Here is a 55,970-nt window from a genome sequence, read left to right as displayed (position 1 = left end):
TTTGCAGTTGATACTGTTTTACAGGGGCAAACATATAGTAGTGCAAAATCATTTTTTGTACAAACCTTTCGTCCTTTAGCGCAAGGGATCATTTATTTATGTGAAGAATTGATTCGTCAGAATGATGCTTTTCCAAGTCAATTTCAATCACAGGTAGCTCAGGCAGATGTAATTGAACACGAGATATTAGAACAAATTCGAGAAATTGACCGAATGAAAACAAGTATGGAAGCTGTTAATCAAGCCATGCCAATGCCGGGTATGGATGCCATGGTAAATCTTTTTATTGTTATGAGGCAAAAACTGCAAGAAAAGCTGGATCATTTGTATCAATTCAATCAGACCTCTAGTAATAATTATAGTACAGCACTTCAATTAGCAACTAGTATTGCTACAGGTCTTGCGGAAGTTCAAAGTGGGAAAGGGTTTAATGCCGTTAGTGGTATATTTGATACGCAAGTGTTGAACATGGGATGGGCAATATCTATTCAAAAAATTACAGAAAAGAAAACTCGTGAAGCTAATAAAATAGCACAGGCAGGAACTAAAAAAGATGATAAGGATAACATTAAATATTTTACAGGTAAAGCAGAATGGAAAGATGGAGATCGTGTTGGAGGAGTTTTAGAAGGTTCTGTGATTGATGGTAAGGAGCCTCTTGGTAATAACAGCGAGTGGAACATGAAAGCTTTATCTGGAAAAATAGATGTAAATGTGCCTTTTTCTTTTGATGCTGCTAAAGATGATTTAATGGCTGGAAATATTATTGGAGCAAAAATAGAGGGATCTGCTTTAGAAAACTCCTTTAAAATAACAAAAATAAAGGTTCCAATTACTACTTTTATTGGGCCCATTGGACCTATTAGGTTTACTCCGCAAGAGTTAACCATTACTCAAAAGTTTGGCGAAGCAAACTTTACAACAGGTGTGGATCAATATACATTAAAAATTGCATCGGAACTTACTGCTAACAAATATGAAGCAGAGTTAAATCTTTTTCATATCCCAGATTTCGTTCCATTTATAGGAGACCGTGATGTAATAGCAAAAGGTGAATTAGGATTAGGTACATTCGGTTATAAAGTAAAGCTTGGAGCTGAAACCGGGGGATACTTTGGGGAAGAGTTTGGCCTTGGAGGATTTATTAAATTTGAAAAACCAAAGAAAGAGGAAAGCTGATATGCAAGCATTTAAAGTTGGAAAGTTAGTCACATTCGTTGCAATTATAATACTTCTTGTAGTTGCTATTTTATCTCCTTACAGTTTATTTAAAAAGATTTATTTTATTATCGGGGTTCTTATTATTGGTGCAATTTCACTTGGTGCAAATAAATTTTTTGAACTGTTACATAGTAAATTTAACAAGAAATGATATTACCTATGTGATAGGGGAATTCAAAATATGAATAAATTGTTAAGGATTATTACCAGTGTTGGGGTACTTATTCCCCTTGTAGTAATATGGAATTTACCTGAAGCTTCTTCAAAAGAAAAAATCCTTTTTACAGTCATTCAATTATCTATTGGATTTGCTTTTATAATTATTTTAGAATTTATATTCAGATATAAAAAGAAAAAGGAGAGCAAATAAATGAAACTATTACCTATTGGCTCAGTTGTTAAACTAGAAGGTGTAGAACCAATCATTATGATTATCGGAAGAATGGTTATTTCAGCAGATAAACGTGATTTTGACTATGTAGGTGTTCCTTATCCAGTTGGTTATTTAGGTGATGAAAAAGTATTATGCTTTAATTGCGATAAGATTGTAGAAGAATTACACAGAGGTTACATGACTGAAAATGAATTGATATTACGTGAGAAATTGTTGGAAATATAGTTTTTTATTACAATTGAATTAAATACAAAATGTATTTAGTACATTATCTTTCTCTTCTTTATTGATTCCGATATAAGTCAATGTGATTTGCGGTGTACTGTGATTAAGTATTTCTTGCAACATAGCAACATCTTTTGTTTGTTTATAGAACCAATAGCCGAAGGTTTTGCGCATGGTGTGGGTCCCAATAGATTCTACACTGGCAAAATCTCCGGCTTTTTGCAATTTTCGATAAGCCTGGATCTTATTCATGGGTTGATCTTTTTTTCGAGAAGAGAATAATATTTCACAGAAGGTGTAAAATGGGATGTTGATTTAGATGGTGATGGTGAAGATGATAGTATTAAGGATATGGTGAAAACGGGTGCGAAAAAAACTTGGTCAACAGTAGCAGGGTGGTTTAATTAACATGAAAAAAAATACAGATTTTAATAAAAAAGTTTTTGAATATTATATGGCTCTTTATGCTGTAAATGATATAAGATCGACTATAATTACTCTTGTGATTGGGATAGCAGATATATTTGTGCTTTTACCTGCTTTTGCGAGTCCTGTTCAACCGATATATATGTACATAATAGTTCCACCAGTTGCTTTTTTAAATTTATGGGCAATATGGATTGTTATAAATCCTAGGAAGCGGCAATTACAATACACTCTATTTCGTGGGGTATTTGGTATCGTATGTTCAGTAGGATTATTAGTTATAACCCAAAAGTTTGCATATGGAATGTTAGGATTACAAACTCCCATCTATTTTATTTTTTCGGTTGGTTTGTATATTTTTGCTTTGAATTATTATTATAAAAATCATATTAAAAAACTTCAGGAACCAATCAAAAAATCAAAATCATCGAAAAAAAACTCGGGTTTCGGAGTAGTGGCTTTTATAGGATTGGGTCAACTCGTTGCTAATATCAGTCTTGGTTTTGCAACACAAAAGATGGTAGCAATTGTATTAATGTGTGTATACTCCATGCTTTCGTTTATTTTGTTTCATTTCATTATGGAACTCCATAGGTACTATTATTTAAGGAAGCATATAGAAGATGGGGGTAGAACACATGAAACCTTTTAAAGAGTCTGTATTGAATATTAAGTATATAATCGCGGTTCTCCTATAGCCAGTAAAGACTGCGGAAAAGAAAAGGGAGAAGCAAAATCATAAATATAGAATTATATTTAGATAAAGGAAGGATGGGGAATTATGCAATTTTCTAAAGAAAAGTTTTTACCAAATGGTTCTATTGTTCTATTAAAAGGTGGGACGAAGAAAATTGTGATTTATGGAAGAAAACAAAAACTTATGGTTAAAGAACCTGTGATGTATGACTATATTGGCTGTTTTTATCCAGAAGGATACATTAATCCTGAGTATACATTTGTATTTAATCATGAGGATATTGAAGAAATTATATTTGTAGGTTTTATAGATGAGGAAGAAGAGGCATTTGTAGGATTGCTTAATTGAATGTGATTTAGAAACAGGTGACCTTCAAATTCTGATAAAACTAGCAATCTCCACGCCGAACTTGGACAAATTATAAGCGGGGAAAAGCTGGACACGAAAATGATGAAGAGATTACTATTTTCAAATCATTTGGTTTGGCAGTAGTAGATATTATCGTCGCGAAGTATTTGTATGAGAAAGCGGTGGAGTGCGGGATGGGGAATAGGATTGAGTTTTGAGACTGCCTTTTGGTGGTCTTTTTTGCATAAAATCTTGTAAAGCAAGTAAAAGTAGAATATTCAATAGAAAGATAAAGTGTTTAAAAGTTCGGAATAATATATTATAATGCGTTTGGTGAAATTAACCAATATATATTTTGCTCATTATGTATGAAAGGTGAAATTATAATAGGCGGGTATGTTTATAGATTCCGCGCAGGTGAAGAATCAGGGTTTCCGCAACTTCACCTAACGGTTATGGCGGGGGAGTTTCATTTAAATTTGAGAAGGAATCGAGATAATAGAATGCGAAAATTTTCAAAAATAGTTATATGTGTTGGTGCGTTAATAATGATTATACTGGGCATGATTGTACATGATACATGGAAGGATAGGATTTATTTTTCTTTAGCTGTACTTTTTGTTACCGTACTTTCTTTACTATGGAATATAGTTGCTCATAATATTATGGATAAATTTAAGAAAAAGTAGAATAAATAGCTATGAAACTTTTACCGATTGGAACAGTAGCGGGGTGGTTTAATTAATATGAAAAAAAGTATAGATTTTAATAAGAAAGCTTTTGCACATTATATGGCTCTTTATCCTGTAAATGAAATAAGAGTTCACGTAATTGGTCTTGTCCTTTTGGGGGCAGATGTGTTTGTTCTTTTGCCTGCGTTTGCGAATCCTTTTCAATTACTCTATGTATATATAGTAACTCCTCCAGTTATTTTTTTAAATTTGTGGGCGATATGGATTGCTATTAATCCTCGGAAACGACAGTTACAATACACTCTATTTCGAGGAGTATATGGCGCCATATGTTCAGTCGGATTATTGGTTATAACTCAAAAATATGCTTATGAAGTGTTACAATTACAAACTCCCATCTATTTTATTCTTTCATTTGGTTTGTATGGTTTTGCTTTGTATTATTTTTATAAAAATCATATTGAAAAACTTCAGGAACCAAGAAAAAAATCAAAGTCGTCGAAAGGATCTGGTGGTGTAAAAGTAGCAGCTATTGCAGCGGGATTGGGGCAGTTAATTGCTAATATAATTCTTAGCATTGCAACACAACAGATGGGGGCAATTGTATTTATGTCTGCATGCACAGTGATTTCGTTTGTTTTGTTTTATATGATTATAGAACTCCATAAGTATTATTATTTACGGAAGCATATAGAAGATGGAGGGAAAATACGTATAGGCTTTTAAATGGAAAAAAAGAGCAGCTTCTCTAATGGTGATGAGCTTTCAACAAAGGCTATAGCTGGGAAATTGGATGTGAATATACCCTATGATTGGAAGAGTTTAAAAGAAGATGTATTTGTTAGTAAAGTTATTGGCGTAAAAGGGGCAGCAGGTATTTGAGATAACTCATATAAATTTAAATCCACAATTCCTTTAATGACACCTTTAGGTATTATACAATTAAAAGATAGAGAGGTTACAGTTACTCAAAAAAATTTTTCAGGAGAAGTTATAGCGGGTATTGACGATTACTCCTTAAAAGCAGGATCGGAAGCTTCTACACTTAAGTATGAAGTAGAAGTAAGTATGCTACATTTTTCAGATCAGTTTCCAATTTTTGGAGGTATAGACCTGGAAATTAAAGGTGATTTGGGATTAGGCGCAATAGGTTTGAAAGGTAGCGTTGGAAAAGAAACTGGTATAACGGTTCCTGCTTTAGAGGGTTTTACTGTGGGAAGTAGTTTAAAATTTGAAAAACCTGAGGAGAAAAAATGATATGAAAACTCCATCGTATAAACCATTATATATTTTAGTTTATGTCGTAATATCTGTATCTATTATAGGATTAATGATTACTCCATCCAACAATTTGTGGGAAAAATTGTTAGGAACTATCGTTCTCATTCTTTTGGGTGTAGGTTTAATATGTTTTTTAAAATTCGGACGGTGGGCGCAAGAGAAATTTTATGATAAATTTACAAAAAAACGGGATTAATATAAGACTGGAGTAATTTAAAACGTGGGAGCAACCTTTGATGATATATGGTAGAAAACAGGAAGATTCAAAAACTAAGGAAACTTGGGATTATGTGGCTTGTTATTATCCTATTGGAAATGTTTCAACTGAATATAATATGTTTTTTAACCATGAATACATATCAGAAGTTATTTTTACTGGTTACATAAATGAGGATGAAATTAAGTTGCGTGAAGATTTGAAATAATAATTTGAAATTTATAACTATAATAAAATATATATATCTTAATGGATATAATTTTTTATTATAGTTATTTTTATAAGTTTAATGGTGAAAATTTTATTGGGAATAGAAGGGGTAATGATGGTAAAAATTTTTAAAAATACAATTTTATTTGTTTTGTGTTTAGTAATTCTTAGTGGTTGTTTTACAAGAGAGGGAACTATTGTTGGTGGTAAAGTTCATGGTTCTTCAGATAGTGTATCAGGTAGTATATCTGGAGATTATAGAAAATTTACTGGATCTGCAACTCAAGATAGGAAAGTTAAAAAAGGTGAGAATTGGATTTTTTCTTTTGATGATAAAACTAAACAAGGAACTATAATTGCTTATGTTGTGGATTCAAATGATAATACAATACTAGAGTTTAATAGTGGCGAAGGCGAAAAAAATATTAAAGTGCCTAAGGATGATACATATAAGGTTAAAATTAAAACGGAAGAACATGGTGGGGAATTTCAAATATCATGGAAAAAAGAAAAATAGTTTTTTGATTGAAAAAAGCATCTAAAGAATACAATGTATTTTTTAATCATAATTAAATCGATAGTTTATTTTTTTAAGGTTTTGAAACAGTTGAAGAGTTAGAGTTAAGAAATAAACTAGCAAAATTTTAATGAAAAGGTAGATTAATTATATGTTTTCAGGATTTCAATGGTTTCCTAAAAAATGGGGAAAAAGAAAAGTTTCAGAACAGTTTCATCAATCAAAGTTTGCTGATGAAGGTAAAGGTATTTTGATTACTATTTATGCTATAGATTTGTATTTTATATCTATTCCTTTAAAGGTAAAAAAATATAATTAGTTTTAATCATAAATATATTCTTTATTTGAAGGTTGGGGTAGAACACAGGAAACCTTTTAAAGAGTCTGTATTGAATATTAAGTATATAATCGCGGTTCTCCTATAGTCAGTAAAGACTATGGAAAAGAAAAGAGAGAAGCAACATCATGAATATAGAATTACGTTTAAATAGAGGAAGGATGGGGAATAGGATTAAGTTTTGAGACTGCCTTTTGGCGGTCTTTTTTGCATAAAATCTTGTGAAGCAAGAAAAAGTAGAATATTAATATTTTAATATTCAATAGAAAGATAAAACGTTTAAAAGTTCAGAATAATACTTTATAATATATTTAGTAAAATTAACCAATCTATATTTTGCTCATTATGTATTAAAGGGGAAATGAAAATGGCTGGACAAATTCGTATGTCACCAGAGGAGCTTAAATCGAAAGCAGCTCGATATGGACAAGGTGCAAATCAAATTGAGGACATTTTAAGTCAACTACAAAACTTACAAAATGAATTAAGAGGAGAATGGGAAGGTCGTGCTTTCGAAGGTTTTGATCAACAGTTCAATCAATTAAAGCCAAAAGTACAAAACTTCGCACAGCTATTACAAGAAATTAATATGCAGCTTAATAAAACTGCAGAGGCTGTTGCTTCTCATGATGAAGAATTATCACGTAATTTCGGTTTGAAATAAAAATTGTCATACTCTATATAACAAGTATTTCAAATGAGCCATACAGCTTATATTGTATGGCTCATTTGATTGTGTTGGACACACGTTTAAAAAGAGCGATATTGATAGAGAAATTTCAGATGTTTATTGGGATTTCTTTGACATGTTCTGAAAATTAGAGAAAGGATTTGAGTGATGGGACAATTTCAAAGTAATTTTCAAACGGCACAACAAATTGCTACGCAGATGAGAACAGCTTCGGATATAATCCAGAGTGCAACAAATCGTTCTATAACAAAGGCGACGCGTACAACACTATCTGTTAACTCTAAAGCACAAGAAGCGAATCAACAAATGTTAGATTTTACGAAACAATTTTCCACTGCCTTTCAACAAGCGGTCGATAATATTCATTCAGTAGCCCAAGAGTTTGAGAAAATGGATAACGAACTTCACAATACTTTTCGCTAATGTGACAACCTACGTAAAGGTAAAATGGTAGGAGGAATATGATGAGTCAAGATATTGAAAAACAAATTAATCAAGTAAATCAAAAGTTACGAAGTGTATTTGAAGAACAAGACCGAAATCAATCCGCGATTCACATTCAGGAGCAAGCGGAAGCAGATTTTTATGAATGGAGAGGTCGAAGCCATCGTTTGTTTGATCGAATTTTAGGAACTTGGCATGGTGATAGAGAAATGTCTCAGTTTTTTATGAATACATATCAAGATGCACAACATATTGAAAGAAAAGTCACATTTGAATTGGAAAACAAAAAAGAAACGTTGCTTAAAGAAAGACGAGACCTTAGTAATTTAGAAAACGACCTTTCCTATCAACAACAACAATTAGCAAGGGAGGTCAATGCATGAGTTTAAATATGTATTTAGGAGAAGTACAAAGCCAAACTCAAAGCATGAATGCTGTATGTACTGCTACCATTCAAGGTATGGAACAAGCCATTCAGTCGATTGACACTTTTGCAGTTGATACTGTTTTACAAGGGCAAACATATAGTAGTGCAAAATCATTTTTTGTACAAACCTTTCGTCCTTTAGCGCAAGGAATCATTTGCTTATGTGAAGAGCTAATCCGACAAAACAATGCTTTTCCAAGTCAATTTCAGTCACAGGTAGCTTCAACTGATGTAATTGAACAAGAGATATTAGAACAAATTCGGGAAATTGACCGAATGATAGCAAGTACAGAAGCACTCAATCAAACTATGCCAATCCCAGGTATGGACGCTATGGTAAATCTTTTTACTGTCATGAGGCAAAAACTGCAAGAAAAATTAGAACATCTATATGAATTTAATTATACTTCTAGTAGTAATTATGATACGGTACTCCAACTAGCCGCTAGTATTGCGACGGGTTTGGCGGAAGTTCAAAGTGGAAAAGGCTTTAGTCCTGCAAGTGGTACATTTAGTACACAAGGGTTGAATATGGAATGGACAACTTCAATTCAAGCGATTACAGAAGAGAGGGCACGACAAGCTGCCGATTCAATTGAAGAAGGTGAAATGTGTGGTAAGCTACCTGGAAAATCTACTGGTGAAAAAATTTGGGACGGTATTGTAGATGGTACGGGACAAGCAGTTAGCGATACAATAGACGGAATAAAAGCTTTAGGAGATTGGGAAACATGGGAAAACATGGGGAACGCTGCTTTGCACCCTATTGATACCCTTAGTACCATGTATAATGCATTGTCGGATTCATTTATTAATGATGTAATAAATGGAGATGCAGAAAGTCGGGCAAAGTGGGGAAGTTATGCTTTAACACAAGTTGGATTAGGACTTATTGGTGATAAAGGATTAAGTAAAGCAAGTAAATTAGGGCAAGCGGGTAAAGTGACCAAACTAGCAAAAAATAAGATTCCGCAAGCTATTTCACATATTACAAGTAATTTACAATTGGGAGATCGTTTTGCTCTTGCTGGTGGAAATAGTTTGCGATTTAGATTTGATACGCCTGATTTTAAAAAAGCTGAAGAAAAGCTGTCGACCTATCAGTTTGCTAGAGGTGAAAGTAATTCTGGTGGGAGTAATTTTGTTAATGAAAATCATAGATCTTCACTTTCTAATAGGGAAATTATATCTAATTTACAACATACAGAAAAATTTAGACCAAATACACTCAAACATATCCTAGAGGGTGAAATAAATTGGCGTGGTGACGCAATGGGTTATCATACTGAAGTATTGGAGAATACACCTGGAAAAATAATTAGCGGAACAGAAGAGATATTAAATGATCAAGGCATTTATAAAGCTAGGGTAGAAGTGAATAGAATCCCTAAAACTGGAAATAGAGGATTCTCTACATTTTTCCCTAAAGATTGGAGCCCACAAAAGATTGTAGATAATATAAATGAAGCATATAATAATAGAACGTATGAATTTGGTAACACATATTCTGGAATAGGTTTAGAGGGTATAAGGATTAGCATGTATATAGATGGGAATGGGAAAATTATCTCTGCTTTCCCAGCGGAATAAATTTTATCTTTAGTATAAAGGAGTACAATAGTAATGAAATATCCATATAGCTTTGAAGTACTTACCAATGGAAAACTAGTTATGAGGCTTCCTCAAGAAATTAAACTTATGGAGACTTTTTTAGGCGTTGAAGTTTCTGCGTTTGGAGATTGGATTTTAGAAGAAATACATAGTGTTTTAAATGGGAAAGAAAATTACGTAGTAGTAAATGGAAACATTTGTGGTTTAGAAATTCGGAAAGATACAACTACTGTCCTAGACAATTTGGCTGAAGATGGTAAGGGAGATTTTTGTGAGATAGAAACGATTGAATTAGTAGATTTAATTCATATTTGGCAAGATAAACAAAAAGAATTTAAAAAAGGAAAAAATTGAAATAATAGATAGAGCTGACTTCTATAAGAAGTCAGCTCTATCTATTATTTCATATTTCTCCATTATCTCAGGTTTTAAAGTCTTTTTTCCTAAATAATTATCAGCAATAGTCATTGCAAAAGAATCTAAAGGTATTTAGATATAATGATGGGTGGAGAGATAGTTCACATGAATTTTGGTGTGATCCATTTAGTAGATTAAGAATTCGTTTATAGGAAGAGATTGCTATTGTATCTGATTTTATAGAAAATTTATATGAAGTGGATGAATATATAAAGATTTTAGATGGTGTTGTAGAAGGAAAATATCTCAATTTTGAATTAGAATATAATGATGCAGTAGTAAATTCTAATAGTCCGTGGAAATGGAGAAAAATTAACAGCTCCCCCAAAAGCTATTATTAAGTAGGTTGCTATTGAGAAAGGTTTAATACCTGATGTTCCTATGAAATTAGGTACACAATATCCTAATTTTAAGAAAGGTGATTTAATTATTAAATCGGATGAGTTACCAGAGGAAATGTGGTTGGCAAGTGACAAACAATAATTTAAATGGTTAGATGCCAGGTAAAATGGAATTAGTACCATTTGGAATACATAATAGCATATTTCATAAAGGTGAGCGGAGTGAAGGACATTGGTCTTATAGATCTAAAGGTAGGTAAAGAAATGGAGGAATTAAAATGAAGATTAAAAATGGTAGTGAACTTCAATCACCAAATGATGAATTAATTGAATCATTTGAGGAATATTGTGAGATAAAATTACCAAATGATTTTATAGATTTTTTGAAAAAATATAATGGCTCTATTCCAATTACTAATGTTTTTTTACATGAAAAAAACGAACTTTTAATTGAACGTTTCTTATGTTTGTTGGAGGACCCAGAAGATGATGATGAAAATGGTTGGTATGATATAGAGGTTGTATTATCTGATATCGATACTCGTTTAACGGATGATGAAGATTTAACAGGGATAAATGTTATTCCGTTTGCTGTTTTATTCGCAGGTGATTTTCTTTGTTTAGATTTTAGAGAAAAAGAAATACCATCTGTTGTGGTATGGTATCATGAAGAATCAGAAGAGTTGAATCCGGTAACTAGTGAAGTTGCAGATAATTTTAGTGAGTTTTTAAGTATGTTAAAAGAATAATGTAAGAAAAATAATTAAATTTTATTTATGGGTTTGAATTTGTATTAAAGTTTTTTTGCTTTTAATATTTTAATTGAAAAAGAAGACTAATATTTGCTTTTTAGTCTTCTTTTATTTGCTTTTTAATAGGTTGATATATATTTTTAAAAAGAAATTAAAGGAGAAATGTATCAAGGATATTATCCTTTTCTTCTTTATTGATACCAATGTATTTAAGTGTAATTTGTGGTGTATTATGATTAAGGATTTCTTGCAACATCGCCATATCTTTGTTTATAGAACCAATATCCGAAGGTTTTTAAATTATATATTAATGAATTATGCTTTCTTAGATAAAGTAAATCGAGTTCAGATAAACGAAGAACATAGAATACATAATTTTAACTAGACTTATTATTAGCTAGTGTATCCCCGCCACCAAGCTCCGCCTCAATCTGCGAAGTCTTCGATGACTCATCCATACGCCAATACGTAATAAAGCTGATTGCGATACATCCAGCTACGTAGAAATAGAATAGTGATTCCATTCCGATACTCTTTAGCCATAATGCGATGAACTCAGCTGTTCCGCCGAATATCGCAACTGTTAGTGCATATGGTAAACCTACGCCGAGTGCGCGAATTTCAGTTGGGAAGAGTTCTGCTTTTACAATTGCGTTAATTGATGTGTAACCAGTAACGATAATAAGACCGACCATCATGAGTAAAAATGCTACGATTGGTTCTGTCGTTTTTTCCATGAAGAAGAAGATCGGCGCTGTTAGTAACGTTCCAAGAATACCGAAAGCCATTAATAGTGGGCGGCGTCCAATTTTATCGGATAGTAGCCCCGCAATTGGTTGAAGTACGACGAATATAAGTAGTGCGACAAAGTTAATCCAGCTTACAACTTCTTTCGGAAGACCGACTGTATTTACCATGAACTTTTGTAAATATGTTGTGTACGTATAAAATGCAACAGTGCCTCCTAGTGTTAGACCGACTACTGTTAATACTGCTTTCGGATGTTTCATAAGAGCGCTAATGGTTCCTGCGCTTTCGCGTTTTTGTGATTTTATGCTTGAGAATTGCTCCGATTCATCCATTGTGCGGCGAAGCCATAATACAGCTACTGCACCCATCGCTCCAATAATGAACGGAATGCGCCATCCCCAAGCTTTCATATCTGGTTCGCTTAGTAATTGCTGAAGAACAATTTGAACGCCTAACGCAACCATCTGTCCAGCAACGAGCGTTACATATTGAAAACTTGAATAAAAACCACGGCGACCACTACTAGCCATTTCAGATAAATACGTTGCGGAAGTTCCGTACTCTCCGCCAAGTGATAATCCTTGCAGTAAACGAGCAAGAACTAAAATAATTGGTGCCATAATACCGATACTTTCGTAACTCGGTGTACAGGCAATAATTAAAGAACCACCGGCCATAACCGTAATCGAAAGCGTTAATGCTGCCCGGCGTCCGTGACGATCCGCATAACGTCCCATTAGCAAACTGCCGATAGGGCGCATTAAAAATCCAACTGCGAAAATAGCTGCTGTGTTCAGTAACTGACTCGTTGGATCTCCTTTAGGAAAGAACTCTGCTGAAAAATAAACAGCGAAAGCAGAGTAAACGTACCAGTCGTACCATTCAATTAAATTGCCGACAGAACCTTTGAAAATATTACCGGCGACTCGGTTAGATTTTGCTTGAGCCATACTAATTCCTCCTCTTGCTTATAAATAAAATGATATTTATGAAAGCGCGTTCAATATAGTTGAATTGTACTGTTCATGAATTAAAATCTCAATATTATGGCAATTTTATTCTTTTTGTACTTTATGAACATGGATATTTTTAATAGTTGCTTCATTTTCAGTTTTGTCATAATAATAGAAAAAGGAGATTGATAGTTTTGAATATTTTATCAAAGGATATGAAATATGAAGAAATCACGCAAAGTATCATTACAAACGAAAATAGTAAGCTTAATTATTACGTTAATTTTATTTGTCGTTCTCCTATTAGCGGGAATATTTGTTTACATTCAGTCCGTTGATACGAAGCGCCAAGTGGAGCAGCTAGCACTGCAAACGGCGAAGTCGCTTTCTTTTATGCCAGCTATAAAAGAGGCCTTTCAATATAACGACCATAAAAGTACCATTCAATCTATTGCGGAACAAGTTCGTGAGCAAGCTGGTGCAGATTATGTAATTGTGGAAGATCGCTATGGGTTTATGTATTCCCATTCTAATTCGGAATTGATTGGGACAAAGAGTAACAATCCATATAACTATGAAGCACTCACTTTTGGAGGGTACTATACGCTTGAAGGAAATGGTGTAAGTGGTCCTGCTTTAATGGCAAAGGCACCTATTATTGTTCATAACGGAGACTACGATCAAGTTGTAGGCGTTGTGACAGTAGAGTTTTTAATACAAGGTATTGAATCTAACATATTGAGCAGAACGAAAGAAATTATCCTCTTTTCCTTAGCGGTATTATTAGCCGGAATTGTTGGTGGCATTCTTTTAGCACGTAGCATTCGTAAAGATACACTCGGTTTAGAGCCCAATGAAATCGCAGCGTTATACCGGGAACGAAGTGCGATACTACTATCTATAAAAGAAGGAATCATCGCCATTGATCAAAACGGTTTTATTACGATGATGAACACCTCGGCAGAAGAAATGCTTCATGTAAATGATGATTATATGCAGCAACACATTTCAAAAGTTTTACCGGATTTTAATATGGAAAGAGTGCTAGAAACCGATCAAGAAATCGCATTTCAAGATAAAGTGTTTATTTTAAACATGACACCGATACTTGAAAACAACAGTACGGTAGGAGTTGTATGTAGTTTTAGAGATAAAACAGAACTGCAAAACCTTGTGAACACAATATCTGAGGTGAGAAAGTATTCAGAGGACTTACGTGCTCAAACGCATGAATTTACAAATAAGCTCTTCGTCTTATCCGGCTTATTGCAGTTAGGGCATTACAAAGAAGCAATTGAATTCATTCAGCAAGAATCTACTATTCATCAAAGCCAAAATCATATTTTATTTCATCAAATTCATGATGCGAAAGTACAAGCTATTTTATTAGGAAAACTCGCAACAGCGTCTGAGAAGAAAATTGATTTTCATATTGAAGGAGATAGTGCGCTTCGTCCATTACCAGAACATATAAAAGTGTCGCATCTTATTACGATTCTTGGAAACATAATCGATAATGCATTTGATGCGGTGAGCGAACGAGAGGAAAAGAATGTTTCCTTCTTTGTTACGGATATTGGGCACGATATTGTGTTTGAAGTGATAGATAGCGGGATAGGGATACCGGCAGAAAAAATAACGACCATTTTTCAAAAAGGATTTTCAACGAAAGGAACTGATCGTGGTTACGGACTAGCAAACGTGAAAGAAATGGTAGATCTACTAGAAGGAACAATTGAAATTCAAAACGAGAAAAATGGGGGAGCTATTTTTACAATTTACCTTCCGAAAACATTGAGAGAAAGTACATAACAAACAGGGGGATGGGCATATGTTGAAGGTTGCAATTGCAGAAGATGATTTCCGCGTCGCGCAAATTCAAGAGGAGTTTTTATTAAAAATAAAGGACGTAAAAGTGATTGGAAAAGCATTGGACGCGAAAGAAACGATAGAACTACTACAAAAGGAAGAAATCGATTTGCTTCTATTAGATAATTACTTACCAGATGGAATTGGAACCGACTTATTACCACAAATTCATGCTGACTTTCCAAACGTTGACGTCATTATGGTAACGGCGGCGAATGAAAACTATATGCTAGAAAAAGCAATTCGAAATGGCGTAAGTAACTACCTTATAAAACCGGTCACATTAGAAAAATTCGTTCGCACAATTGAAGACTATAAAAGAAAGAAGCAACTATTACATAGTAATAATGAAGTAAATCAAGCACTCATCGATAACTTCTTCGGCACTTCGCAAATACAAGATATGAAAAACTTACCGACTGGTGTTGATCCGTTAACGCTACAAAAAGTGAAAGGAATTATAAAAGGATTCGAAGAGGGAATTACAATAGAAGAAATGGGAGAACAAATGGGAGCTTCCAGAACAACCGCAAGAAGATATTTAGAATACTTAGTAGCGACCGGCGAATGCACAGTAGAATACACATACGGCATTATCGGACGACCAGAACGAAAGTATCGAATAGGACGAGGACTATGAAAAAACGATTATTACTATATATATGGCTTATGGCAGGAGTAATAGCTGGTTGTTCCTCGGAAAAATCTCAAACGAATACAGTGAACATCGACAAAGTAGAAATCGTTGCGCCAAACGTTCAAGGAGCAGGTTGGGACTTAACTGCACGAGCGATGCAAAAAACGCTGACAGAAGAAAAAATCTTCACAAAACCAATCACAGTCACAAACAAAGTAGGTGGCAGCGGTGATGTCGGATGGAAATATACGAAACAAAAAGGCGGTCACGTACTGGCGATTAACTCAAGCTTACTCATAACGAACAACCTACTAGGCCACAGTAAACTAACATATAAAGACTTCACCCCGCTCGCAACACTCGCATCGGACTGGGAAGTCGTTGTCGTATCAAAAGAATCAAACATAGAAAATGCAAACGAACTCATGGAACAACTAAAACAAGACAAGAAAAACTTCAAAATCGGCGTTGCCCCGGGCCTAGGAAACGACGATCACCTATCCTTCGTACAAGTAAGCAAAGCCTTCGGCATAAACCCTGCCGAACTAGAATTCTTCGTCTATGAGAACAAAGAAAAAATTATAAACGCCCTAACGAACAAACAAATCAACGCCGCAACCATGACCCTATCCGAAGCCGAAAAACAATACAAAGCCGGCAAAATAAAAATCCTAGCCGTATCCGCTCCAAAACGACTAGACCGACTACCAGAAATCCCAACTTGGAAAGAACAAGGCATCGACGTCATCTTCCAGCACTGGAAAGGGATCATGGGCCCGAAAGATATGACGGAGGAAGAGGTTGCTTATTGGGATGGTGTTATTAAGAGGATGGTGGAGAGTGATAGTTGGAAGGGGATTTTGAGGGAGCGGGGTTGGAATTCTTATTATAAGGATAGTGGAGAGACGAGGGGGTTTTTGGAGGAGAGTAGTGGTTGGTATGGGGGAATGGTTGGTGGAGCTAGAGTTGATAAGTAATTTTAGCCACCTGTACTCATGAAATATTGACATCATTCTTAGTATATTTATTTAGAATTTTAAATAGAGATTAGTTGATTCAATAAGTTTTTATATAGATTTTTCCTTTTATAATGATAATTCATTATTATGGTTTCATATTTAAGATAGAAAGGGAAATCTAAAGGGGAGTATAATTGGACTGAATGATAGAACATTAAAGGTATAGGACGGGGGAATTATGATGATACATACTTTAGTAAGGGGACAAAAGATAGACGTCACTAATAATCATCCGGAGATTAGAGGTTTACTGGTAGATTTAACTTGGAATGCCCCGATGAATATGGATGTAGATGCATCAGCTTTTTTAGTAGGGTTTAATGGGAAAATTACTAAAGAAGAAGATTTCGTTTTCTATGGACAACCTTATTCTAGTTGTCGATCTGTTCAATTGAATCAAAATGAAACAAATGGAAGTAAACAAAGATTTTCGATAAATTTTACTCATATAAAAGATGAGGTACAAAAGATTGTATTTTCGATTACAATTCATAATGCGGAAGAGAAGAAACAGGCGTTACGAGATGTTTCCCATATTCAATTGAAAATAAGTAACGCACAATCAGGTTTAGAAATTATTCATTTTCCTATTACATATCCATTTACAGATGAAAGTGCCATTATTGTTGGAGAGCTATATCGACATGGAGGAGGATGGAAGTTCAATCCTATTGGAGCTGGCTATTTTGGTGGGTTAGCTGCATTATGTACAAGTTTTGGAATAGAAATCGCAGATGACGAAAAACAAACAGCTCCTCCTATAGAGAAGAAAATAGTTCCTACTCCGCCTCCAGTACAAAAAGCTATTAATGCAGTGAAGGTTGAATTGAAGAAAAAACAATCTATAAATATACAAAAATCTAAAATGGTAACAGCTACTTTAGAGTGGGAAACAAATAAAGATTTAGACTTATATTGTTTTTACGTAACAACGAATGGAGAGATAGGAAAGGTTTATTATAAAAATCTAGGTTCGTCTAAAGTATCGCCGTATATTGTATTGGACGGTGATTCGCAAGAACCAGGAAAAGAAACAATTCGTATTTATCGACCAGAAGCTTTAAAATATGTTTTATTTGCTGCATATAGTGCTGTCGGAAATGGAATAGGTAGTTTCTATTCTATGAAGGCTAAAGCTGTTGTCGATAATCATATGGGAAGCGTTGTAACAGCACCGTTATTAGAAATAAATGACCATGCTTATTGGGTGTGCATTGCTCATATTGATTTCACCAATTCAAATGAGATGAAAATTTCACACGTAGAAAGTTACTCAAAAGACCATTCAGAGGCTTCACCACTATTGTATGAGAATGGAAAATTCCGAATGGATGTTGGGCAGATTGAATTTAAAAATGAAGAGGATTATCAGAAGTATTTTAAGGGAAAATGAAGAAATAACTGATTTTGCATAGATGGAAGTATTATTAAATATTGTATATAATATGAGTTAATTTTAATGATATATATTAAATGGATTATAGCTAGGTAAGTTTTTATATACTATCTAGATATAATCCATTTTTGTTAATAAGAAAGATAATTATTTATTCGTTTTGTTAATGATTTGGGCGATATAAGAATTATTCAACCAATAACACTGCTTTGTAATATGTTGGCCATCAGGTAAAGTTATTTTATCGGCACCGTTACGGGCTTTTGGTCTAATATGCGCGACACCGTTGAAATTTATTTTTGGTAGGTTATTTGCTTCGACGATTTTGTCACCACGCTTTTTATATTCAATTTGAATACCCTCATGTATTACTTTATTAACTTCTTCCCATAGTTCACGTATTTCTTTTTCTATTGTAGGAGCAGGCATGTTCCAAAGTTTAATACCTTTAAAGTAGAGTTTACGGTTTGGGTTTTCTTTTTTTGTTTGGCTAAATTCAAAAATTACGAATAAAAATTTGGTTTGATAGAAGCGTTCTCGCATTTCGCTTTCTTCCCATGATTCGTTTGTCCATTGATGAAAATCAATCGTTTCAAATGACATGCTTTGTTCAGGTTTTCCGTTTGGTTCTAAACGAATTGTTTTGAATTCTATATTAGCTTTCGCAAACTCTTCAATTTTATCGAGTCGAGTTCCTTTAATACCAAGTAAAGAGCTTACTAATAATGGAACAAAGCTTTTGGTTGTAGGTTTGTAATCAATAGATAATTTTTGAGCGATTTCTTGATCAGTTAAGCCTATGTAATTTTCAAATTTTGAATAAAGGATTTCTTCTAAAGATTTTCCTTTTAGTTCATTTGTTGTTGTAAAACTTATTAGTTCTTCGTTTAGGTGATACCTGCGAACTAGTGCTGTCATATAAGAAGGCTTTAACGAAAAAGCTCTTTGCATTGCTGGAATTTCAGAATACGGTTGTGAGCGAAGTGAATTTTTATTGGAACCCTTAGTGCAAGCTCCTAAATAGTTTGTATCACCTTCAGATAATTCATGTGCTTTGCCGGCACGAATTTTATTTACGATGGTTTTCCAGTCTTGTCTAATTATTTCTAAATCAGCTTCGGGATAGGTGAATAAAAGGCTTTTTGTAATGTGAAAATCTTTACGGTCTACACCAGGTACCCATTCATAGAACATTAATAGTAGCTTTTCGTTTTTCTTCCAAAAGCTTGAGGTTTCAAAGTGTGTATGAACTTCTTCCATATAGTTGATAATATTTAAGACTAGCCGCTCTTTGGCAGATAATGAACCGTTTTTATTTTGTTTAAATGCAGTTACTTTAAGTTCAATACCAAGGTGTTTAAAGTCAGCTTCTGCGTTTGAATTGACTTCATATCCAAAAAAGCTTTCTTCGATTACTTGCCCTAGTCCACCTTTCGATTTAGCATTTGCAAGTCGGTTAGTGGAATCAATTTCACCAAATGTTTTTCCTTCAGCTTCATGTGCTTTTTTCATTAGTTCTTCTATTGTAGTATAGTCCATAATAAACTCCTTTCTGTATCCAGTGCTGCGTTGTATGATTTTAAACAATACATATTAAATTTATGCTATAATAAAAAGCTGTTTCAATTTTATACAAGTAAAATTTATAAGAAGGAAAAGTCAGTTTGTTCTATTAAATAACAGTTATATTGGATTTATTCAAGGCGATTTGTTTCGTTTATACTATTGATATAGTAACGAATTATTTTCTTAACGGTTACAAGTCAAAAAGGAACTGTAAAAATATGATTCCTAAAATGTTATAGTTGATCTTTTCCTCACTTTTTATTATAATGAAGCATAGATAAATAAAATACCGAAAGGATGTTCGTGTATTTATGGTGAAAGTAGTAGAACTTTTCGCGGGAGTAGGAGGTTTTAGATTAGGACTAGAAGCAAACGAAAACTTTGAAGTTCTTTGGGGAAACCAGTGGGAGCCCTCAACTAAAGCACAACATGCATTTAATTGTTATGCAACTCGCTTTGAAAATAAAGGAATACATGTAAATAGAGACATAGCAGAAGCTTGGCCGGAAATACCTGAGCATGATTTATTAGTAGGTGGATTCCCTTGTCAAGACTATTCTGTAGCACGTACTTTATCAAATGAAAAAGGAATACAAGGAAAAAAAGGTGTTCTTTTTTGGGAGATAATGAACATAGTTAATTCTCGCAAGCCAAGATTTGTTTTGTTAGAGAATGTAGATAGATTATTAAAATCACCAGCAAAACAAAGAGGTCGTGATTTTTCTATTATGCTGGCGAGCTTTAGAGACGCAGGATATGTAGTGGAATGGAGAGTTATTAACGCTGCTGATTATGGAAATTCTCAAAGAAGACGAAGAGTATTTATTTTTGCGTATTTAAAAGAATCTCATTTCACATCTGTTCAAAGTAAAATGAAGCCTTTAGAGATATTGTGTGAAAATGGATTCTTCGCTCCGATTTTTAAAGTGCATGAAGCGCCTGAGGAAAACAAAAAAAGAGGGCAATTTGAGTTGCCGGTCGATATTATTGAGGTTTCTGATACATTTAAAGCTGAATACTATAATTCGGGCGTAATGATGGATGGACAAGTATATACGGAAGAATTAGTTCCAGTAACTGAAAGTCCAGAGACTTTAGGTGAAGTTGTTCAAAAAGTATATGATAAATTTGGTCCTGCAGATGAATCATATTATTTGAAAATGGATAAGGTTAACAAAAAGGGAAGAACGGAATTTGAGGAACTTAAGTACCTTAAGGGTCCTAAAAAAGAAGAAAGAGTATCAAAGGCGACGGGGCATAAATATTTCTATTCTGAGGGAGGAATGGCTTTCCCGGATGATTTAAATAAGCCTGGACGTACAATGTTAACAAGTGAAGGAACATGTAATAGGAGTTCACATGTAATCGAAGATCCTTATACAAAAAGACTAAGATATTTAACACCAGTTGAATGTGAATTGTTAAATGGCTTCCCGATGGACTGGACAAATACAGGTATGCCACAAAGAAATAGATACTTTTGTATGGGGAATGCTTTAGTGGTTGACTTGGTGGAACGAATGGGTGAGAGAATTTTAGAAATTAACCAGGAAGAAGAAAAAATGAAAGACTTTGTGCAGTTGAGTTGGTTTTAAAAAATAGAGAAGGGACAGAGTGTATAAATGTACTCTGTTCCTTCTCTATTTATTGTTAAGAGTATAAATTAATTTTTAGGTATTTTATGAACCGATATATTTTGTGTAAGAATCACAATGTTTGGTTTTATGGGAGATAAAATGTAGACAAAAATAATTGTGGAATCAAAATGGGTTTCTAAACTATGAATAAATATCTCGCTAGTTACCAATAATCCTAATGGTATTTTGTGGAAAATTGGAAAAGGAGCAGAATTACATGGAATAGTATAAATAAGCCTTATGTAGATTCACTCCTCTTTATGAAAATGGTACTATATAATTATATTTTCATAGGAGGTTTCAAATGAATTTTATAGTATACTCACATCGACATGGTCAAAATATACTTGAAACGAACCCAGAATTTACAAACACCTGGCTAGAAATTCAGAAAGCTCTTTCTAATATTACAGATGAAATGCTCTTACAAGTTCATAGACAAAAATATATTGATTCAAACAAAAGTTTATCAAAGGCAATTAATCAATTAATTAAGGAACAATTAGCTACTTTTGGATGGAAAAGTGAAAGTTATATTTTTAAGGATAAGAGATATAAAAATAAAGCATGGCGTTTAGACTTTGCTAAAGATATTATTTCTGTAGAAGTTGCTTTCAATCATAGTGGGACGATTGCATGGAATTTAATGAAACCAGTTATTGCAAGCGAATTAAATCATGTTGAAAAAGCTGTACAAACTAAAATAGGGATTATCATTTCTGCAACCAATGAATTAAGAGATTCGGGAGGATTTGACTCTGCAATTGGAACGTATGAAAAGTACATTGAGCACTTAATGCCTTTAAATACTCAATTGACGGTACCTTTGGTGATTGTAGGCTTGAAGAAGCCTGAAACATTTTTTATTGAAACATATAAAATCAGTAAAGATAAAACAAGAGGACGAATTAAATATTATGCTGATGCGGAATTACTAATTTAATTATGGTGAATTTGGGGTTAATTATATTTTATACTATGATATCAAGTGTGTAATGGCTAGATTTTTGGCATTTTGGGACATAAGTTCTTTGAAGTAATCTATTTCTTTTTCATCATATGTATGATTGTCATTATCCGAATTCCCAACCCTCTTCACAACTGAAGAAGAAAACTATATAAAAGTAGCAATGCAGCAGTTTAACACCTAGTTAAACTGCTTTTCCATTATAATAGAAGAAAAACCAATGGAGGGAAATCCCCATGCCAACCTACAACAAACTAACCCAAAACAAAATACCACAAATAATAAAAGCTAACGAAAAAACACCCACAACAAGAATCCTAAACGAAGATGAATACATAGAGGAACTCTGCAAAAAAACACAAGAAGAACTAACAGAATACATCGAAGCAAAAACAAAACCTGATAAACTAGAAGAACTATCCAACCTCCTAAAACTAATAAACCCCCTAGCCGAACACGAAGGCACAACACTAAAAGAAATCAACAACATCCGCAAAAAGAAAGTAGAAGAAAGAGGTGGCTTCTCAGATCGAGCCTTCCTAATCGAAGTAACCGATAACTAGCCCCTTCCATACCCCTCCCAAGCCCCTACCAAGTAATAAATCACTAAGAAAAAACACAACAAAACAAAAACACCAACACCAACAAACACCGTAGTAGTAGTAGTATTCAAAAAAAATTTTGAAATAACACGCCAAAAACCCAGACCTCCTTCCTATATATAGTACAAAGAGGGATTTTTCATTTTTGAATGGAGACGGGAGGAATTAGGATGGCGGTGTATCGTAATGTGCAGGTGAATTTTTGGCAGGATGATTTTGTTTTGGATTTGACGCCGGAGGAGCGGTATTTTTATATTTATTTGTTAACTTGTTCGAAGACGACGCAGTGTGGGATTTTTCCTTTTCCGAAGCGGTTAGCTGAGATGGAGACGGGTTATAACCGGGAGACTGTTGATAAGCTCTTGCAGCGCTTCATTGATTATGGAAAGATCCTTTATGATGCGGAGACGCGGGAGTTATTCATTTTAAATTGGCTTCGTTATAATCCTGTGACGAATACAAATGTGGAGAAATGTGTGCTCCGTGAGCTGAAGGGTGTGAAGAATAAGGAGTTTGTACATATGTTTTTGCAGAAGTGCGTAGAGGAGGAGCTGAATGTTCCGATGCTTTTAGCACATTTCGGTATGCCTAGTGATATGACTATGGATGATGTTGATCCAGTTTGCGAGGAAACAGTGGAAGAAGAGGTTATAGAGGAGGAAACGGGAAGTAAGGTGTTCACGTTTTATGAGCAACATTTTGGTAGTTTGTCTCCGTATACGGTAGAGGAATTGAATGCGTGGATGAATGATTTGTCAGAGGAGCTTGTGCTGAAGGCTCTTCAAATTTCGTATGAGAATAAAAACCGGAAGATGGCTTATGTGAAGGGGATTTTGCGGGGGTGGCACGGGAAAGGATTTACGAAAGTGTCTGAGGTTGAGGCGGATACGGAAAGGTTTCGAAAGAAGGAGTCGTCTGTTAGTAGCGGAGAGACGGAGAATTTTTTGGCGAAGTGTGAGGAGTGGGAGAAGAATACGCCGTCAGAGGAAGAGTTGCAGCGCTTTTTAGCGGAACGCGGGTGGCGGCCATGAGTATTCAAAATGTAGAGGCGGAAAAGACGGTGCTAGGTTCTCTATTACTTGATGGAGAGCTTATTAAGGAGTGCCGTTTGACGGAGCACTATTTTTCTATGCCCGTGCACAAGTCTATATTTCAGTTAATGCGAAAAATGGAAGAGGAGGGGCAACCGATTGATCTTGTGACGTTCATTTCTAGAGTAGATCCGAATTTTTTGAAGGGGATCGGGGGAATGGAGTATTTTATAGGATTAATGGATGGTGTGCCTGCGACTAGTAACTTCTCTTATTATGAGGGGCTTGTTCGAGGTGCCTGGAAAATGTATCAGGCAGGTGTTCTCGGGCACAAGATGGGAGAGCGTCTTATTGCGGAGAAGAATGAGAAAGTTATTGGTGAGACGATTACGGCACTTTGTGAGTTAGAGGAAAAGGACTGCGTATGTGAGTTTGATTTGAAGGATGCGTTAGTTGGTTTGTATGAAGAGCTTCATCAAGATACGAAAGAGAATACTGGTATTGAGACTGGTTATATATCGCTAAATAAAATGACGTGCGGATTGCAGGAAGGTGATTTCATTGTCCTTGGTGCGCGCCCTTCTATGGGAAAGACTGCGTTTGCGTTAAATGTTGGACTGCATGCGGCGAAGTCTGGAGCGGCGGTTGGATTGTTTTCGTTAGAGATGAGTAGTAAGCAATTGTTAAAAAGAATGGCTTCTTGCGTAGGTGAAGTGTCAGGTGGTAGGCTGAAAAATCCGAAGCACCGTTTTGCGATGGAAGACTGGGAAAAGGTGAGTAAGGCGTTTGCGGAGATTGGTGAGTTACCACTTGAGATTTATGATCATGCAGGTGTTACGGTGCAAGATATTTGGATGCAAACTCGTAAGTTAAAGCGGAAGCATGGTGATAAGAAGCTTTTAGTCATTGTAGATTATTTGCAGCTTATTACGGGAGATCCAAAGCATAAGGGCAATCGATTTCAGGAGATCAGTGAAATTTCACGTAAGCTCAAGTTGTTAGCGCGTGATTTAAATGTTTGTGTAGTGGCGTTGTCGCAATTATCTCGTTCTGTAGAGTCGCGTCAAGATAAGCGTCCCCTTTTATCCGATTTAAGAGAGACGGGACAAATTGAGCAAGATGCGGATGTCATTATGCTTATGTATCGAGAGGATTATTACGATAAGGAAACGATGCAGAAAGAGATGACGGAAATTCATGTGGCGAAGCATCGGAATGGACCTGTGGGGAGTTTTAAGCTGAGATTTTTGAAGGAGTTTGGGCGGTTTGTGGAGAGGGTGAATTAGTGGGAGGGAGAAGCTTGTGTTTTGAAGAACGGAGTAGAAGCGGCTTCAATTATGAAAGGAAAAGAGAAAGGGAAGATTGTTCGTTTAATAATTGGAGGAAATACAGATCTTAAGACGGGAAATGTGTAGATTATTTTCATTTTCTTTAGCGGTTCTGGTGCAAAGATAAAATAAAGCACTTCATGCATATTTGTATAAGCTAGAACATTGTTAACGCGTATCCCTATCCTGTTTAAAGCAGGGAGAACCATCGCTAAAAATAGATTAGGTTATTACAAGGTAAAGGGAGTCCATTCTACTGGATTCCCTTTATTATTTCTTCTTTAATATCAACATGAATGTTTAACAAATCGTATTACTTAAAAATCTTTCGCAAAATATTAATTTTGTTCCTATACGGTGGAAATAAAAACCCTAAATCTATCCTTGAGCTTTTCTTTAAAATGCTTTTACGATGTGTAAAAGCATCAAAACTATGTTTCCCATGATAGGAGCCAAATCCTGCAGTTCCTACTCCGCCAAAAGGTAGGTGGAGATTAGCCATATGTGACATTGTATCGTTGACGCATCCCCCTCCAAAAGAAATTCGTCCTAATACCTGCTTTTCAACATTTTTGTTTTCAGTAAACACATACAAAGCTAACGGTTTGGGATGGGTGTTAATCGTATGAATGACTTCATCTAAATCATTGTAATCCATAATTGGTAAAATTGGCCCGAAAATTTCTTCTTTCATAGCTGCATCATCCCATGATTTTACTTCAAGAAGTGTTGGTTCAATATATAAATGGCTTCTAGATGAATTTCCACCAAATACTATATAATTTTTGTCTTGCTCTAATATAGAAAGAAGTCTATCGAATTGTCTCTCATTAACAATTCGACCATAATCATTGCTTTTTAATACATCTAATCCATAAAAGTTTGTAATGATTTCTTTCATTTTCGAAATCAGTTTTACTTTGATAGATTTGTGTGCAATAACATAATCAGGTGCAATACAGGATTGGCCAGCATTTATGAACTTTCCCCAGGTAATGCGCTTGGCTGCTATATCGAGGTTAGCGGTTTCATCGACAATAGCGGGGCCTTTTCCACCAAGTTCTAATGTTACTGGTACAAGATTTTTCGCCGCAGCTTCCATGACAATTTTTCCAACTTGAACGCTACCAGTAAAAAAGATGTGGTCAAAAGGTGCATGAATCAATAAAGAAGTTATTTCCCTGTCTCCTTCAATTACACGAATGTATTGCTTATCAAACGTTTCACTTATTATTTTGTTCATTACAGCTGAAACATTTGGTGCATTTTCTGAAGGCTTGAGAACTACACAATTTCCTGCTGCAATTGCCCCAATGAGAGGTTCAATTAATGATTGAAATGGATAATTAAAAGGCCCAATAATTAGCACGGTACCATATGGCTCTTTTATTATGTAGCTTTTGGATGGTGCAAAATGAATAGGGGTTTTTACTTTTTGAGGTTTCATCCACTGTTTTAGATATTTCATTATAAAATTGATACTGTTAAATGCGAAACCAACTTCTGCAGCGTATGCTTCAAACTCGCTTTTGTGTAAATCTTGATATAATGCGCTCAGTACTTGACTTTCATATTTTTGAATAGAATTTTTTAGCTTTTCTAACTGTTTAAGCCGAAATTGAAGACTTCTTGTATGATCATGATGGAAAAATTGTCTATGTTCTTGAATAAGTTGTTGTATATCATCAACCATTAGGAAATCCCTCCAATAGTAAGAAAATATTCACATACCATGTTCATCAATTGTATAAAGCATTTCATCCACATATCCTATTTACTAATGCATCCGTTTGTTGATAAAAGTTACTGTTAAACTAAGGGTGATAATCTTTGAAAATTTCTCCTGTAGATCTGACGTTTTTTTGTTTACGTAAGTGGGATTTATTGGACTATAAATTATTATTAATTATCAGCTTTTGATGAATTAGAATTGTTTTCTAAAAAATGGGGGGGGGCATTATTATTAATCAAAATTTATTCTAAACTAATATCAGCAACAGGAAATAAAATTCCTGTCGCTGAATAAAAGGCATAGCACAGTATGCTTCAGTCACCTGAATATTCTTCTGAGGGACAGATATTCACTTAGAAGTACACTTAGATTAAGAGAATAATACAAACGGATCCTCTTAATGTGGATGTGTAGTTATTTATTTTGGTAAAATATCTATTCCATATTTTTCTTGTAATTTACCTTTAGCAAACCTTTAAAATCCAACTCAGCAATCAACACACTTACTAATATAAGCGTAGCCCCTAAATACCCTTTTCCTGTCAGTGTTTCACCTGTGAAAACGAAAGCAAAACCGGCGGAGAAGACAGGTTCTAATGAAAAAATTAGTCCTGTATGTGTAGGTGTAGTGTATTGCTGGGCGATTACTTGCACAATGAAAGCGACTGCGGTGCAAAATATGCTTAAGGCTAATATAATGAGCCATGAATCGATCGTGCTAGGAAGTTTTGGTGTTTCTATAATGAATGAAAAAATAAGACTAAATAGGCCTACAAAACCGAGTTGTATGACTCCAAGTGCAATTGAATTCACATGTTTCGTTACGCTTCCAGTAATGATAACGTGAACCGCATAAAATAAGGCAGACAGTATGCAAAATATATCACCGTTCCCGATCTTGAATTCACTAGTTAATGTTAATAAGCCGATTCCTATTATCGTTAACAAAATTCCTAATATAACTTTCTTTTCGGGAATGTGTTTTAAAAATATAGCTGATAATATTGGAATGAAAATGACTGTGAGACATAGTAAGAAACCAGCATTAGAAACGCTTGTATACTTTGTACCGAAAGTCGCGAAAATGTAAACGATAAATAAAACAGAAGCTAATATGAAAGCATATTTTACAGTTTTAAAATCGATCTTAAATAAATGTTTGTAAAATATTAAACCTGATAAAAGAAAAGCGATAATAAATCGTAATGTGATTAAATTATATTCTTCTATGCCATCAAGTCCAAGCTTTGTAAGTAGGATGGATGCACCCCAAAAAAATGTAACTAGTAGTAGCATTAAATCTGCTTTTAATTGAGTTCTCATTTCTATTCCCTCGTTATGTATAATTTGTGATATTCGCAACTCTATTGTTTATTTTAGTATTAATTCTGAATATTTTAAATAAAAATTTATCGACGGTTTTTTCTCTATAGGAAAGAGGCTATTGTATAACCCGGTCCAATCGGTTTATACAATAGCCTCTTTCACATGGGCGTTTTTTGATGCTGAAGTTATTCCTTTTCAAACTGAAAAATATCCCGATTAATGAGTTGGTGGAAGTGCCTATCCATGTCTGCTGCAGAAACTTTTCTTTCATTTTGAAACCACCACGAACTTAATGCGGTGATTACTCCTGAATAAAATTCCGTTATTAAATCGTGTGGCATCGTATGATTTTTGCAAAGGCGATTTAGCGCTTCTGTTTCTTGTTTTCTTGTTTCGTGGCTTAAATAATGCATGCGGCTAGTGAATTGTTCATCAGACATTTGTATCTCTAATATTTTACCGATTTCTTCATGGTGAAGGAATTGTTCCATCACTTGAAATGGTTTACTTAATCGATCTAAAAGAGGTATTTCAGCAATCATCTTGCCATATCGTTTAAATCCAAATGCTAATAAAGCATCTTTATCTTCAAAATGTTTGTAAAAGGTTGTTCGATGTACCATCGCACGATCACATATTTGGTTAATGGTGATGGAACTATATTTTTGCTTTGATTGCGTCATTAATTCAAATAAGGAATCCCACAGTAATTTATGTGTACGTCTAATACGTAAATCAAGTTGTTTTTCATTATCGTTCATCTACAATTCTCCTTTTTTGTAGATTAAGTATACAATGGCTGAAAATTGATTCTCCCTTTTTAATCTACATATGCATATTATATTACATGTGTTCTGGTGTATTTAAAGTTTTTTTAGTAAGAAACAGGAGGAGAATCTGCAAATGAATATGACAACTAAGAGCCCTGCAAGTGGCAAAGTTGATACTTCTAATATGAAACATACCCCCATTTTAATTGCATTACTTCTAGGGGCAATGGTTGCATTATTAAACGAAACGTTACTTGGTAATGCATTAACGGTATTAATGAAAGAATTTGACGTAACAGCTTCAACGATTCAATGGCTTTCTACAGCTTACATGTTGGTGGTTGGGGTTTTAGTCCCAATTACAGCATTACTTCAGCAATGGCTCACAACGAGACAGATGTTTTTGATCGCTATGGTAACATTTTTAGTCGGTACATTAATTGCGGGATTCGCACCGACATTTTCCGTTTTATTAGTCGGCCGTATCGTCCAAGCTGTAGCGACGGGGTTAATTTCACCGTTATTAATGAATACGATTTTAATCATTTGTCCGCCTGAAAAACGTGGTGCCACAATGGGATTAATCGCACTTGTGATGATGTCTGCTCCGGCAATTGGTCCTACATTATCTGGAGTAATCGTTGACTCACTGAATTGGCGCTGGTTATTCTATATTGTTATTCCTATCGTAATCATCTCAATTATGATTGGGATGAAGTACATTCAAAATGTTTCAGAGTTAACAAGGCCAAAAGTAGATTATCCATCTATCCTTTTATCGACATTAGGATTTGGTGGGCTTGTGTATAGCTTTAGTGCATCGGGTGATTTAGGATGGTCCGATGCGAAAGTGTATGGCACTTTAATTGTTGGGCTTATCTCATTATGTATTTTTGTCGTTCGACAATTGAAAATTGAGAATCCAATTTTAGAATTACGAGCATTTAAAGTCCCGATGTTTACATTATCAGTTGGATTAATCGTCATTGTGATGATGTCGTTATTTTCAACGATGACTTTATTACCGATGTTCCTGCAAACAGTTTTACTCGTTACAGCCTTTAAATCAGGAATCATCATGCTTCCAGGAAGTATTATTAGCGCCATAATGGGACCAATCGCGGGTAAACTATTTGATAAATTTAGTCCGAAAGTTATTATCGTTCCTGGCATTGTGTTAGTAGGGATTGCAATGTTCTTATTTAAAGACATTACGCCTGACACATCAATGTTACAAATTATTGTCATGCATAGCGTATTAATGGTTGGACTTATGTTTGTCATGACAGCACAAACATACGGCTTAAATCAATTAACACCAGATCTATATCCGCACGGAACAGCGTTGTTTAATACGTTACAGCAAGTAGCTGGCGCAATTGGTACAGCTATATTTATATCGAAAATGTCTTCAGGAACAACTAAGTATATGGAAAGCTCTGCAAACCCAATGGACCCAGTGGAGAAGTTAAACGGTTTAACGTCAGGGTTCCAAGGTGCATTTGCACTTGGATTAATCTTTATTGTTGTCGCTTTTATCGTATCGCTATTCTTAGAAGAAGAGAAAAAGGGAGTAGAAGTAAAGGGGGTTTTACAGAACGAAAATTAAGTTTTATATAAAAAGACATCTTTACGATTAAAGATGTCTTTTTATATTTCTTTCGTAATAATAGTTCAAACAGCCGAGGGAAATGTGGTGTATGTATTATCTGTTTTTTAGTAAGAAGAACTATTGAGAACAACGATGTAAAGCTTTACTAATAACTAAAAGTCCAATAATGAGGGAAAGTGTTCTTATAATAAGTTCTGCAACTAATAAGTCACCCATCGTTTTAGTGACATCATACATAGTCCCTGTAATGAGAATAGGTGCGATCATAATGGTAATTCCAATTACTATTTGAAGAAGTAAATTCACGTTTTTACTCAAGATAATCACCTCTAAAAATATTATAAAACAAAATATGGAATTTTCTGTATTATACATTTATTATACTGTATCGAATTAAGATTATGGTAATGTTTCTAAAGTAAAAAAGAGGTGTCACATAGTTATAAGGTGACACCTCTTTGGAGCTAGTAGAAATTAAAGATGCTTCAATAATATAGCGATCTGGGGCATCACCGATGTAGTTAAAGGGGTAACAAGTTGTTAATGTTGGTTTCTCTTTTTTTACAATGACAGTTCGATCTTCTGCATCTGTTATCCAATGGGTGTTAACCTTACATTTCCTCCGTAACGTCATACCGCAACAACTGCCCCTGATCATAAAACTTCTCAAAAATAAGTCCCATTACATAAAAGAATACTAGACCGAAGCAAATGTGAATAAGTGTGAAAGTAGCTCCAAATGAAGAAAATTCATATACGATAATTGGTAATTTTGCAGTTGTCCAAACGCCTAAGAAAAATACGATGTATTTAATGCTCGCCCCTTTTTTCAAAAGTAATGCGGCAATTGGAAAGGCGACGTAGAGGGGGCCAGCTGCAATTCCGCCTAATAATAGAGAGAATAAGATACCATATATGCCCGATTTTTCGCCCATATATTTCATTAACGTTTCTTTCTTCACCCATTGATCAAGTAATCCTACAAATAGTAGGACAGGAGGAAGGAGAAACAGCATATCTAAAATGCTATTCCCTGTTAGTTGTAATGCCGCCTTGCCTAAAGATTGATTTATAAAAGTTAATACAAAGAGCCCCAGTAGTAAAATGAAAAAGAAGCGATATCTTTTTAATTCGTTCATACCATCACCACCCAAATAATATAGGAGAATAGGAGAGACATGAGCAGAGCAGATGCATTACGTGCGTAAGCGAAGCTTCGCCCAAATATCTTTTGTTCCATCGGCATAGTTGTAAGCCCTACTGACATGAGTGTAGACATAAGTGCCGCAACTTGAGGAAGACCTGCACCATGTTGAACTAATGTATTTCCAAGAGGGAATACGACAAAGCTTGGGATGAGTGCCACAGAACCGAGGATTGCAGAATAAATAATACCTAACAATCCAGACTGCTCTCCAATGATGGAAGAGATGAAGGACGGCGTTAATATGGAAAGTGATAAGCCAACGAAAAGCATGATGGAAAGCATGGCAGGTAGAAGATTTCGAAACATTTTCCATGACTTAAATAGAGCATCTTTCGTTTTATTACGATCTTTCATAAAAGAAATTCCCGTAAGGACAATGGCTAAAGTGTAAAGGATCATACCGTTAATCATGATCGGATTCCTTTAAGTCTTTATATTTGTCTAGGAAAAAGGATAAGTTCTTCATTTTTTCTTCAATATCCATTTGAAAATCTGCTAATTGCTCCTTTCCAGCAAGGGTAATTTTGTACATCTTTCTCGGTTTATCTTGATGAGCTGTACTTACATAAGATGCAATCGCACCTTCGTTTTCTAATTTCTTTAGTGTGCGGTATAGGATGGCACTATCGATTGGATTGACCGGAAGTTCTTCTTCACACTTTTGCAATAGTTGCCCGCCATAGTGATCCCCCTCGGCTAGAAATAATAAAAGGAATGCCCCTGTATGTCTTCCTGTATGTTTCATAAATAGACCCCCTAAAATAGATTATGTTACTGTTAATAACAGTATACTGTTGTTAACAGTATATGGTGAATGAAATGCTATGTCAATTTTAAAATGTGCAATTTTTGAGAGGGAAAATAACAATAAATATGAAACAAACAATACAATGGGGGTGCACTTCATTGTGAAAGTAGCCTTTAGTGCTGGGAAATTACTATATGAAGTAATATGTATGTAGAACATAAAAAAAAAGACACTCTCAAGAGTGCCTCTCCTTAGCAGCCGAATCCGCCGCCCCAACAGCTAGCTCCAACGATGATTAATAAAATAAAGAGTACAACAAGTAGGGCGAATCCGCCACCGAAACCACAGCCTCCACCACAACTACCGCCATAACCCATATTAACTCCTCCTTCCGTAATGGATTTAATTCACTTTATGTTTTTACGGATAAACTTGAGCAGGTCCTTTTGAAAAATAAAAGTACTTGGGATTTTATAAGAGTTGACGAACTTATTTTTGTCACCGGTATTTCGTCGTTTACATATTGTATTTTATTCTGTGTATTGGGAGAAGGAGGATCTTTATGGCTAATTCTGAGATGATTTTACGCTTACTTACAGATTTAAAGATTGAACAGCAAGCTTTAAGAGAACAGCTGGAGAAAATGCAAACAGCTTTGACTATTCTTGAAGAAAAACCAAATACTCCTGAAGAGAAATCAACTATTATTGAAGAAAAACCAGCTGTTACAAAGCAAAGAGCTTATTCTGGACGCCCAACATCTTTTCGTGATTGGAGAGCATCAACTCAAAAGAATTCATAAAAATATAAGAAAAGAAGACACCCATTAAGGTGTCTTCTTTTCCTTGTACAATCCAAATGCGATTAGAAGGTATATCCATATTGCTTTAAAACTAAGAAGAAAATAACAATTATCGACTCCAGTTTTAGTATAGCATGTAATAATAAATAATTTTATGTAATATTGCATATATATAGATTAAATGATGTTTATTTGTATATGTTTTAGTTGTCTGTTATTTCTTTTAATTCATTTACTTATATTATTTTTTGAGCGCTCCAGTAATGGGGCCTTTTTTAGTTATTATTCATGCAGTTCGATTGCTTTACATTGAAATTTTTATGGTAGTTTTATTAAGAAATAGATTCATATCTTTTAGGGCAGGAATGAGAACTACTCAAATGCGGAATGATATACTTGAGTGGTTTTGTGTATGTAATATTATTTATAAAAGTTTACAACAATATAAATATATGACCTTTTACTTTTCTCCTATATCATATATGATATAGTCTGGGACGCCACTGCACTTATGTATATTTAGGAGAACTAGAATGAATAGGAATGATTACACTCAAAGGTTACTATTTAACGAACCTATTGTTTGAATATAAATCTAGTGTATTGAATATTTGGAAGATAGAATGTATAAAACAAGAGAGAAGTTAATTTTACTAATGCATTGTAGTAAGTTTCCGAAAAATCTGTTCTTTAATTTTGGTGGTATCAGATGCATGAAATGAATGTTCTATTTCATAAATCTGGAAGTGAAAAAATCATGTATAGGGGAGGAAGGTATTACTACTAATCTAGTAAAATATACCGTAATAACTATGACAAGAAATCTAGGAAAATACGTAATTACTTTAACAACAGGACTAACTTTATTATCAACTGTGCCATTAACAACTTTAGCAGAAGAGAGTGTTAATCAACCGAATCAATTGTCAATTGCAGACGGAGAAAAAGACGCACATGTTCATGGTGATATAGAGACCGTTAAAGAAGCTAAGACAGGAAAAGTCACGGAAGCGGAAGCTTTAAAAAATATTGAAAATGCGTTTAAAGATGTAGATGGTAAAGGAGATGGAAGCTCTCGCTCTATGCAACCCAAAATGCGTAGTTCTAACCGTATAGGGTATTCAGCAGCAGACCCATCAGCAACGAAGAAAAGTGGAACAATTAGTGGAATTCCGTTTGTAGAGTGGATTATACCAGCTGGTAACACAGATATTCGACCTGCAAACCCAATGAAAGCAAAGTATATTACGATTCATGAAACAGCAAATACGGCACCGGGTGCGAATGCTGAGAGTCATGCAAAGTATTTATACAATCAAGCAACAAGCGGTACTGTTAGAACTGCTTCTTGGCATTTTACTGTAGATGATAAAGAAATTTATCAGCATCTACCAACAAATGAAAATGGCTGGCATGCAGGTGATGGTGGTACAGGTACAGGAAACAGAGAATCAATTGGTATTGAGATAGCGGTTAATCAAGATGGCGACTATAATAAAGCGGTAGAAAACGCGAAAAAATTAGTAGCGCATTTAATGAAACAAGAAGGAATCAGCGCGAGTAATTTAAGACGCCATGAACAATGGAGTGGAAAAAAGTGCCCTGATATTATTATCACAAGGGGGACTTGGAATTCATTTGTAGAAGGCGCTAATGGATATCTGAATGGGGGTACTGGAACGAATCCTCCGTTAGTAGACGAAAAAGAAGATGTAGATGGTAACGAAACAAACCCAGCTGAGCCAAATATTGAGTTAGAAATCACTGGTACAAGCGTGAATGTTCGTAGTGGTGCAGGAGTGAATTATGGAGTTGTCCGCATTGCTAAGAAGGGTGAAAAATACAAAGTGTTATCTATTAAAGATGGCTGGTATGAAATCAAGAAAGGTGAGTGGGTGAAATACGATCCAAGCTGGAGTAAGCTCACTAACAATGCTCAAGATAAAGACCCTAATACAACAAAAGAAGGTTGGGTATTTAAAAATAACAATTGGTATTATACAAACAGTGATGGCAAAGTGGCTACCGGTTGGAAAAATGTTGGTGGTGCATGGTATTACTTAAATAGTAGTGGTGCAATGGTAACAGGTTGGCAATCAATCGGTGGTGCATGGTATTACTTAAATAGTAGTGGTGCAATGTTAACGGGTTGGCAATCAATCGGTGGTGCATGGTATTACTTACATAGTGAAGGTGCAATGGTAACGGGTTGGCAATCAATCGGTGGTAAATGGTATTACTTAAATAGTAGTGGTGCAATGGTAACGGGTTGGCAATCAATAGGTGGTAAATGGTACTACTTAAATGGTGAAGGTGCAATGTTAACGGGCTGGCAATCAATAGGTGGTAAATGGTATTACTTAAATGGTGAAGGTGCAATGTTAACAGGTTGGCAATCAATCGGTGGTAAATGGTACTACTTAAACGGTGAAGGTGCAATGTTAACAGGCTGGCAATCAATAGGTGGTAAATGGTACTACTTAAATGGTGAAGGTGCAATGTTAACGGGTTGGCAATCAATTGGTGGTAACAAATACTATTTTGACCAATCGGGTAGTTGGATTGAAGGAAAACTCTAAATAAGTATAGTTTGATATATTTTGTGTATAAAAGAGATAACTTCTATGAAAAAATAATGAATAGAATGTAAATAAAAAAGACACTGTAAAGTGTCTTTTTTATTTAAGTTATGCGCATTGCTTAATAAGACGCTAGTTCCTCAGTCTGACTATGAGTAACTATGTAGGGTGATTTAATTATAACATTTTAACCAGTAATGGGTCTATATGGAATTTTATCGATAGTTTTATTTAATTATTCAGAATGATACATGTGGTAAAATATATATTACCTATAGTAATTGTAAAATATAATGATGTATATAACTAGCCTTGTAATGAATTTCTATTATATTTAAGATTGAAATATAATAGAAAAGTACAAAGAAGGGGCTGTGGAATATGGGTGCTTGGGGAACTGGGTTATTTGATGATGATACAACTTGTGATGTAAAAGAGCAGTTTATTGAGTACTTAGAAGAAGGTAATAGTGTAGAAGGAGCAACTAAGCTCATTTTAGAAGAGTATTTAGATGAGTTTGATATAGATGAAGATTTAGAAGTTATGTCTTTAGTATATATTGGTCTTGCGGCAATACAATTGGAGAAAGGGTGCCTTCAGGATGAGGTTCGCAACAATGCGATTGCATTAATTGAGCGAGGGGCTGATCTTGAACTTTGGGAAGAAGCTGATGCAGAAGATTATGAAGAGAGAAAGAAAGTTTTAAATACATTAAAACAACAGCTGATAAACTGTTAGTATATCGAAAAAGGAAAAATACTTTTTGAAATGATTAGTCTTTGTTTTCTCTTGTAAAAAAATGTTCAATAATTTATCATTGCAAACGCTTACTTGTTGTGTATAATAAAAGTAAGTTAATAAGTAAAAGGATTGTTACTGTTCGGCAGGCAAAACCTAAATTGATCTAGAGGCTACGGGTGTAGTGTAGCTTTTGGAATCAGTTTAGGTTTTTTTATTACCTTTTGTGACTTTAAGAAGAAGAAGGCGGAACAATATGAGAATCCATAAAATCTTAAATAACAATGTTGTTTGTACGATGAAGGATAATGAGACAGAAGTTGTACTTATGGGCAGAGGTTTGGGGTTTCAGAAAAAAGTAGGCGATGCGATTGATGAATCTAAGATAGAAAAGACCTTTGTACTAGAAACAAGAGAATTATCAGAGAAACTCGCTAGGTTACTAACTGAAATTCCTGTAGAAAATTTAGAGATTACAGAGAGAATTATTCAGTTTGCTAAGACAGTTTTGCCGGGGACTTTAAGTGATTATATTTATCTTACATTAACGGATCACTTAAGTTTCGCTTTAATTCGGCATAAAGAAGGAATGGATCTGAAAAATACTTTGCTTTGGGAGATTAAGAGATTTTATCAGAAAGAGTTTGAAATTGGTCTACAAGCTTTGAACATAATTGAAGAGGAGACTGGCTTTAGACTTTCTGAAGATGAAGCAGGGTCAATTGCCTTGCATTTCGTGAATGCGCAGCAAGGAGAACCGGCAATGCAGCAAACGGTGGCGATGACGAAAATCGTCCAAGATATTTTAAATGTTGTAAAGTACCACTATAAGATGAACTTAGATGAAAATTCATTTAATTATAGCCGGTTCGTAACGCATTTACGATACTTTGCTCAGCGTTTAATGCAGAAGGAATTGCATTCGGCAGAGGATGATTTTTTATACGAGCAAGTGAAAAGTAAGTATGAAGAGGCATATTGTTGTACAGAAAAAATTGAAGCATACTTACAAAAAGCACATAATAGTCATCTTTCAAAAGATGAAAAAGTGTATGTAACGTTGCACATTCATCGTGTAACGAAACGCAATGAATTATGTAATTGAATAAACAGGATTGTTACTGTTTGGCAGGCAAAACCTAAATTGACTTGTAATGGAGTGATTCGTATGTATCGCGCCGTTATGGTTAGTTTAGGTTTTTTCTTTTGTCCCACCTCAAAATTCGGCTGAGGCCAAGAAGTTATGTGGGAGTCGGGCTGCCCGTAAATGCCCGATTGGTGAAGGCTAGTAATCAGTGGGGGATGAATACCCCCACTGATTACAGTTTCACTTTATAAAAATGATAAATGGGATGATTGTAGGGAGGAGAAATAACTATGAAGTATGAAAAATTAGCAAAGGACATACTGAAACATATTGGCGGGAAAGAAAATATAAATAGCGTTGTACATTGTATAACTCGCTTACGATTTCAGTTAAAAGATGAGGAGAAAGCAAATACAGAAGTACTGAAAAGCATGGAAGATGTTGTGACTGTTATGAAAAGCGGCGGACAATATCAAGTTGTAATTGGTAACCATGTATCTGATGTGTATAAAGCGCTTATTGCTGCTGGAGGGTTTCAAGAAACAGAGGAAGAAAGTGCGAGTGGGAAGAAAAAGAGTAGTCTTATAGATATTCTTTCTAGCATTTTCACTCCCATTTTAGGAGTACTAGCTGCAACTGGGATGATTAAAGGATTTAATGCACTATTTGTAGCGTTAGGCTGGTTAAGTACGCAGTCAGGAACGTATCAAATATTAAATGCAGTTGGCGATTCATTATTTTATTTCTTCCCAATCTTCTTAGGATATACAGCAAGTAAGAAATTTGGAGGATCACCATTCATTGGTATGGCAATTGGGGGAGCGTTAGTGTATCCGGCTCTATCCGGTTTAAAAGCAAGTGAGCCATTATATACGCTATTTGCAGGAACGATGTTTGAATCACCAATTCATATTACGTTTTTAGGAATTCCAGTTATTTTAATGAACTATGCATCATCTGTTATTCCAATTATTCTTGCTACTTATTTTGGAGCGAAAGTAGAAAAGTCTTTAAAGAAAGTCATTCCAGATGTTGTAAAAACATTTGTACTACCATTCTTAACGTTACTAATCGTTGTACCAGTTACATTTCTTGTTATTGGTCCGATTGCGACGTGGGCAGGTCAATTTTTAGGACAGGCTACACTTTGGGTTTATCATTTAAGTCCATTAGTAGCAGGGGTAGTACTTGGTACTTTCTGGCAAGTGCTCGTTATTTTCGGACTTCATTGGGGAATTGTCCCGATTGGCTATAACAATTTAGCAGTGCACGGTATTGATCCTATATTAGCGCTTATATTCGCTACTTCATTTGCTCAAATTGGGGCTGTTCTTGGAGTTTGGATGAAAACGAAAGATCGGAAATTAAAAACACTTAGTATTCCAGCTTTTATTTCGGGTATTTTCGGTGTTACAGAGCCGGCGATTTATGGTGTTACACTTCCTCTTAAAAAGCCGTTTATTATGAGTTGTATTGCGGGAGGAATTGGCGGCGGAATACTTGGCGTATTCGGTACGCAAGCTTATATGACAGGTGGACTTGGTATATTTGCGCTTCCAACATTCATTAGTCCGAAAGAAGGGATTACAGCTGGATTTTGGGGCGCGATTATTGCGATGGTTGTCTCTTTAATATTAGGTTTTGTTCTTACTTATTTATTTGGTTTTACTAAAAAGAAAGATTCTACAGAATCAGCTGAAACAATTGATAAAATTGCTGCATCAAACGATGATGAAGTAATTCTGAGTCCTTTTCATGGCGCCGTTATGCCACTTCAAAATATTGACGATGCTGCATTTGCATCAGGTGCGTTAGGTGAAGGGGTTGCGATTGAGCCTTCAGAAGGAAAGTTATTTTCACCAGTTTCAGGTACGATTTCTGCACTTTTCCCGACGAATCATGCAGTAGGAATTACGGCGGATTCAGGTGCTGAAATTTTAATCCATATTGGAATGGATACTGTGAAATTAAATGGCGAATTTTTCTCCTCTCATATTGAACAAGGAGTGAGAGTAGAAAAAGGACAATTACTTATTGAGTTTAATATAGCTGAAATTCAAAAGGCGGGTTATGTTGTGACAACACCAGTTGTTGTTACAAATTATAATAAATATAGTATTAAAAAAACTGAAGTAGAAAAGATTCAAGCTGGAGATTCCTTACTAGAGTTAGGAGTTAAATAGTAGTTACATTTCATACAGGTTCACACGAAGAAAGGTATTCTTTAAAACTTACAATGCCTTTCCTCGTTAATTCTTATATAAAGGAGTTTTTCTATATGTCTAAAGTTATTTTTCCTAAAGGATTTTTATGGGGTGGAGCAATCGCAGCCAATCAAGTTGAAGGAGCATATTTAGAAGATGGAAAAGGATTGACGGTAGTTGATCTATTGCCAACTGGTGAAAAACGTTGGGATATTATGAAGGGGAATATTCATTCCTTTACACCGGCAGAAGGGGAGTTTTATCCATCACACGAAGCGATTGATTTTTATCATCGTTATAAAGAAGATATCGCGCTGTTTGCAGAAATGGGATTTAAAGCGCTACGTGTATCTATCGCTTGGACACGTATTTTCCCAAATGGTGAAGATGAAAAGCCGAATGAAGCAGGATTACAGTTTTATGATAATTTATTTGATGAACTGTTAAAGCAGGGCATTGAACCAGTCGTTACGATGGCTCATTTTGATGTTCCTATTCATTTAGTAGAAAAGTATGGAAGCTGGAGAAGTAGAAAACTTGTCACTTTCTTTGAGACGTATGCAAAAACGATTTTTAATAGATATAAAGATAAAGTGAAATATTGGATGACATTTAACGAAATTAATATGCTTTTACATTTACCTTTCATGGGTGCAGGGCTAGCATTTAAAGAAGGTGAGAACAAAAAACAAATTCAGTATCAAGCAGCGCATCACCAACTTGTCGCAAGTGCGTTAGCTGTAAAAGCGTGTCATGAAATGATTCCAGACGCAAAAATCGGTTGTATGCTTGCTGCTGGTGCAACGTATCCATACACATGTAATCCAGACGATGTTTTTCGTGCGATGGAACAAGACCGTGAATCATTCTTCTTCATTGATGTACAAGCAAGAGGACAATATCCTGGATACGCAAAACGCTTCTTTAAAGATAACGATGTAACAATTGAAATGGAAAAAGAAGACGAGGAAATTTTAAAAGAGCATACAGTTGATTATATTGGATTTAGCTACTATTCAAGCCGAGCAACAAGTACAGATCCAGAAGTGTTAAAAAGCATAACGAGCGGGAATGTATTCGGTTCTGTTGAAAATCCATATTTGGAAAAATCAGAGTGGGGATGGACGATTGATCCGAAAGGCTTCCGTATTACAGCGAACCAACTTTACGATCGTTACCAAAAACCTTTATTTGTTGTTGAAAATGGTCTCGGTGCAATCGATCAATTAAATGGTGAAGACGAAGTGAATGATGAATACCGTATTGATTACTTGCAAAAACATATGATCGAAATGTCAGAAGCAATTCAAGATGGAGTAGATATTATCGGGTATACAAGCTGGGGCCCAATTGACATTGTAAGTGCTTCTACTGGAGAAATGAAAAAACGTTATGGATATATATACGTTGATAAAGATAATGAAGGAAAAGGTTCATTAAAAAGATCGAAGAAAAACAGTTTCAATTGGTATAAAGAAGTAATTGAGACGAATGGTGAGAGTTTGGAGTCTTAAGTATAGAAAGGAGACATCTTAAATGATGTCTTCTTTTTTCATTGTAAATAAAGGATAGAGCTATATTTCCCTTTACACGAACATAACGGTATTATATAGTTAAGTTAAGTGAACTTAACTATATAACGAAACGAAATAACAGCATGGAGGAATAATGCTATGACTAGATCGTATAAAGAAGTAATTAATGAAATGAACCGGGCTTATAATGAATTTTACATTTTACTATTTCAGGAGCTAAAAGATGAGTACGGTCTTACAGGACAGCAAGAGAGCATGCTATTTCATATTAATTTAAATGAAAATACGACAGCGAATCACATTGCGACTACTTTTAATATATCGAAAAGTGCTGTGAGCCAAGTTTTATCGAAATTGGAAAAACAGAAGATGATTTCGAAACAAGTAAACCCTAATAATAAGCGGGAGTATTTCCTTACACTTGGTCCAAACGGTAGTAAGTATATAGAGCGGTTGTCTGATTTAGATGATGTATTAATTGAGAAGTACTTTTCTAAAATCGATATACATGCTTTAGAGCAAATGACCGATACGTTAACGAAAATAAATAAAGTTATATTAGAAGAAAAACAGAAGGATCTTGATTCTAATGAGTAAGAACGTAGATGAAGCAATTAGTAGAAAGGAGGAGAAGCATGTTATGAGTTACATACCAAATATGATTACGATAGCAAATTTTGTATGTGGGCTTTTGGCTATTTACGCTGTTTTCGTTCACGATATTTATTTAGGAGCAGTTTTTATTATTACAGGTATGTTATTTGATTTTTTTGATGGTATGGTCGCTCGGAAACTTGATGCTGTTTCGGAAATTGGCGGAGAGTTGGACTCGTTTGCGGATTTAGTTACCTTTGGTGTGGCACCGTCTATTCTTGCATATAGTGTCGCATTGAAAGAATTACAGTCTATCGGGATGATATGTGCGCTTGCTTACAGTATTTGTGGCATGCTTCGGCTTGCGAGATTTAACACGCAGCAAAGCAAACTCCCGACATTTATCGGAATGCCAATACCATTCGCGGCAATGTGTCTCCTCATTTTATGCTTTTTGAATAATCCAGTTTCCGTGGCGTTTGGCACATGCGTACTCGCTTATTTAATGGTGAGCAAAATCAAATTCCCTCATTTTAAAAAAGATATAGCTGAAAGCTTGAAGTCTGAAAGATTGGATTAATGATACGGAATTACAATGAGAAAGATAAAGGAGCATAACATGATTCGTATGGCATTAAGATCATTTAACATACAAATGTATTGTTTGCTAGGCCTGATGTTATTGGGATGGTTGATGACACCTTTTTCCGCCCAGTTTGTAGGAATAAGCATTGGCCTTTCAGTGAGTATGTATTGCGCCTGGGTTTTAGGAAGGCGTATTGAAAAGTTCGGAGACAGCATTGTGAAAAAAGAAAAAGCGCCGATGCTTGGAATGATAAATCGGTTTGCAGCCGCAATACTCGGCGCGATCATTATGTATGAAATTGAACATCATGATTTCATGTGGACATTTGCTGCTGGAATTATGGGTGGGTATTTCTTAATTATTATTAATTTAGGATATTACAGCATGAAAGATGTGAAGGAATAAAGAGTTGTGTGAATCACTAATTTGGATGACTTACATGTATAAACGTAAAAGCTTTCCTGTATGGAGAGCTTTTTTATTATAAAGAAAAGACACCCTGAGGTGCCTTTCTCCGACTTGAACCATTTTCATTTCATACGAATCTATTCGTATTACCCCTTTGTTATAAATGTAAACACACCCTATAAAACAGAATCGTTTATATACACCAGATTGTTAGTTCATAAAATAAAAGAGATTTGAGATCAGTATCGGAGTAACGCCACATCCCCTATAATGATTGATATGTTACGCCTGTCAAAAGAATCTGCTTTATAGAACATGTCCACAATTTATATTTTACTATATTTAATATTCATTAAGTGTATTTTTTCACTAATATGTATAATTACATAAAGTTTACGGGGAAAAGAGAGTATACTTTAATATTGTGTAATAAAGATAAAGGCCACCTACGGAAATAGGGGGCCTTTTAACGTAAAAAGAAAAGACACCCATATATGAGTGTCTTTTCCGATAGTTTTTTAGCAGAAGCAAGAAGCTCCAACGATGATTAATAAAATAAATAATACAACTAATAAAGCAAAGCCTCCAGAAAATCCACAGCCGCCACAACTACCACCAAATCCCATAATAGTTCCTCCTTTTAATAAGAGGGGAAAACAAAAGGTCACTCATGTATTTTAACGGATTCAATTTACTTTATGTTTTTTACGCAATAATTGAGCAGGTCCTTTTGAAAATAAAAAAAGACACTCTAAGGTAACTTTGTCCAACTTGAACTACTTTCATTTTAATAATATCGTTGTAAGTTTAAAAACTATAGAGATTTTTCCTGTGGGCTTTGTAAGTAGTTTTTACGAAATTATGAGTGTTTTTTATTTTGTATTTCAATCAATTCATCTTTAATCATTTGTATATAATGTTCTTTTTCTGTTAGTTCAAATATAAATAATGCTTTTTTCATGTTATTAACAACATCTTCTTCATCATGTTGTTTAATCTTTAATAAATACTGACCTTTTAAATAGAATAGTTCACCTAATAGGTATAAAGTGTTTAGATTAATAGCTAATTTGATGCCCTTATCAAGGTGTTTTATTGCTTCTTCATGTTGATAGGTGAAGTCTAAACATTTTGCTAAATTTAAAATAATTTTTAATTTAATTTCTTTATCTCTAGGAAAATCTAACTTATTAAAATTAGTTAAACATTTTTTTAACATATTAATACTTTTTTCGTATTCTTTGTTTTCCGCATACAATATAGCAGTTGATTGCATAATATCTATTTCTCTTTCTGATAAACAATCAACATTGGTTAAAGTTAGTTTTAATGCATTATTAAGAAGAGTTAAAGCCGCTTTTGTTGAGTTATTCACACGATATATAGCAATTGCTTCATACCATATTAGAAATTGTTTATCTTCTATTGATTGGAAATTGTTTTCGTTTTTCTCTTTTTTTACTATTTCATAAAGTTCTTTATATTGTTTTTGCTTTACACAATCTCTCATTACATATTTTACATTTTTTACGTATTTTAATTTTTTGTTTTGAGTTAGTGCAAATATATTATTTGGATCAACACCAAGTCTTTCTGATAATTGATATAACAATATGCTAGATGGATAAATCATACCTTTTTCTATCTTGCTAATTTGACTTTGTGAACATATGCCATGACATAATTCGGATTGTGATATATTTTTTTTAATTCGAAGTTCTTTAATGGTAATACCCAAATCACAAAATTCCATTTTTCCCCCTACTATTTAGCGCTTTATTAGTATAATAATATTCTCCATCCTTAATGTAATGTAAAATTAATATAGTTGCAATTATTGTTTTTTAAGGCCTTTTTATAAAATTTCATTATAAAAGGCTCCTTCTTCCGAATCGAACCATCATGCATAAGTATAAAATTACATAAAACCCACCTACGGAAATAGATGGGCCTTACTATTAGGTGTTACTACTTCATTGTACAAAAGGGAATTTGCTAGCATATCCTTAAAGTTCTTACGTTGAGAAATAAAGAAAAGACACCCTAAGGTGCCTTTCTTCGACTTGAACCATCTTAATTTTAATAATATTGGGATTCTCATCCCAATATTATTTTACCATGTTAAGTTATTTTATTCATTGAGAAATATGTTTCAAATCTATATTTTATTGGAATTTTTTTGTATAAGAGGCTATATTTAAATTGTATGTAAGTTTTTAATAATAATATCTTATGAAATTCCGTTTCTCACCTTTAAATGTAACAATTTATGAGTATAAGAATATTTTTCAACTTTTAATATAATGTAAAATGAGTACGGAACTTATTTTTATGAAAAAACGTTAACCGAAAGAGAGTTTGAATTGGCTATTTGAAGAAATTAATAATATCATGTGTGTTGGCTACATTCTGTCTAAATATGGTAGGATGTTCTAATAGTATGGGTACACTAAGGGATAAGTCTAAAAATTCAACAACTGTGAAGTGTGAACGTATCAACAAAGCGTGGTACAAACATATGTAATAGTTTAAAGAAATTTGAAACGGTTGATGTTAAAGGGCATAAGGAAAAATTAATTAGGCCGATAGTAGATGCTGATAATTGGAATAATGATAGTACTTAGAAATCCAATGAAAGTTTTTCTATTCATATTGTTTATTCCTCTCTTTTGTTGATCTACATAATAAAAGCACTCATCTGAGTGCTATCACTTACTTCACTACTTTGTTCATAACCCTCTTATAAAGATAATATAAACTTTAAAAATGTTTATTGTTTGCATCTGTTCTTCATAAACAAACTTAGCTGTCATAAAATCGTTAGGAAAATCTTTTAATGCGTTTTTCATCATGTTCAATTCTTCTTGTGATTTTATTTCAATGCCATATAAGAAATTGTACGCTTTCGTTTGCTCACTAGCAACAAAGTTTTGAGTCATGTAATCATCTTTGAAGTCTTGCTTCGCTTTTTCCTTCACTGGATTTGCAAATGAACCTGTAGATTGTTGTTGTTTAGCTTCTTCTTTCTTTTCCGGTTAAGCAGCAGGTTGTTGCGTCTCTCGCTTTAATTCTTCTTTTTTAGGTTGTTCTTTCTTTGCTAATTCTTCTTTTAATCTTTCCACTTCAGCATCTAGCGTTTTATTTTGCGTTTCCAATAGTGATATATATCCTTTTAATTTATCCCACTATTTGCCGGGCAGTAAGACCCCCACCTCAAAATTCAGCGGAAGCAAAGAAGTTAGGTGAGGGTCGGGCTGCCCGTAAACGCCCGATTGGTGAAGGCTAATAATCAGTGGGGGATGAACAAAACCCCCACTGATTAAAGTTTCACTTTATCAATCTCTTTAGATTTATCATCCGTTTCTTTATAAACGGTATTTAATTTTGGGAGTGAAGTAGTCTGTTGATCTTTCACATGAAAATTTAGAGCTAATACCCTTCCTATTATGATTAGTAAAATGAAAGATACAGCTGATACTCCAAATACAGCCAACGGTCGTAGAAATGGTCTTTTAACATATTAAAAACCCCCCTCAAGTATGGAACGATATACTTGAAGGAGGGGAGCGGTGATTACAATCATGCTATTAATAAGAACCCCATAAATGATAAACCATTCCACTAACAAAAAACACTAATCCTAAAACCAAAACAATTATAGCAAGTATTCCATTTTGATTATTCTCCATAAAGTAGCTCCTTTGAGATTTATTTTTAACCCGCATTAACTGCCTGTAAAAGCCTGATTAAAGTTTCACTTTATATACAAAAAAGCCTTTAGTCGTAATTATGGCTAAAGGCTTTGAGCATTATACTTTTTAGTTTGGAAAATCTTATAAGAAGAATAACCTGTATGTTATATAGAGAAGAATTTATAATATTTTTATCAAATTTGGAACTGTAATGTACTAGCTTGATAATGAAGCTGGACTATTAGAATTGAAAAATTTTAGTTTTATTATAACTAATAGAAAGGAAAGTAGTGTGAATAGAAATCCACTCCAAATAAGCTGGTGAATACCTAAGTTTGAAATGAACCAGCCTCCAATAGTTGTTCCTAAAGTAATTCCGAGATTTGAGAATGAAACGAATAGGCTATTACCAAATTCAGGTGCTTCTTTTGCTTCACTTATTAACCATGTTTGACCAACAATTAATCCGCCAGCATGCACGATTCCCCAAATGAATACTATAAAAATCATTGGAATAAGGTAGGAACCTAAATAATAAACTAATATGTAAACAACAGAATATAGAATAGGGAACGATATTACGGTATTTGCTACGCTTTTTTGCAGGAGACTACCAAATAAATGATTACCTAAAATCATAACTATACCAAATATGAATAGCATAATACTGATGAGAGATCCATTCATGGAAGTTACTGTTGCAAGGTATTCAGCGAAGTAGCTGTATACGGAAAACATTGCTGCAAAAAGGAATGTGACGGTTAAAATATTTAACCATAATCCTGGTTTGCCGAGTATACGAATTTGTTTGCCGAAAGACATTTTTTCTGTAACAGGCATAGAAGGAAGTAGGAGTAGTATTCCAATGAATGCAAGAGTGTTAACGAATGCTCCGAATAAGAAAGCCATTTCGAGTGAAAATTGGTCTGCAAGGTAAGAGGTTAGTGGTACACCTAAAGCGAAACCAACAGTAATTCCCATGAAAACTTTTGTAACTGCTTGACCACTTTTCTCAGGAGGGACAAGTTTAGCAGCTGTTACAAGAGCGATTGAAAAGAAGAGTGGATGAAGTGCAGCCGGTAAAATACGAAAAATAAGCATGATTTCAAATTGTGTTGTATAAGCGTAGATTATATTTGAAATAACAAATGTAAAAATTGCTGTTAATAAAATTATTTTGCGATTAATCCCAGAGACGAGCAAAATTAGAAACGGACCAGAAATAGCAACAACTAGTGCGAATATACTTACTAAAAATCCTGCTTGTGCAGTTGAAATGCCGAATTTCTGAGTGATTTGTGGTAATACACCGACAATACCCATTTCGGTAGTAATAATTCCGAACACACCTATTGCGAGTGTCAGAATAAGTAAAGGATTTACTTTTTTCATTTATAAAACTCTCCATTCGTACTAGTATTTTGAAAGTAAATTCATTAACAAAGAAGCATTATTGCAAGCATGATTGGATGTCAATATTATTAGGACTATGTAATTTAAAATACAATAATAGATATCTAAATAAATAGATATGATGTGTTAAAAAAATTTCTCCTTTCCATGTTTCTTGCTTTTATAGGTAGTGCAATTTTATAAAAAAGCAGAATGTGTGAAAGCTAATAATCAATTGGTATGCTAATTGATTATTAGCTTTCACTTTATAATTCGTTTTGAACGTATTCAGAAAACTCTCGTATTATTTTTTCATTTCGACGATAGTAAGTCCATTTTCCAATTCGGTCAGAGTCTAGTAGTCCTGCCTTTTTCATAGTTAATAAATAACTAGAAATAACCGATTGGGCTAAGCCAGTTTTAAGCTGGATATCTCCTACACATACTCCAACTTGAAAGTTAAGGCCTTGCTCTAGATAAGGTTTTTCATCGAAATGGTTTTCTGGATTTTTCAACCATGATAGAATTTGACATCTTGTTTCATTTGACAATGCTTTATAAATTAATAAAGGTTCCATAAGGATATTATATCTACTTTTATAGATTTGTAAATGGGTTTTAGTGATTTTAAGGGAAGAAGGTATAGTTGATCCCTTTGAATAGGCATAAGGTGTTCTTGATCTGTACTCTTTGTAAAGGACATTCTAAAAAAAGTTAGGTAACTTAAAAAAGATGATTTCTGTATGCAAACAGGAGTCATCTTCTTTAAATTCTATTGATAGCAAGAGTGATTATAGTACGTCATATATTTCTTAATTTCATGTTTTAACTGAACAAACGATTCACATGATTTTATATATGTTTCATCGATTAAAGTACTACGAGGATTACGTGCAAAAATGATAATCTTGTTACGTTCAAGCATGTTGTTGCCTAGCTATCAATGGCGGATTCCTAAGAAGAGTAATAATAAAACCCAACTGAAGATTTAAGAAAAATTTTATGTTTCCCCTACTTTTTATTTTAAAAGTTTTTCCTATCCTATAAATGAGTTACATCAAGAAGGATACTAAAAACGACAAATTCATAGATGAAAATGTAAAGTTAGGGGATTCTGCATGCATACAGAAGTTTTGATGAGTTATTTGTATACTTATTTCTTTACTATTATTTTTTGTATTGTGTTTCAAATTGGGTTTTATTTTAAAGCGAAAAGAAATATATCTATTCTGCATTTTCTATGGGTATATGTTTTTCTATTCTACCTTTCGCTAGTATATAGGGTGACGCAGATCGCAACTGTATGGGATATAAGTAGATATGAAACGTGGATTCGTGTCAGTCAAATTAACTTGACTCTATTTGATACGGCAGGTAGTACTACGTATCTTTTGAACATTGTACTGTTTATGCCGTTAGGTTTTTTATTACCGACTATTTGGTCGCAGTTTAGAAAAATGAAAAATACCGTATGTGCGGGATTCTTTTTTTCATTGGCAATTGAGTTAAATCAATTACTAAATAATAGAATTACAGATATTGATGATTTATTTACGAATACCCTCGGGGCAATTGTTGGGTATGTATTATATAGAGTTTTATTTAAACTGATAGATAAAAGAGAGGGGAAAAAGCTTGATACTAACACTTCTCTAGTTATACAATACGAAGCTGTTTTTTATTTGGTTTTCTCACTTGTAGGTGTGATGTTAATTTATTATCCTGGAGACCTGTAATCTTCCAATGAGATGATTACGAATTTATTTTTAACGCTCGTGCGATATTTCAATTTGTAAAAAAAGCCTTTAACTGGCTATAGCTAAAGGCTTTTATCATCATAATTTTAGTTACCAATTACCCACTCCAACATCCGCATTCAGCCACTTCACCCAATCCAAATCCTCTACCTTAAGCAAACTGAGCGAAACACCCTTCATATCTAAAGAAGTTAGCAGTGTACCGACTTTTACGAACTTCACTTGTAATTTCTCCAGCTCACATAAACGGCGAATATCATTTGCGAAAATGTATTGTTCCATTAGCGGAGTTGTGCCGAGTCCATTAACGAGGATGGCGAAGTTGTCACCTTTTCTCCAGCGGTAAATACTTTTTAGTTTGTTCATTAGTTCGATTGCTAATATTTCAGAAGAGGATAGTGCTTCTTTACGGTAACCTTTTTCACCATGGATGCCGACGCCGTAAAACACTTCATCTTCGTTTAATGTGAATGAAGCTTTTCCTTTTACTGGATCGTTGGCAGGGGAAAGGGCAACTCCTAATGTGTGTAAGTTTTTGATGACAGCTTGCCCGATTGTTGTTAGTTCTTCTAAAGAATGTCCACTCTCAGCGGCCGCACCAAGTATTTTTTGAACGAAAACAGTGCCAGCGACGCCGCGTCTTCTTTTATTAAAAGAAGCATCATCTTCAATTGAAACGTCGTCATTTACGATGATGTGGTCAATTTGTCTTCCTTCTTCTTTGGCAATTTGCTTCGCCGCTAGAAAATTCTCAACATCATCTTTAAAGTTTTTAATGATGAATAAAATACTTTTATCCTTTGGTATAAGGTGAGTAGCTGCGACAATTTGTTCTACTGTAGGCGGAGTGAAAATACTGCCATTTACTGCCGCTGTAAGCATTCCTTTTCCTACATAACCAATATCAGCAGGTTCATGTCCGCTACCACCACCGCTTATAATAGCGACGTCTTGCTTCAGTTTGTCGATATCTTTTACATAAATGATGTTATTTGTTTCGTCGTAATTTACTTTGTCGTTATGTTCAAAATAAAAGCCATGCAGCATATCTTGAACGATATGTTGTACATCATTCATAATCTTTTTCATTGCTTTTGCCACCCTTTAATTACTTTGCTGATTGCTCCAGTAATAGTAGTAATTGATTGTTGATCATATTTTTCATGAGAGAAGACATAATGGAAGGATCTACTTCGCATTTGCTTTCAATCCAATCTTTTATCGTTCCAACGAAGCCGTGACTATAAAAGGAGGCAATCGTATTTTTTGTCTCGTCAGAAAGGCTGAATCCACAGCTCACGGATAGTTCATCAATAATCTTCATATATAAGTTTTTCGTATGCTCAAATAAATAGTGATTAAACGAGTTTTGTTCAATGACTTTAAAAGCATTTCGATAAAATTTTTGATTTTCATAAAAGTAATCAAATAATAAATCGAAAATGTTTTCCCACGTTTCATAGTCGAGAAAGTCGATAATGTTTTCTTTCGTTTCTTCTCTATAAATCCAGCTTAATAGTTCAAATTTATCTTTAAAATGATAATAAAAAGTTTGCCTACGCATTTGACAGTGTAACATAATATCGCTTACTGATATTTTATGAAACGACTCTGTTTCCATTAAATATTTCAATGAGTTCGCGATTATCTTTTTAGAAATTATAGAAGAGGTCATCTGAATCATCCCTAGAATGTAGTAATATAAAAATCCTATCTATAAATGAGAGCGGTGTCTTTAGACAGATTGTCCATTTTGTCCGTTTACTATAAAACGCTTTCATTTTAACATGGTTAGTAAGAAGAAGATTTCAAATATATCACAATATATTAAAGGAATTGAGGGAGAATCACAATGAAAAAGATTATAAACAAACCAGAAACATTAGTTATGGAAATGTGTAACGGGATGGTTATGGCTCACCCAGAGCTTGAGCTTTTGAAAAAATATAAAGTAATTAAGAAGAAAGAAATGAACGAAAACAAAGTAACGTTAATTAGTGGCGGCGGTAGTGGTCATGAGCCAGCACATGCAGGACTAGTCGGAAAAGGAATGTTAGATGCGGCAGTGTGCGGAGATGTGTTTGCTTCTCCTTCGCAAATTCAGGTATATCAAGCAATTAAAGAGACAGCTAGTAAAAAAGGTACGTTATTAATTATTAAAAACTACAGCGGCGATATTATGAATTTCAAAAACGGTGCGCATTTAGCGAAGGAAGATGGAATTGAAGTCGATTACGTAAAAGTTGACGATGATATTGCGGTAGAAGATAGTCTATACACAGTAGGACGTCGCGGCGTTGCGGGCGTTATTCTCGTTCATAAAATTGCCGGCGCAGCAGCGGAAGCAGGTATGGATTTAGGCGCGGTGAAAGCTGTAGCGGAAAAAGCAGCGGCTAACGTGCGTACAATCGGTTTAGCGTTAACTTCTTGTACAGTTCCAGCGAGCGGATCACCTACTTTCACACTTGCGGAAGATGAAATGGAATACGGCGTTGGTATTCACGGCGAACCAGGAATTAAGCGTGAAAAAACGATGTCAGCTGATGAGTTAGCTAACCGTATGACAAATGATTTAATAAAAGATTTAGGAGTAAAAGATGGCGAGGAAATTGCGCTTCTAGTAAATGGTTTTGGTGGTACACCACTGCAAGAACTATACTTATTTAATAACGCAGTTACGAGAGAATTAGCTGCTAGAAACATTAAAATTAATAGAGTATTCGTCGGTAACTATATGACGAGTATTGATATGGCTGGTATGTCTTTAACAGTGATGAAGTTAGATGATGAGCTAAAAACATTACTATCGAAAGAATGTAATACACCAGCGTTTAAAGTAGATGGACCAGTTGAAAGTGTAGAGTACGTGAATGTACTTGAAGAGGCAGAAGAGAAAGAAGTTTCATTTGAAATAGAAACAGCGGAAGAGCACGCTGTGATTAAAGATAATATCATTACATTAAACAACATGATTTATCTCGTTGATAAAATGAGCGACATTATTATTAAAAATGAAGTACCGTTCTGTGAGTTAGATACACATGCAGGTGACGGCGACTTCGGAATGAGTGTTGCGAAAGGATTTAAGCAATTAAAACGTGAGTGGCATTCTATTGTAGAACAAGAAAATGTAACGATCGGATCATTCCTTGACGGTTGTTCCATGATTATTATGGAACATTGCGGCGGCGCATCTGGTCCAATTTGGGGCGGTGCATTCCGCGCAGCTAGTAAAGCAGCAGGCGAGAAGCGTGAGTTAGCAGTGAAAGAATTTGCTGAAATGTTGCAAGCAGCACTGCAAGGCATACAATCTATCGGTGAAAGATCGTTCGGTAGAGGTGCAGTAGTTGGTGATAAAACACTTGTTGATGCACTTGCTCCATGTGTGGATTCTTGGTTAGCTAGCGCTTCAAACGAAGTAGACATGAAAACTGCCTTTGAAAAAGGTGCAGAAGCAGCCGTTAAAGGAGCAGAGTACACGAAAGAAATCGTAGCTCGCATGGGCCGCGCCGGTACAGTTGGTGAAAGAAGTTTAGGCTATCCAGATGCAGGTGCACATGCGCTTGGAGTTATCTTTACGGAGATTGCGGGTAGTTTGAAATAGAAATAAGAAGATCCCCTCTGCCTTAAGGTGGAGGGGATCTTTATTTATAATCATCATTCTTCCAGTGAAAAATTTTATTTGTTAGCCAATCTAGAAGCTGCTTCTTCAACTTCTTTATACGCATTTTGTAATACTTCATTTGGATCTAGTACTGCTGTTCCTTGTGCACGAACGATTTGATAATCTTCAATACCAAAGAAATTAAACATTGCTTTTAAATATTTATGAGAGTATTCCACTTCTGTATACCAATCATCATTTGTATAGATTCCTCCACTTGCTTGTATAACAAGCATTCTTCTTCCATCTTTAAGTAGTCCCACTGATCCAGTTTCAGTATATTTAAATGTTTCACGTGCAATCATGATATTGTCCATGTAATCTTTTAACTTTGATGGAATATTAAAATTGTGCAAAGGTAATACGATAACATACGTATTTGCACTTTTAAATTGTTGTAAAATTTCGGACATACGCTCTGTTACTTTTTGTTCTTCATCAGTTAACTTTTGTCCATTTCCTTGCTTTTCCCATGCACTTAAAACAGTTTTATCTATCATTGGTACTATATCATCGTATAAATTAATTTGTTCAATCGGTTCATTATTAGGAATTAATTCTTTATAAGGTACTAAAAAGTGGTTAAGAACTTTAATGCTGACTGATGATGTATCATCCACTTTTGGATGTGCGTTTATGATAAGTGTTTTGTTCATTTGTATTTCCCCTTTTTAAAAGTTTTTACGTTTTGATTGTCGACCAAGTTAATCGTCGATTAACTTGGTCTTTAATATAAACTCTGAAATTATTTTTGTCAAACGAAATACATACTATTCGAAAAGAGCCTTTTTTTATTTGACTAAAATTCTAAATGGTCCTAAGATACAATTTGATAATCCTTAAAATAAAAAGCAGGTGATTTGTATATGCAGTATAGTGTTGGGGTTGAATATGCCTTGCATTGCCTAGTTTATTTAATTAACACTCCTTCCAAGGAAAGTGTCGGAATAAAAGATTTGGCAGAGTTCCAAGGGCTTTCTGAAACATTTCTTTCAAAAGTTTTCGGTAAATTATCTAAAGCTGGCATTGTAAATTCTGTCCCAGGTGTAAAGGGCGGGTATAGGTTAGCTAAGTCTCCAGAAGATGTTTCTTTTTGGGATGTAATAGAAGCTGTCGAAGGTCCAAAACCTATTTTTCAATGTAAAAATATTGTACAGAATGGTCTACTATATCGAGACGAGGCCGAGGCTTGCAATTCTTGTGAACCTAGCAATTCTTCTTGTACAATTAACTTAGTAATGCTTGAAGCAGAAGAACACATGCGTGAGTTTCTTCGTAAAAAGACTCTTGCATGGTTAGATAAAGAACTTGATATTGTTTTACCTGAAAAGATAAGGGTAGATACTCGTGAATACTTCAAACAAAAAAACTCTAACTAAATCGCCATGACGAATTAGTTAGAGTTTTTTTGTTTTTTAACATGAATGCCACCATGTGAGTTCCTAAAAATATGGAATTCACGTTGCTTAATTATATTTTTTAATCTTCGTGATCGATTTCTATTGTGCCTGTTCTAGCACTAATTTTTAAAACATTTAATAGATTATCAGGTGTCTTGATTTCCACTTCATATTCGAATTGAGATTGTGTTAAGTTGTCATCTTCTAATTCAAATTCTTTTTTCACATGAATAATTTCTCCATTTGTTTGTGCTAAAGCAATTTCACGAACTTGTTTTTCTGTGTAGTTGTCATTCTTTTTTGCATAATTGTAACCCATACCAAAATATCCACCAACAATAGCGATACCAATTACTAAAGTAGCAATTACACTTATCATTATTTTCTTTTTATGTTTTAACATTTTCATTCACTCCTTAATGATTAATCATCTATTCCAAATCTTGCTTCAAGTGCATTTTCTGCTTGCTCTAATTGATCTTCCAGTATATCTTGTTCTCTTTCTTGTGTTTGATATTGTTCAACAGTTATCGTTCCAGCGCGATAATCTGCTTCTAGCTGATTATCAGATAAATCTATTTTGTCATCTAATTGGTCAATTTCTTTTTTTGCTGCTAAGTACGTATTTAAGTCCTCTTCTTTTGCTCCAACTGGTTTCGTGTTATTTGCCTTTTCTACAATAGATGTGACTTCGTTTTTGAAATCTTGTGTTTGCGTAGTATCATTTATAGCAGGCCCTGTTTTGTGTGGTTTTTGTTGTAGTTGAGCACTTTCTTTTTGTGGCGTATTGTTTTCTACCTTCAGTTGTTGTACTTCTGTATCTTTATCAGTTTGAGTAGAACAAGCTGTTAAGAATAAACAAGACATGGCTCCAATTATCATCCAGTTTCTCATTATGTTTGCCTCCCTTTAATTGAGCACCTGATCCTTGCCTTTATATTACTGAACAAACATTAAAGGAAGATTAATGTGTAAAAAAATAAAATGATATAATTAAATAATTTCTAATCTTTCTTTAATGTTTTGGAATTATAGTGATACATATAAAATGAAACTTTAATCAGTGGGGGTGTTCATCCCTCGCTGATTACTAGCCCTCACAAATCGGGAGTTTTCCTGCCCGGCAAATAGCGG

General features: G+C 34.5%; 60 protein-coding genes and 9 pseudogenes (1 of these 69 cut by a window edge). 45 read left to right on the top strand and 24 right to left on the bottom strand.

Annotated features, from left to right (window positions below):
* The 4 genes in view from JDS95_RS12380 to JDS95_RS12365 are tightly spaced (at most 30 nt apart) and all read left to right on the top strand, a layout consistent with a single transcriptional unit that may run on beyond the window.
* Positions 1–1,179, top strand: partial view of a T7SS effector LXG polymorphic toxin gene (locus JDS95_RS12380; protein ID WP_000056152.1) — the 3' portion only. The gene continues 111 nt to the left of window position 1, outside the view; only the last 1,179 of its 1,290 coding nucleotides appear in the window; its start codon lies beyond the left edge, outside the window; the stop codon is at positions 1,177–1,179.
* Between the two features lies 1 nt (position 1,180).
* On the top strand, positions 1,181–1,372 hold the full coding sequence (locus JDS95_RS12375; RefSeq protein ID WP_001147555.1) for a hypothetical protein: 192 nt from the start codon (positions 1,181–1,183) through the stop codon (positions 1,370–1,372).
* A gap of 30 nt (positions 1,373–1,402) precedes the next feature.
* Positions 1,403–1,591: a hypothetical protein gene (locus tag JDS95_RS12370; RefSeq protein WP_001037836.1), complete on the top strand. Its 189-nt coding sequence runs from the start codon at positions 1,403–1,405 to the stop codon at positions 1,589–1,591.
* Complete coding sequence (locus tag JDS95_RS12365) at positions 1,592–1,840, top strand: DUF4176 domain-containing protein (RefSeq protein ID WP_000771612.1); 249 nt, start codon at positions 1,592–1,594, stop codon at positions 1,838–1,840.
* Positions 1,841–1,858: 18 nt separating this feature from the next.
* On the opposite strand, the pseudogene JDS95_RS12360 reads toward JDS95_RS12365, so the two are convergent.
* Positions 1,859–2,122, bottom strand: a pseudogene (locus tag JDS95_RS12360) (tyrosine-type recombinase/integrase); the annotation flags it as partial.
* A gap of 127 nt (positions 2,123–2,249) precedes the next feature.
* Here JDS95_RS12360 and JDS95_RS12355 point away from each other — a divergent pair.
* The 18 genes and pseudogenes from JDS95_RS12355 to JDS95_RS12285 all read left to right on the top strand — a co-directional run bounded on the left by JDS95_RS12355 (position 2,250) and on the right by JDS95_RS12285 (position 11,245).
* Entirely contained in the window at positions 2,250–2,918 is a 669-nt protein-coding gene (locus JDS95_RS12355) for a hypothetical protein (RefSeq protein WP_000742403.1), read from the top strand.
* Between the two features lie 129 nt (positions 2,919–3,047).
* Positions 3,048–3,311 carry a DUF4176 domain-containing protein gene (locus JDS95_RS12350; protein WP_001160635.1) on the top strand — a complete coding sequence of 88 codons (264 nt, stop codon included), beginning with the start codon at positions 3,048–3,050 and terminating at the stop codon, positions 3,309–3,311.
* Positions 3,312–3,347: 36 nt separating this feature from the next.
* A pseudogene (locus JDS95_RS12345) lies at positions 3,348–3,529 on the top strand (ornithine cyclodeaminase family protein); the annotation flags it as partial.
* 528 nt (positions 3,530–4,057) lie between these two features.
* Positions 4,058–4,729, top strand: coding sequence for a hypothetical protein (locus JDS95_RS12340; protein WP_000748155.1), 672 nt, complete (start codon positions 4,058–4,060; stop codon positions 4,727–4,729).
* Positions 4,730–4,885, top strand: coding sequence for a hypothetical protein (locus JDS95_RS12335; RefSeq protein ID WP_000412691.1), 156 nt, complete (start codon positions 4,730–4,732; stop codon positions 4,883–4,885). It begins immediately after the preceding gene.
* 36 nt (positions 4,886–4,921) lie between these two features.
* Positions 4,922–5,260, top strand: a complete 339-nt coding sequence (locus JDS95_RS12330; protein ID WP_085450114.1) for a hypothetical protein — start codon at positions 4,922–4,924, stop codon at positions 5,258–5,260.
* 1 nt (position 5,261) lies between these two features.
* Positions 5,262–5,480, top strand: coding sequence for a hypothetical protein (locus tag JDS95_RS31120; protein WP_000856862.1), 219 nt, complete (start codon positions 5,262–5,264; stop codon positions 5,478–5,480).
* A gap of 16 nt (positions 5,481–5,496) precedes the next feature.
* Positions 5,497–5,709 (top strand): annotated as a pseudogene (locus JDS95_RS12325) (DUF4176 domain-containing protein); the annotation flags it as partial.
* Positions 5,710–5,826: 117 nt separating this feature from the next.
* Positions 5,827–6,228 (top strand): hypothetical protein, encoded by a 402-nt coding sequence (locus tag JDS95_RS12320; protein WP_000238712.1) that lies wholly within the window; start codon positions 5,827–5,829, stop codon positions 6,226–6,228.
* Between the two features lie 151 nt (positions 6,229–6,379).
* Positions 6,380–6,547 (top strand): hypothetical protein, encoded by a 168-nt coding sequence (locus tag JDS95_RS12315; protein WP_000490950.1) that lies wholly within the window; start codon positions 6,380–6,382, stop codon positions 6,545–6,547.
* 385 nt (positions 6,548–6,932) lie between these two features.
* Complete coding sequence (locus tag JDS95_RS12310; RefSeq protein ID WP_000918591.1) at positions 6,933–7,229, top strand: WXG100 family type VII secretion target; 297 nt, start codon at positions 6,933–6,935, stop codon at positions 7,227–7,229.
* Positions 7,230–7,403: 174 nt separating this feature from the next.
* Positions 7,404–7,679: a TIGR04197 family type VII secretion effector gene (locus tag JDS95_RS12305; RefSeq protein WP_000529651.1), complete on the top strand. Its 276-nt coding sequence runs from the start codon at positions 7,404–7,406 to the stop codon at positions 7,677–7,679.
* Between the two features lie 41 nt (positions 7,680–7,720).
* Positions 7,721–8,083, top strand: coding sequence for a DUF3958 family protein (locus JDS95_RS12300; protein ID WP_000076124.1), 363 nt, complete (start codon positions 7,721–7,723; stop codon positions 8,081–8,083).
* A complete protein-coding gene (locus JDS95_RS12295) occupies positions 8,080–9,717 on the top strand; it encodes a ribonuclease (RefSeq protein WP_085450113.1) in 1,638 nt (545 codons plus the stop codon). Before JDS95_RS12300 ends, JDS95_RS12295 begins: the two co-directional genes overlap by 4 nt.
* A gap of 33 nt (positions 9,718–9,750) precedes the next feature.
* Entirely contained in the window at positions 9,751–10,092 is a 342-nt protein-coding gene (locus JDS95_RS12290; protein ID WP_000877045.1) for a type II toxin-antitoxin system toxin, read from the top strand.
* A gap of 113 nt (positions 10,093–10,205) precedes the next feature.
* A pseudogene (locus JDS95_RS31115) lies at positions 10,206–10,436 on the top strand (hypothetical protein); the annotation flags it as partial.
* A gap of 215 nt (positions 10,437–10,651) precedes the next feature.
* Complete coding sequence (locus tag JDS95_RS32000) at positions 10,652–10,756, top strand: HNH endonuclease (RefSeq protein WP_368073510.1); 105 nt, start codon at positions 10,652–10,654, stop codon at positions 10,754–10,756.
* Between the two features lie 18 nt (positions 10,757–10,774).
* Positions 10,775–11,245, top strand: a complete 471-nt coding sequence (locus tag JDS95_RS12285) for an SMI1/KNR4 family protein (protein WP_000694779.1) — start codon at positions 10,775–10,777, stop codon at positions 11,243–11,245.
* A 154-nt stretch (positions 11,246–11,399) separates the two neighbouring features.
* Here JDS95_RS12285 and JDS95_RS12280 read toward each other — a convergent pair.
* Positions 11,400–11,541 (bottom strand): annotated as a pseudogene (locus JDS95_RS12280) (tyrosine-type recombinase/integrase); the annotation flags it as partial.
* 84 nt (positions 11,542–11,625) lie between these two features.
* The gene (locus JDS95_RS12275; RefSeq protein ID WP_085450111.1) at positions 11,626–12,948 is read right to left on the bottom strand and encodes an MFS transporter; all 1,323 of its coding nucleotides are present in this window, start codon (positions 12,946–12,948) and stop codon (positions 11,626–11,628) included.
* A 225-nt stretch (positions 12,949–13,173) separates the two neighbouring features.
* Here JDS95_RS12275 and JDS95_RS12270 point away from each other — a divergent pair, with 225 nt between their 5' ends.
* The 4 genes from JDS95_RS12270 to JDS95_RS12255 all read left to right on the top strand — a co-directional run bounded on the left by JDS95_RS12270 (position 13,174) and on the right by JDS95_RS12255 (position 17,869).
* Positions 13,174–14,763: an ATP-binding protein gene (locus JDS95_RS12270; protein WP_085450110.1), complete on the top strand. Its 1,590-nt coding sequence runs from the start codon at positions 13,174–13,176 to the stop codon at positions 14,761–14,763.
* 19 nt (positions 14,764–14,782) lie between these two features.
* A complete protein-coding gene (locus JDS95_RS12265; protein WP_000921501.1) occupies positions 14,783–15,460 on the top strand; it encodes a response regulator in 678 nt (225 codons plus the stop codon).
* Positions 15,457–16,434: a tripartite tricarboxylate transporter substrate binding protein gene (locus tag JDS95_RS12260; protein ID WP_085450109.1), complete on the top strand. Its 978-nt coding sequence runs from the start codon at positions 15,457–15,459 to the stop codon at positions 16,432–16,434. The genes JDS95_RS12265 and JDS95_RS12260 overlap by 4 nt, the downstream gene beginning before the upstream one ends.
* A 223-nt stretch (positions 16,435–16,657) precedes the next feature.
* Positions 16,658–17,869 (top strand): TerD family protein, encoded by a 1,212-nt coding sequence (locus JDS95_RS12255; RefSeq protein ID WP_142389004.1) that lies wholly within the window; start codon positions 16,658–16,660, stop codon positions 17,867–17,869.
* A 150-nt stretch (positions 17,870–18,019) separates the two neighbouring features.
* Here JDS95_RS12255 and JDS95_RS12250 read toward each other — a convergent pair whose 3' ends face one another.
* Positions 18,020–19,411: a Sau3AI family type II restriction endonuclease gene (locus JDS95_RS12250; RefSeq protein ID WP_085450107.1), complete on the bottom strand. Its 1,392-nt coding sequence runs from the start codon at positions 19,409–19,411 to the stop codon at positions 18,020–18,022.
* A gap of 338 nt (positions 19,412–19,749) precedes the next feature.
* Here JDS95_RS12250 and dcm point away from each other — a divergent pair, with 338 nt between their 5' ends.
* The 6 genes and pseudogenes from dcm (at position 19,750) to dnaB (ending at position 24,961) form a co-directional block, all read left to right on the top strand.
* Positions 19,750–21,033 carry a DNA (cytosine-5-)-methyltransferase gene (gene dcm, locus JDS95_RS12245; protein ID WP_085450106.1) on the top strand — a complete coding sequence of 428 codons (1,284 nt, stop codon included), beginning with the start codon at positions 19,750–19,752 and terminating at the stop codon, positions 21,031–21,033.
* A 346-nt stretch (positions 21,034–21,379) separates the two neighbouring features.
* Positions 21,380–22,018: a BglII/BstYI family type II restriction endonuclease gene (locus JDS95_RS12240; RefSeq protein ID WP_085450105.1), complete on the top strand. Its 639-nt coding sequence runs from the start codon at positions 21,380–21,382 to the stop codon at positions 22,016–22,018.
* Between the two features lie 124 nt (positions 22,019–22,142).
* Positions 22,143–22,226: pseudogene (locus JDS95_RS12235) on the top strand (MerR family transcriptional regulator); the annotation flags it as partial.
* Positions 22,227–22,278: 52 nt separating this feature from the next.
* Positions 22,279–22,605: a nucleoside triphosphate pyrophosphohydrolase gene (locus JDS95_RS12230; RefSeq protein ID WP_079519140.1), complete on the top strand. Its 327-nt coding sequence runs from the start codon at positions 22,279–22,281 to the stop codon at positions 22,603–22,605.
* Positions 22,606–22,814: 209 nt separating this feature from the next.
* Positions 22,815–23,675, top strand: a complete 861-nt coding sequence (locus tag JDS95_RS12225; RefSeq protein WP_199690526.1) for a DnaD domain-containing protein — start codon at positions 22,815–22,817, stop codon at positions 23,673–23,675.
* On the top strand, positions 23,672–24,961 hold the full coding sequence (dnaB, locus tag JDS95_RS12220) for a replicative DNA helicase (RefSeq protein ID WP_000027316.1): 1,290 nt from the start codon (positions 23,672–23,674) through the stop codon (positions 24,959–24,961). The genes JDS95_RS12225 and dnaB overlap by 4 nt, the downstream gene beginning before the upstream one ends.
* Positions 24,962–25,316: 355 nt before the next feature.
* Here dnaB and JDS95_RS12215 read toward each other — a convergent pair whose 3' ends face one another.
* From JDS95_RS12215 to JDS95_RS12205, 3 genes are all read right to left on the bottom strand, one after another.
* Positions 25,317–26,696 carry an aldehyde dehydrogenase gene (locus tag JDS95_RS12215; RefSeq protein WP_199690525.1) on the bottom strand — a complete coding sequence of 460 codons (1,380 nt, stop codon included), beginning with the start codon at positions 26,694–26,696 and terminating at the stop codon, positions 25,317–25,319.
* Positions 26,697–27,170: 474 nt separating this feature from the next.
* On the bottom strand, positions 27,171–28,058 hold the full coding sequence (locus JDS95_RS12210; protein WP_085450101.1) for a DMT family transporter: 888 nt from the start codon (positions 28,056–28,058) through the stop codon (positions 27,171–27,173).
* Between the two features lie 188 nt (positions 28,059–28,246).
* Positions 28,247–28,822, bottom strand: a complete 576-nt coding sequence (locus JDS95_RS12205) for a TetR/AcrR family transcriptional regulator (protein WP_000999292.1) — start codon at positions 28,820–28,822, stop codon at positions 28,247–28,249.
* A gap of 142 nt (positions 28,823–28,964) precedes the next feature.
* Here JDS95_RS12205 and JDS95_RS12200 point away from each other — a divergent pair, with 142 nt between their 5' ends.
* Positions 28,965–30,440, top strand: a complete 1,476-nt coding sequence (locus JDS95_RS12200; RefSeq protein WP_199690524.1) for an MDR family MFS transporter — start codon at positions 28,965–28,967, stop codon at positions 30,438–30,440.
* Positions 30,441–30,560: 120 nt separating this feature from the next.
* Here JDS95_RS12200 and JDS95_RS12195 read toward each other — a convergent pair whose 3' ends face one another.
* From JDS95_RS12195 to JDS95_RS12170, 6 genes and pseudogenes are all read right to left on the bottom strand, one after another.
* Entirely contained in the window at positions 30,561–30,761 is a 201-nt protein-coding gene (locus tag JDS95_RS12195) for a hypothetical protein (protein ID WP_000042280.1), read from the bottom strand.
* Between the two features lie 151 nt (positions 30,762–30,912).
* Positions 30,913–31,056 (bottom strand): annotated as a pseudogene (locus JDS95_RS12190) (sortase domain-containing protein); the annotation flags it as partial.
* Positions 31,055–31,582: a permease gene (locus JDS95_RS12185; protein WP_001004194.1), complete on the bottom strand. Its 528-nt coding sequence runs from the start codon at positions 31,580–31,582 to the stop codon at positions 31,055–31,057. The gene JDS95_RS12185 and the pseudogene JDS95_RS12190, both read right to left, overlap by 2 nt.
* Positions 31,579–32,061, bottom strand: a complete 483-nt coding sequence (locus JDS95_RS12180) for a hypothetical protein (RefSeq protein WP_000606976.1) — start codon at positions 32,059–32,061, stop codon at positions 31,579–31,581. The genes JDS95_RS12185 and JDS95_RS12180 overlap by 4 nt, the downstream gene beginning before the upstream one ends.
* On the bottom strand, positions 32,054–32,395 hold the full coding sequence (locus JDS95_RS12175) for a PadR family transcriptional regulator (RefSeq protein WP_000683174.1): 342 nt from the start codon (positions 32,393–32,395) through the stop codon (positions 32,054–32,056). The genes JDS95_RS12180 and JDS95_RS12175 overlap by 8 nt, the downstream gene beginning before the upstream one ends.
* Before the next feature lie 254 nt (positions 32,396–32,649).
* Positions 32,650–32,775, bottom strand: coding sequence for a YjcZ family sporulation protein (locus JDS95_RS12170; RefSeq protein WP_000540377.1), 126 nt, complete (start codon positions 32,773–32,775; stop codon positions 32,650–32,652).
* Positions 32,776–32,960: 185 nt separating this feature from the next.
* Between JDS95_RS12170 and JDS95_RS12165 the strand changes: the two genes are divergently transcribed.
* The 9 genes from JDS95_RS12165 (at position 32,961) to JDS95_RS12125 (ending at position 42,928) form a co-directional block, all read left to right on the top strand.
* Complete coding sequence (locus JDS95_RS12165; protein ID WP_000013684.1) at positions 32,961–33,200, top strand: hypothetical protein; 240 nt, start codon at positions 32,961–32,963, stop codon at positions 33,198–33,200.
* A gap of 812 nt (positions 33,201–34,012) precedes the next feature.
* The gene (locus tag JDS95_RS12160) at positions 34,013–35,779 is read left to right on the top strand and encodes an N-acetylmuramoyl-L-alanine amidase (protein ID WP_199690523.1); all 1,767 of its coding nucleotides are present in this window, start codon (positions 34,013–34,015) and stop codon (positions 35,777–35,779) included.
* Positions 35,780–36,160: 381 nt separating this feature from the next.
* Positions 36,161–36,517, top strand: a complete 357-nt coding sequence (locus JDS95_RS12155; protein WP_000501502.1) for a DUF4259 domain-containing protein — start codon at positions 36,161–36,163, stop codon at positions 36,515–36,517.
* Positions 36,518–36,773: 256 nt separating this feature from the next.
* Complete coding sequence (gene licT / locus JDS95_RS12150) at positions 36,774–37,622, top strand: BglG family transcription antiterminator LicT (protein WP_001219855.1); 849 nt, start codon at positions 36,774–36,776, stop codon at positions 37,620–37,622.
* Positions 37,623–37,894: 272 nt separating this feature from the next.
* On the top strand, positions 37,895–39,787 hold the full coding sequence (locus JDS95_RS12145; RefSeq protein ID WP_199690522.1) for a beta-glucoside-specific PTS transporter subunit IIABC: 1,893 nt from the start codon (positions 37,895–37,897) through the stop codon (positions 39,785–39,787).
* A 95-nt stretch (positions 39,788–39,882) separates the two neighbouring features.
* Positions 39,883–41,322 (top strand): 6-phospho-beta-glucosidase, encoded by a 1,440-nt coding sequence (locus tag JDS95_RS12140; RefSeq protein ID WP_000048729.1) that lies wholly within the window; start codon positions 39,883–39,885, stop codon positions 41,320–41,322.
* Between the two features lie 159 nt (positions 41,323–41,481).
* Entirely contained in the window at positions 41,482–41,940 is a 459-nt protein-coding gene (locus JDS95_RS12135; protein WP_000198623.1) for a MarR family winged helix-turn-helix transcriptional regulator, read from the top strand.
* Entirely contained in the window at positions 41,933–42,517 is a 585-nt protein-coding gene (gene pssA, locus JDS95_RS12130; RefSeq protein WP_000042262.1) for a CDP-diacylglycerol--serine O-phosphatidyltransferase, read from the top strand. The genes JDS95_RS12135 and pssA overlap by 8 nt, the downstream gene beginning before the upstream one ends.
* Before the next feature lie 39 nt (positions 42,518–42,556).
* Complete coding sequence (locus JDS95_RS12125; RefSeq protein WP_000620596.1) at positions 42,557–42,928, top strand: ATP synthase subunit I; 372 nt, start codon at positions 42,557–42,559, stop codon at positions 42,926–42,928.
* 521 nt (positions 42,929–43,449) lie between these two features.
* Here the strand turns inward: JDS95_RS12125 and JDS95_RS12120 are convergent.
* From JDS95_RS12120 to JDS95_RS31105, 6 genes and pseudogenes are all read right to left on the bottom strand, one after another.
* Positions 43,450–43,557, bottom strand: a complete 108-nt coding sequence (locus tag JDS95_RS12120) for a YjcZ family sporulation protein (RefSeq protein ID WP_000505673.1) — start codon at positions 43,555–43,557, stop codon at positions 43,450–43,452.
* Positions 43,558–43,790: 233 nt separating this feature from the next.
* Positions 43,791–44,684, bottom strand: a complete 894-nt coding sequence (locus JDS95_RS12115) for a helix-turn-helix domain-containing protein (RefSeq protein ID WP_199690521.1) — start codon at positions 44,682–44,684, stop codon at positions 43,791–43,793.
* Positions 44,685–45,660: 976 nt separating this feature from the next.
* A pseudogene (locus JDS95_RS31110) lies at positions 45,661–46,110 on the bottom strand (Branched-chain amino acid permease); the annotation flags it as partial.
* A 729-nt stretch (positions 46,111–46,839) separates the two neighbouring features.
* Positions 46,840–48,015: an MFS transporter gene (locus tag JDS95_RS12105; RefSeq protein WP_199690520.1), complete on the bottom strand. Its 1,176-nt coding sequence runs from the start codon at positions 48,013–48,015 to the stop codon at positions 46,840–46,842.
* Positions 48,016–48,281: 266 nt separating this feature from the next.
* The gene (locus JDS95_RS12100) at positions 48,282–48,593 is read right to left on the bottom strand and encodes an ArsR/SmtB family transcription factor (RefSeq protein WP_000433540.1); all 312 of its coding nucleotides are present in this window, start codon (positions 48,591–48,593) and stop codon (positions 48,282–48,284) included.
* A 194-nt stretch (positions 48,594–48,787) separates the two neighbouring features.
* Positions 48,788–48,889 (bottom strand): annotated as a pseudogene (locus JDS95_RS31105) (TetR family transcriptional regulator); the annotation flags it as partial.
* Positions 48,890–49,133: 244 nt separating this feature from the next.
* Here JDS95_RS31105 and JDS95_RS12095 point away from each other — a divergent pair.
* A complete protein-coding gene (locus tag JDS95_RS12095) occupies positions 49,134–49,751 on the top strand; it encodes a VanZ family protein (protein ID WP_144466940.1) in 618 nt (205 codons plus the stop codon).
* A gap of 111 nt (positions 49,752–49,862) precedes the next feature.
* On the opposite strand, the gene dhaQ is transcribed toward JDS95_RS12095, so the two are convergent.
* Positions 49,863–50,861 (bottom strand): DhaKLM operon coactivator DhaQ, encoded by a 999-nt coding sequence (gene dhaQ, locus JDS95_RS12090; protein WP_000723338.1) that lies wholly within the window; start codon positions 50,859–50,861, stop codon positions 49,863–49,865.
* A gap of 19 nt (positions 50,862–50,880) precedes the next feature.
* Positions 50,881–51,447 (bottom strand): dihydroxyacetone kinase transcriptional activator DhaS, encoded by a 567-nt coding sequence (gene dhaS, locus JDS95_RS12085; protein WP_000204220.1) that lies wholly within the window; start codon positions 51,445–51,447, stop codon positions 50,881–50,883.
* Positions 51,448–51,624: 177 nt separating this feature from the next.
* On the opposite strand from dhaS, the gene dhaK reads away from it, so the two are divergent.
* Positions 51,625–53,376, top strand: a complete 1,752-nt coding sequence (dhaK, locus tag JDS95_RS12080) for a dihydroxyacetone kinase subunit DhaK (protein ID WP_144466941.1) — start codon at positions 51,625–51,627, stop codon at positions 53,374–53,376.
* A 74-nt stretch (positions 53,377–53,450) separates the two neighbouring features.
* Here dhaK and JDS95_RS12075 read toward each other — a convergent pair whose 3' ends face one another.
* Positions 53,451–54,092 carry an FMN-dependent NADH-azoreductase gene (locus JDS95_RS12075; RefSeq protein ID WP_001044354.1) on the bottom strand — a complete coding sequence of 214 codons (642 nt, stop codon included), beginning with the start codon at positions 54,090–54,092 and terminating at the stop codon, positions 53,451–53,453.
* A gap of 210 nt (positions 54,093–54,302) precedes the next feature.
* Between JDS95_RS12075 and JDS95_RS12070 the strand changes: the two genes are divergently transcribed.
* Complete coding sequence (locus JDS95_RS12070; RefSeq protein WP_001200345.1) at positions 54,303–54,815, top strand: RrF2 family transcriptional regulator; 513 nt, start codon at positions 54,303–54,305, stop codon at positions 54,813–54,815.
* A gap of 100 nt (positions 54,816–54,915) precedes the next feature.
* On the opposite strand, the gene JDS95_RS12065 is transcribed toward JDS95_RS12070, so the two are convergent.
* A complete protein-coding gene (locus tag JDS95_RS12065) occupies positions 54,916–55,239 on the bottom strand; it encodes a PepSY domain-containing protein (protein WP_000912146.1) in 324 nt (107 codons plus the stop codon).
* 20 nt (positions 55,240–55,259) lie between these two features.
* Positions 55,260–55,730 carry a hypothetical protein gene (locus tag JDS95_RS12060; protein ID WP_199690519.1) on the bottom strand — a complete coding sequence of 157 codons (471 nt, stop codon included), beginning with the start codon at positions 55,728–55,730 and terminating at the stop codon, positions 55,260–55,262.
* Between the last annotated feature and the right edge of the window lie 240 nt (positions 55,731–55,970).

The sequence above is a fragment of the Bacillus cereus group sp. N24 genome (genome assembly GCF_016483345.1).
GTDB classification, from domain to species: domain Bacteria; phylum Bacillota; class Bacilli; order Bacillales; family Bacillaceae_G; genus Bacillus_A; species Bacillus_A toyonensis.
This window is presented reverse-complemented; position numbering and strand designations above follow the sequence as displayed.

What these genes read in the sequence shown, in the direction of transcription:
- JDS95_RS12370 (WP_001037836.1), top strand. Translation starts at nt 1,403, where the DNA reads ATGAATAAATTGTTAAGGATTATTACCAGTGTTGGGGTACTTATTCCC.
- JDS95_RS12170 (WP_000540377.1), bottom strand. Translation starts at nt 32,775, where the DNA reads ATGGGTTATGGCGGTAGTTGTGGTGGAGGCTGTGGTTTCGGTGGCGGA.
- JDS95_RS12210 (WP_085450101.1), bottom strand. Translation starts at nt 28,058, where the DNA reads ATGAGAACTCAATTAAAAGCAGATTTAATGCTACTACTAGTTACATTT.
- JDS95_RS12180 (WP_000606976.1), bottom strand. Translation starts at nt 32,061, where the DNA reads ATGATTAACGGTATGATCCTTTACACTTTAGCCATTGTCCTTACGGGA.
- JDS95_RS12260 (WP_085450109.1), top strand. Translation starts at nt 15,457, where the DNA reads ATGAAAAAACGATTATTACTATATATATGGCTTATGGCAGGAGTAATA.
- dhaK (WP_144466941.1), top strand. Translation starts at nt 51,625, where the DNA reads ATGAAAAAGATTATAAACAAACCAGAAACATTAGTTATGGAAATGTGT.
- JDS95_RS12275 (WP_085450111.1), bottom strand. Translation starts at nt 12,948, where the DNA reads ATGGCTCAAGCAAAATCTAACCGAGTCGCCGGTAATATTTTCAAAGGT.
- JDS95_RS12310 (WP_000918591.1), top strand. Translation starts at nt 6,933, where the DNA reads ATGGCTGGACAAATTCGTATGTCACCAGAGGAGCTTAAATCGAAAGCA.
- JDS95_RS12095 (WP_144466940.1), top strand. Translation starts at nt 49,134, where the DNA reads ATGCATACAGAAGTTTTGATGAGTTATTTGTATACTTATTTCTTTACT.
- dnaB (WP_000027316.1), top strand. Translation starts at nt 23,672, where the DNA reads ATGAGTATTCAAAATGTAGAGGCGGAAAAGACGGTGCTAGGTTCTCTA.
- JDS95_RS12145 (WP_199690522.1), top strand. Translation starts at nt 37,895, where the DNA reads ATGAAGTATGAAAAATTAGCAAAGGACATACTGAAACATATTGGCGGG.
- JDS95_RS12240 (WP_085450105.1), top strand. Translation starts at nt 21,380, where the DNA reads ATGAATTTTATAGTATACTCACATCGACATGGTCAAAATATACTTGAA.
- JDS95_RS12115 (WP_199690521.1), bottom strand. Translation starts at nt 44,684, where the DNA reads ATGGAATTTTGTGATTTGGGTATTACCATTAAAGAACTTCGAATTAAA.
- JDS95_RS12295 (WP_085450113.1), top strand. Translation starts at nt 8,080, where the DNA reads ATGAGTTTAAATATGTATTTAGGAGAAGTACAAAGCCAAACTCAAAGC.
- licT (WP_001219855.1), top strand. Translation starts at nt 36,774, where the DNA reads ATGAGAATCCATAAAATCTTAAATAACAATGTTGTTTGTACGATGAAG.
- JDS95_RS12125 (WP_000620596.1), top strand. Translation starts at nt 42,557, where the DNA reads ATGATTCGTATGGCATTAAGATCATTTAACATACAAATGTATTGTTTG.
- JDS95_RS12185 (WP_001004194.1), bottom strand. Translation starts at nt 31,582, where the DNA reads ATGAACGAATTAAAAAGATATCGCTTCTTTTTCATTTTACTACTGGGG.
- pssA (WP_000042262.1), top strand. Translation starts at nt 41,933, where the DNA reads ATGAGTAAGAACGTAGATGAAGCAATTAGTAGAAAGGAGGAGAAGCAT.
- JDS95_RS12065 (WP_000912146.1), bottom strand. Translation starts at nt 55,239, where the DNA reads ATGTTAAAACATAAAAAGAAAATAATGATAAGTGTAATTGCTACTTTA.
- JDS95_RS12355 (WP_000742403.1), top strand. Translation starts at nt 2,250, where the DNA reads ATGAAAAAAAATACAGATTTTAATAAAAAAGTTTTTGAATATTATATG.
- JDS95_RS12285 (WP_000694779.1), top strand. Translation starts at nt 10,775, where the DNA reads ATGAAGATTAAAAATGGTAGTGAACTTCAATCACCAAATGATGAATTA.
- JDS95_RS12250 (WP_085450107.1), bottom strand. Translation starts at nt 19,411, where the DNA reads ATGGACTATACTACAATAGAAGAACTAATGAAAAAAGCACATGAAGCT.
- JDS95_RS12375 (WP_001147555.1), top strand. Translation starts at nt 1,181, where the DNA reads ATGCAAGCATTTAAAGTTGGAAAGTTAGTCACATTCGTTGCAATTATA.
- JDS95_RS12135 (WP_000198623.1), top strand. Translation starts at nt 41,482, where the DNA reads ATGACTAGATCGTATAAAGAAGTAATTAATGAAATGAACCGGGCTTAT.
- JDS95_RS12265 (WP_000921501.1), top strand. Translation starts at nt 14,783, where the DNA reads ATGTTGAAGGTTGCAATTGCAGAAGATGATTTCCGCGTCGCGCAAATT.
- JDS95_RS12335 (WP_000412691.1), top strand. Translation starts at nt 4,730, where the DNA reads ATGGAAAAAAAGAGCAGCTTCTCTAATGGTGATGAGCTTTCAACAAAG.
- JDS95_RS12140 (WP_000048729.1), top strand. Translation starts at nt 39,883, where the DNA reads ATGTCTAAAGTTATTTTTCCTAAAGGATTTTTATGGGGTGGAGCAATC.
- JDS95_RS12215 (WP_199690525.1), bottom strand. Translation starts at nt 26,696, where the DNA reads ATGGTTGATGATATACAACAACTTATTCAAGAACATAGACAATTTTTC.
- JDS95_RS12330 (WP_085450114.1), top strand. Translation starts at nt 4,922, where the DNA reads ATGACACCTTTAGGTATTATACAATTAAAAGATAGAGAGGTTACAGTT.
- JDS95_RS12340 (WP_000748155.1), top strand. Translation starts at nt 4,058, where the DNA reads ATGAAAAAAAGTATAGATTTTAATAAGAAAGCTTTTGCACATTATATG.
- JDS95_RS12205 (WP_000999292.1), bottom strand. Translation starts at nt 28,822, where the DNA reads ATGAACGATAATGAAAAACAACTTGATTTACGTATTAGACGTACACAT.
- JDS95_RS12305 (WP_000529651.1), top strand. Translation starts at nt 7,404, where the DNA reads ATGGGACAATTTCAAAGTAATTTTCAAACGGCACAACAAATTGCTACG.
- JDS95_RS12175 (WP_000683174.1), bottom strand. Translation starts at nt 32,395, where the DNA reads ATGAAACATACAGGAAGACATACAGGGGCATTCCTTTTATTATTTCTA.
- JDS95_RS12160 (WP_199690523.1), top strand. Translation starts at nt 34,013, where the DNA reads ATGACAAGAAATCTAGGAAAATACGTAATTACTTTAACAACAGGACTA.
- JDS95_RS12100 (WP_000433540.1), bottom strand. Translation starts at nt 48,593, where the DNA reads ATGGAACCTTTATTAATTTATAAAGCATTGTCAAATGAAACAAGATGT.
- JDS95_RS12290 (WP_000877045.1), top strand. Translation starts at nt 9,751, where the DNA reads ATGAAATATCCATATAGCTTTGAAGTACTTACCAATGGAAAACTAGTT.
- JDS95_RS12165 (WP_000013684.1), top strand. Translation starts at nt 32,961, where the DNA reads ATGGCTAATTCTGAGATGATTTTACGCTTACTTACAGATTTAAAGATT.
- JDS95_RS12365 (WP_000771612.1), top strand. Translation starts at nt 1,592, where the DNA reads ATGAAACTATTACCTATTGGCTCAGTTGTTAAACTAGAAGGTGTAGAA.
- dhaS (WP_000204220.1), bottom strand. Translation starts at nt 51,447, where the DNA reads ATGACCTCTTCTATAATTTCTAAAAAGATAATCGCGAACTCATTGAAA.
- JDS95_RS12255 (WP_142389004.1), top strand. Translation starts at nt 16,658, where the DNA reads ATGATACATACTTTAGTAAGGGGACAAAAGATAGACGTCACTAATAAT.
- JDS95_RS12060 (WP_199690519.1), bottom strand. Translation starts at nt 55,730, where the DNA reads ATGAGAAACTGGATGATAATTGGAGCCATGTCTTGTTTATTCTTAACA.
- JDS95_RS12225 (WP_199690526.1), top strand. Translation starts at nt 22,815, where the DNA reads ATGGCGGTGTATCGTAATGTGCAGGTGAATTTTTGGCAGGATGATTTT.
- JDS95_RS31120 (WP_000856862.1), top strand. Translation starts at nt 5,262, where the DNA reads ATGAAAACTCCATCGTATAAACCATTATATATTTTAGTTTATGTCGTA.
- JDS95_RS12350 (WP_001160635.1), top strand. Translation starts at nt 3,048, where the DNA reads ATGCAATTTTCTAAAGAAAAGTTTTTACCAAATGGTTCTATTGTTCTA.
- JDS95_RS12105 (WP_199690520.1), bottom strand. Translation starts at nt 48,015, where the DNA reads ATGAAAAAAGTAAATCCTTTACTTATTCTGACACTCGCAATAGGTGTG.
- dhaQ (WP_000723338.1), bottom strand. Translation starts at nt 50,861, where the DNA reads ATGAAAAAGATTATGAATGATGTACAACATATCGTTCAAGATATGCTG.
- JDS95_RS12320 (WP_000238712.1), top strand. Translation starts at nt 5,827, where the DNA reads ATGGTAAAAATTTTTAAAAATACAATTTTATTTGTTTTGTGTTTAGTA.
- JDS95_RS12315 (WP_000490950.1), top strand. Translation starts at nt 6,380, where the DNA reads ATGTTTTCAGGATTTCAATGGTTTCCTAAAAAATGGGGAAAAAGAAAA.
- JDS95_RS12070 (WP_001200345.1), top strand. Translation starts at nt 54,303, where the DNA reads ATGCAGTATAGTGTTGGGGTTGAATATGCCTTGCATTGCCTAGTTTAT.
- JDS95_RS12075 (WP_001044354.1), bottom strand. Translation starts at nt 54,092, where the DNA reads ATGAACAAAACACTTATCATAAACGCACATCCAAAAGTGGATGATACA.
- JDS95_RS12300 (WP_000076124.1), top strand. Translation starts at nt 7,721, where the DNA reads ATGAGTCAAGATATTGAAAAACAAATTAATCAAGTAAATCAAAAGTTA.
- JDS95_RS32000 (WP_368073510.1), top strand. Translation starts at nt 10,652, where the DNA reads ATGCCAGGTAAAATGGAATTAGTACCATTTGGAATACATAATAGCATA.
- JDS95_RS12120 (WP_000505673.1), bottom strand. Translation starts at nt 43,557, where the DNA reads ATGGGATTTGGTGGTAGTTGTGGCGGCTGTGGATTTTCTGGAGGCTTT.
- JDS95_RS12230 (WP_079519140.1), top strand. Translation starts at nt 22,279, where the DNA reads ATGCCAACCTACAACAAACTAACCCAAAACAAAATACCACAAATAATA.
- JDS95_RS12270 (WP_085450110.1), top strand. Translation starts at nt 13,174, where the DNA reads ATGAAGAAATCACGCAAAGTATCATTACAAACGAAAATAGTAAGCTTA.
- JDS95_RS12155 (WP_000501502.1), top strand. Translation starts at nt 36,161, where the DNA reads ATGGGTGCTTGGGGAACTGGGTTATTTGATGATGATACAACTTGTGAT.
- dcm (WP_085450106.1), top strand. Translation starts at nt 19,750, where the DNA reads ATGGTGAAAGTAGTAGAACTTTTCGCGGGAGTAGGAGGTTTTAGATTA.
- JDS95_RS12200 (WP_199690524.1), top strand. Translation starts at nt 28,965, where the DNA reads ATGAATATGACAACTAAGAGCCCTGCAAGTGGCAAAGTTGATACTTCT.